Genomic DNA, 55,963 nt, shown 5'->3' with positions numbered 1-55,963 from the left:
ATCAGTAAGGCGTTGTGGAGTGCATACGTCCATTCAATCGAACTCACAATATAAACCTTGATCATGCTTTCGATTGTAATCCGAATTGACGAAACAAGCAGAGCGATAACCTAATGGTGTCATTTCAATTACAATAAAACGAATTTTGTATAAAAAACCAGCATGAATCACATTGCCTTGATCATCGTTTCGGGACAAAATGAAAACGCAATTGACCAAACTTGCCTTTCAACATCGAATAGAATTCAGGCCTCTGTGGATAACATGTGTAATGGTGATGATCATGCTTTCAGAAGTTCGTTGATCATGCGTACGAAGTTTATATGATCATGCTTCTTGCTAAGTTTGATCATGCTTTCTGCTCTACGTTGATCATCGTTTCAATCACACTATGATCATGCTTCTGAACGTCATTTTTTTTTGTCCTTTTAAAACAGAACGTTACAAGCAAACTTTCGCTCGGATCAATAGATCATATAATCAATTAAGATCAGAATAATCAAATAGATCAGTTATTTAAAAGCAGCAATTTTTTCTTTATTTATGATCTTTTTTTCTTTATTCTCTTGGAACTATAGCGATATTACGGCTAGTGTGACACGGATCTAATAATGAGCTCAGAAGAAAAACTACTGATCAAAGCCCCAAGAAGCCACAAAGACGGACATTTATTCGAAGTATCTGAAACGGCCGTAGACTGGATTGAGCAATACCAACATTTTAAAGGCGTCACGAAGAGTATCGTGGAATTGCTGAATCTTATTTCATTGCAAGGCTTTCGCAGTAAGGACGGCTATGTCTCGACCACAGAGCTTATTGATGCAACAGATGGTCAATTGACCCGTGCGGCTATCCAACAACGCCTAAGAGCGGCAGTAAATATTGGTTTGTTTAAGCAAGTCCCTGTTCGATTTGAAGAAGGGCTAGCGGGAAAAACCATGCTACATCGCTTTATCAATCCGAATCAGTTGATCTCCGTTCTTGGCTCCACCAGCTTAGTGACCGAATCAGTTAAACAAAATGAGAAGCAAAAACGCTCCAAAGCGCTGGCGCAGACTCAGGTCAATAAACGCTTACTGAATGAACACGGGCTTAATACGCCACCAGCGATGAAAGATGAAGCGGATCAATTTGTCGTTTCGCCAACTAACTGGGCAGGGATCATTGATCAAGCTCTCGCTCCACCAAGAACACGTAAGAACTACCAAAAGTCCATGGTGTCGATCTCTGGAACTCGAGCTGTAATCGAAACTCGATCTTCAAAAAACATCATGACGGTCGACGATCTTATGACGTTGTTCGCGTTGTTCACGCTGACAGTACAATACCATGATCATCATCGTGAAGATTATCACTTAGAAGCAACTCAAGCGCCTAACAAGACACCGCTCTACATCACCGATATTTTGTCTCTACGTGGCAAAAAGGACAGTGGTCCGGCGCGTGATTCGATTCGCGACAGTATTGATCGAATCGAGTTTACTGATTTCCAGCTGCACGAACTGACCGGCCGATGGCTTAGTGAGAACATGCCAGAAGGCTTTAAGAGCGATCGTTTCCGATTTTTGGCTCGTACCATCACTGCATCAGAAGAAGCGCCTACAGAGGGCGCTGACGGCGAAATTCGCATTAAGCCAAACTTGTATATCCTTGTGTGGGAACCTTCGTTCTACGAAGAGCTGATGACGCGAGATTATTTCTTCTTGTTCCCGCCGGAGATCCTAAGGCAGCATACGCTGGTCTTCCAACTGTATTCTTATTTCCGTAGCCGCATGTCGCGTCGTCATACTGACGTGATGCTCCTGACTGAGCTCAACCAAAAACTGGCGAGAAACATCGAGTGGCGCCGTTTTTCGATGGATCTTATTCGTGAGTTGAAGAAACTATCGGAAGGTAAGGGGACCGATGATCTGTTTGTGGTGAACTTGTGGGGTTACCACTTGACCCTGACCGCAATGAGCGAAAAAGGTAAGATCACGGATTACCAGGTGGACATCAAGTGTGATGCGGAAGAAGTACTGCGTTATTCTCGCGCTCGCACCACCAATGCGGGTAAACGCAATATGGCGCCAACTTTGCCAAACCCACTGCGTAACGAAATGGTGTCTAAGCAGAAGCTGGATGAGCTGTCTGAGATCATTGATGGGGAATTCGAGCCGATCCAGCGTAAAGCGCCGTCGCCACGCGGTAAACTGGGCCGCCGAGTGAAGCTCAGAAAGCACTTAGTTGAGATCAATGCTGATGAGATCACCATTACCTTGTCTAAATATACCTCTCCAGAGGCCCTAGAACGCAGTATAACGGCGTTAGCTGCAATGACAGGACATTCACACTCCTCAATCAAAGATGAGTGCTCAGAGCTCATAGACAAGCTCGATTGGCTGAGAGTAGGGCAAGAGCCTCTACCATATGAAACTCTGAGTAAGTTAGTTGAGCTGTATAACCAACAGAGCGAAAACAAGCACTTGTCTATCGAAAGGCTGATCTCGGGCTTGGCGGTACGCAGAAAAGTGTGCAAACAAGTATTCGAAGGCCACCTTGATGAAACCGTATTTAGGGCGTTAGATGAAGTTGCAGTGTAAAGCTGCAACTAAGTTTCGGTGAGTGCTGGTAGCACTTTGTTACGTTTGCTAAGCCACTGATACAGATATTCGCAATTGTTTATAAATTAAACGAATCTACGACATTACCCTGACAATGAGCTGACATTAGGAGCGCGTCGGTTGTTAATATTTATCCCGAATAGACAACCTTTTGTCCTTTCTGATGAATTAATAGATTGGCTCATATTGTTACATTCATTCTGAATTGTTTGCGAGTTCTGTAAAGAACTCGCTTTTTTTCGTTGGTACTTTTTACCGCCGCTACCAACGAAAGCATGATCAAGTGACTCCCCTTGATCATTGTTCCGTGATTACGCTTCTTCCGTTTGTATCTCGGACTGTTCAGATGATGTTTAAGCTTGCAGAGAATCAGTTACAGAGACAAATCCCAATCGTGATATCGAATCGGAATGTAGTGAATTGATGATGAAGAAACACTCTTTTGCTGCTCTAGTGGCTTTGTTTACGTCATCCGGTGTATATGCTCAATCGCATACGGCCTTTAACAGTGAAACTATGTGCAAGCGGCAGTACGCAGATGCGGTTTTCTTGCTCCAAGTAGAATACAGCAATCATGAAAACAGCGACCAAGTACGTAGAACGGCGGAACGTACCATTGATCGCTCGCGTGATATTTATGCCAGCTCAGACAGTTTTTGTTCTGCGCTGAACTATCTTGTGAACGATGCGCCTGAGACGCTCGTCGAAGACTTTGAACGTCCAAGACGAGGCGAAGCTCAGCTTTAGTCGGGCATAAGGCCAGCAGGCTCTCATATAAAAAGAAATCCGCCGCTAATGGTTACCTTAGCGGCGGATTTTTATTTGCGCTCCAGCCCTCAATTCTAACTCACAACAAATAGGCCCAAGAGCCGCTGTTATTCCAGTGAACGGTTAATGCAGTGAAGGCGTATTTACTGTTTTGCCTTGATCATCGTTCCAGTGCTGTGAAGCCATAAAGCTTACGTGTGCTTCCACCAGCGCTTGGGATTGCTTGTGCCAAGAATGAGGCTGCTGTTGATTGCAGAACTCAAGTGATAGCACCGTTAGGTGCTGCATCCGCTTCATACACCAGTCTTTTAGTTCTAGCTCCGACAATGGCTGACAAACACAGTGTTGGAGTTTGTTGTAGGCTAACTGGAGATATTGAAACGCCTTATCTGGCTGAGTGTGTCTATGGTGATGAAAGATACGTAGGCAGCCATCTAACCAACAGGCGATCGCTTTGCTTTGCAGATCGGTAATGCTTGGCCCCCAAACTGGATCAGGTGCGGATAGGATCAATGATTCAAGATCGGACACTTGATCATGCTTCCGCTGTTGATACCAGTCACTGATGTGACTTACCCAAGTATCTAGTTGCATCATGCGACATTTTTTCCTTTGCTCTCAAAATGATGTTTAACAAAGTGGCTCGGTCCGACTTGATCAAACTCAGTTTCAAATTGTGAGCTTTTACTGCGGATCTGGTCGGCCTCTATCGAATAGTTTGGTTCACTCTCAACCAAATTACCAAATGGTAAGTCGGGATCTGGCACTGCTGAAATCAACAGCTTAGTGTATGGGTGCTGTGGGTTGGTCAGTATCGATTGAGTGTCGCCCCATTCTACGATCTGGCCTTTATACATTACGGCCGTCTCCTCGGCGATGTAATGAGCGGTGGCTAAATCATGGGTGATATACAAAAAGCCAATTCCTAGCTCTTTTTTCATTCGCTGCATCAGATTGAGCACGCCCAAACGAATCGACACATCCAGCATTGATGTCGGCTCATCAGCCAGAATGACTTCTGCACCAACCGCGAGGGCGCGTGCTAGGTTGACCCTTTGCCTTTGGCCGCCGCTGAGCTGATGAGGAAATTTTTCCAAGGTATCGGGAGCAAGTTCCACCATCTCAAGAAGCTCATTGAGTTTGGCTGGGATTTCTTTGTTTGACGCTACCTGCTTGTGAATCTTCAACGGACGAGTCAGGTGATGGGCGATCGTGTGGGTTGGGTTTAGGGAGCCAAACGGGTCTTGGAAGACCATTTGAACCTTGCTTCGGTAATTCAACAGCTCTTTTCGGCTGGTGATGTCATTGATGTTTTTGCCATTGAATAGGATTTCACCTTCCGTAGCGGGGTAGACTTTCGTCATCAACCGAGCACAGGTACTCTTGCCACAGCCAGACTCGCCAACCAGCGCCAGCGTTTTACCAGCATGAAGGTTGAAGCTGATGCCCTGCAGCGCTTTGAAACGTTCTTGCTTGGCAAACCCACCACCAATAGTGAACTCTTTGACTACATTTTTGACTTCGATGATTGGTTTGCTCATGCCGGTTCTCCTTGCGCATGTTTCGCTTCATGAATGTTTGGAAAAGAGGCCCACAGCTTTTGGGTATAGGCATGTTGAGGTTGGTTGCGGATCTTCTTCGACGCGTTAACTTCCACGATCTCGCCATTTCGCATGATCGCTATGCGATCGCAAAGTTGACTCATAAGGGCAAGATCGTGAGTGATGAACAGTACCGAGAAACCAAACTCGTCACGCAGTTGATAAATTTGCTGCAAGATCTCGCGCTGTACCACGACATCCAACGCGGTGGTGGGTTCATCCATGACGATCAGTTTTGGGTTGAGTGAAAGCGCAATGGCAATCACCAAACGCTGGCGCATACCGCCGCTAAACTGGTGAGGATATTCAGATAGACGTTCCCGAGGTATATTGACCAAGTCCAGCAGCTTTTCTGCTCTGTCTTTGGCTTGCTGGTCGGTCATGCCTTTATGATGCCTGAGTACGTCGGCAAATTGTTCTTGAATAGTCAGAACGGGATTGAGGGAGTTCATGGCGCTTTGGAAGACCATTGCGATTTCACTCCAACGCAGGGTGTTAATCGCTTTGTCTGACAGTTTCAGCAAGTCTTGACCATTAAAATGAATCTGGCCACCTGAGATGAATGCTGGCGGCTTATGTAAGCGATTAATCGCAAATGCGATGGTGCTCTTTCCGCAACCGGACTCACCCGCTAGGCCAAAGATTTCTCCTTTGCCAATATCAAAGCTGACGGAATTGACGGCATTAAAATCTCCGTTGTCCGTGATGTAGTCGACACACAGCTCTCTCACTTGGAGGACAGGGTCGGGGTGGAAGGCTTGCTCAAGCTCTGGTTTACTCATAACGACTCTCATTAAATACAAAAGATAATGATTATCATTAACTGTTATTTTGTTTCGTAAAACAGCCACGCTCTTGAAAGGTGAAGTCACTCGAAAAAACGGCTGGAACAAAGGTGAAACGGTGAGGGAAGAACCACTGAAACTCAGCCTGAAAATGAGACCCAGATCAGCTTACTTTTTACAGGGGTAATCCCTTAAATGTACGTCTACAATTTAAGGGGTGCAAAGGTTTAATGAGCGAAATATTAATTGGCTTTCTGAACCTATACTTTCATCACATTCTAAACCAAATTTTCTTAACAAGAATTTGGGGCTTTGCTACAGATTACCTGTCCCTTACATGGTTCGTTCGGAGGTAACAATGTCCATTAATTCTATAGACCATGACGAAATGACTAATATTGCAAATAAGTGGGACTTCACGGAAGAAGTAGAAACTCAAAAACCTGTGAAACAGGTTAAGTCAGCCGAAGCTCGTCGTCGCATTGAAGCATTAAGAGAGATTCGTGAAAGTGGCTTATCCATCGAAGAAGCGCGGGAGTTGGGTTTGCTCCACTAGAAGTGATTGCAACTAACAATAGTAAGGGTGACAGCTGATGTCACCCTTCTTATTTTCAGCGTTTATTGATCTAAAATCCCTTATTTTTCCCTTTCACTATGCTATATTTCGTGCCCACGTATTTATTGAATTGTATGCACCATGTCGATCAATCTTTCACTATTACCTGCTGACGAAAAGAACAAAGTAGAGCTAGATAAGCAAGCCTCGTTCTTGGTTTGGAAGCTCAGAGAAGCGAAAGCTGGCCCTGAAGAAATCATCGAGCAGCGCGACAAGATTGTTGATGAGCAAGAAAAAGCATGGTTCGATCAATCCATTGAAAAGTACAAACGAGTGATGGGCGTCGCTTAGCGCAGAATGCTCATGTCTCAGCAGGGTAGGAAATTGAAAAGGTCCTACATTTTGCTAAAATCCTTCGCATTAAATTGAATTAGAGAGAAGATCCCGATGGGAAGAAGTTTTGAAGTGCGCAAAGCCTCAATGGCGAAAACTGCAGGCGCAAAAATTAAAGTTTATTCCAAATACGGTAAAGAAATTTACATGTGCGCGAAAAACGGTGGCGCAGATCCAGACATGAACTTGTCTCTGAAGCACCTGATCGCTAAAGCTAAAAAAGACCAAGTACCAGCGCACGTTATCGACAAGGCGCTTGATAAAGCAACAGGTGGCGGCGGTGAAGACTATGTACCAGCACGCTACGAAGGTTTTGGTCCTGGCGGCACAAGTGTGATTGTTGACTGTCTGACTGACAACGGTAACCGTACTTTCCAAGATGTACGCCAGTGCTTTGTGAAAACAGGCGCGAAAATCGGTGTTGAAGGTTCTGTTTCTCACATGTTCGATCACCAAGCGGTATTCCAGTTCAAAGGCGACGATGATGAGATCATCTTAGAAACGCTAATGATGGACGACGTAGACGTAACAGACGTAGAGCTAGAAGAGGGGGTAATTACTGTATTTGCTCCTCACACTGAGTTCTTCAAAACCAAGACTGCGCTAAACGGTGCATTCCCAGATCTGACTATCGACGTTGAAGAAATCACATTTGTTCCTCAAACGCACACTCCTGTATCGGGTGAAGATGCTGAGAAGTTCCAGAAGTTCCTAGACATGCTGGATGACTGTGATGATGTGCAGCAGGTTTACCACAACGCTGAACTGTAATCAGCGAATGTGAACAAACGAAAAAGCCGGGCAATATGCCCGGCTTTTGTGTTTTTAGCCAACACCATCGGTTGGCCTATATTTTTCCTAATGATTAATGGACGCGGCACATTAACGAACCTGCTGTTCCACTCGTAGTTGTGTCCCTTGCAGCTGAGCTATCTCTAGCGAGTCTGGTAAGCTTTTGTCTTGTTTTCTTGGCTTTGTTGCCCATTCTGAAAACTTCCTAATGAGAGGCAAAACAGTAAGCCCTAACATCAACGCGATTGGCCAAGATAACGTAAAGCTTTGTAGCCAAATCGGCGGCCACTCAGGGCTGAACTCCATACGCATTCCTGAAATGATTCCAGACATGATGGCTGCCATTACCAAGGAAGACAAAACCGTGTTTAACCACATCTGTTTTTTATTCATAGTCATTTACCCTTGAGTTGTGGTTGGTTGAACTTTGATGTAGAAAGGTTATAACTATCCATTAATGAAAAAAATAGGAAGATCTAGAACTATGAATTCCATATTTGGAAACATTGATGATCTGTTCTTGTTTTGTGCTGTCGTTGAAGAGGGCTCATTGCTGTCAGCTTCCAAAAAGCTTCAGCTGCCGGTATCGACGATGTCACGCCGTTTAACTGCACTGGAAGCCCGACTTAATGTTCGTTTATTGGAGAAGCAGGGTAGGGAACTGGTACCGACTTTGGCGGGTGAGGAAGCCTTTCAGGCGCTCAGTAGCGGTATGGAATCGGTTCAAGCTGCATTTACTGAGATTCTAACCGATAGAGAGGCCATTCAAGGGCGGATCAAACTGGCGATTCCGCATAACTTTTACGATGGCTTTGTGGGGAAAATCATAGAGAGCTTTCTGGCACAGTATCCTAAAGTGCAACTCGATCTGGTGCTCAGCCAAGAGCAGGCGGTACCGCAAACTGATCGCGATCTACTGATGACTTTTGACATCAGCAATTTAGAAGGGATGATCGCTCGTCCTCTATTCAAAGCTCAACATGGCTTTTTTGCCAGCCCTGAGTATTTGCGGTCTCATCCCGAGATCACGCAGCCTGATGATCTCGAAAAACATGAGTGGATCTGTGTCGACCACCTACTGCAAATACCTGTCTACAAAGAGGAAGATCTGATCCAAATGGTGTCCATTCGCCCCAAGTTAACTGTGAATGATATCCATGCTGTAGTACAGGCCACAGAGAAAGGAATTGGAATCGCTTCCTTACCCTATAGGCATGTATCATCTCAGATGAATCTAGTGCAAATATTGCCGCAATATCACCGCAGCGACAGGCAGGCATATTTAGTTTACAAAGAAAGAAAATATCAACCCAAGGCACTGACATTACTCATCGATGCTTTGATTGAAGGGGTTCAACTGGCGCAGAAATCGCAACCCGTCAAATAATGGAGAACAATATGAAAGTAAGTTTTATTGGTTTAGGTGTGATGGGCTTTCCAATGGCTGGGCATCTAACGAAAGCTGGGTTTGACGTCACGGTATTCAATCGTACTCATCAGAAAGCGCTGGATTGGGCTGAGCAATACCAAGGCCATGCGGCGAGCACTGTAGCCGAATGTGTTAAAGAGGCCGATGTGGTATTGGTTTGCGTGGGTAATGATGACGATGTGCGTAGCATGACAACCAGTGAAACTGGCGCCATTGCAGCGATGAAAGCTGGAGCCATTCTTGTTGACCACACCACAACGTCGGCATTATTAGCGGAAGAACTGGAACAGGCGACTCTTGCCGCTGGTGTGCGCTTCATGGACGCACCAGTATCTGGCGGTCAAGCGGGCGCTGAGAATGGCGTATTAACTATCATGTGCGGCGGTGAACAAAGCGTGTTTGATGAGCTGCAACCTGTGTTTGATGCTTACGGTAAGTCATCGGTATTGATGGGGCGTGTAGGTCAAGGGCAGCGCGCGAAAATGGTCAATCAGATCTGTGTCACGGGTGTATTAGCTGGGTTAGCGGAAGGGCTTATTTTAGCCGAGAAATCTGGCTTAGAGATCCCTGCTCTTATTGATTGCCTGAAAAATGGTGCAGCGGGTTCATGGCAAATGGAAAACCGAGCCAATACGATGGCACAAGATAAGTTTGATTTTGGCTTTGCTATCGATTGGATGATCAAAGATTTGGGCTTCTGTTTAGACGAAGCTGAGCGCCAAAACATCACTTTGCCATTAACCCAAAAATCGGTTGAGCAATACAAGCAATTAAGTGCCGCAGGTGATGGCCGCATGGATACATCGGTGCTGATGCGCGCTATTAAAGCTGAGGCGCAAGCTAAGTAAAACACGTAAGTTAGATTTACAGTGTAAACAACGCTCTATCGACTTCTGAGGCGATAGAGTGCTGTGATTGAATGAGGCAGTGAGATGGCGAAAGTGATATTTATCTGTGGCTTTATCGGCAGCGGTAAAACCACCTATGCAAAACAATTGGCGGACACTGAGCCTGCTTTTCGTTTTTCGATTGATGAATGGATGATCCCGCTATACGGCGAACACATGGAGCGAGAAGTGTTTGACGCTCGTCTTGCCACTCTTACTGAGCTTTTTCAGCGCTCCGCGTTGGAGATGATAGACCTGAATGTTTCAGTGATTTTTGATTATGGCTTGTGGCGCCGTAGCGATCGTGTGGCCATGCTGGCGTGGGCAAATCAGCATAACCTTGAAGCGGAACTGCATTATCTAGATGTGGACTTCGAAACCTGCCAACAACGAGCCTTATCACGTAATAGCCAGCGAGAAAACAAGGCCTACGAAATGACACCAGAGATGCTAGATATGTTTTGGACGTGGTTTGAAACGCCTGATTCCAATGAACACGTTATCTCTATTAAAAGCGGGGCAATAGATGGATAAGCAGGAACTTAGTGGCGGCCGAAAAGGCGCAATTTTTAAGCACGGAGAGACGGTGATTCGTCCACTCACACAATGGTCTAAAAGTGTTCACTGCTTTTTGGATTATCTTGCCAGAAATGGCTTTGATGCCGGCCCGAAGGTTATCGAGACAACGGATTCCTGTGAAACACTCAGCTATGTGGCGGGTGATGTTTACAACTACCCGCTTGCAGGGGCTATCGCTAGCAATCAAGCACTAACCTCAGCAGCTCAGCTGTTACGCCGTTTTCATGATGTGAGCGCTTTATTTGTTTCAGAAAATCGTGCCCAGAATCTAGAGTGGATGTTGCCAAGCCGAACACCCGAAGAGGTGATAGTTCACGGAGACTTTTCGCCTTACAACGTGGCATTGAAAGAAAACCAAGTCACCGGTGTGTTTGATTTTGATACAGCACATCCCGCTCCGAGATTATGGGATCTCGCCTACGCCGTTTATTGCTGGGCTCCATTCAAAACGGGCTCTAATGACTCTTTGGGAAACATTGATAGCCAATCACACAGAGCCAAGCTGTTTTGCGATGCCTATGGCGCAACGCCACAGCAGTGCGAGGGGCTGGTTGAAGCTATGAAGGAGAGGCTAGATGCGCTGGTGGGGTACATGCATAGCCAAGCAGAGCAGGGTAATACCGCGTTCATAGATAACCTCGCAGATGGCCATCACTTGAGTTACCTTCGTGATATTGAGTACTTGAGCACCCATGCTGAGTACATTACATCTGTGTTGGTTTCTCCAAGCCGTTCTTAATGCGGATCTGGTTGGGCGTTTGACCAAAACGTTTCATTAGCAGCTTAGAAAGGTAACTGGCGTCACTGACATTTATTTCATCGGCTATCGTAGAGAGCGTTAGCGTCGAGTTTACTAATCGCCATTTCGCGTAATCTAGCCTCATATTGAGCCAGTAGTGGTGAGCGGTTTGTTGGGTGAAAGCGTGGAATTTACGATCCAGCTGTCGGCGGCTTATTCCTATTCGTTGTGCAATGTCTTCGAGGCTAGTAGCGTCTGCTAGATGGAGCCGCATAAGTCGGATGGCGGAATTGAGAATGGAGTCCTGCTGATATTCGTCTTTAGTTGAACGCAGAATATGGACCGGTTCACGAGTCTCATCGACTAGCATATCAGCCAAGCCTTTAAGCGCTCGTGGTTGGTCAAAGTGCTTGGCTAAGATTTCCGCCGCGAGATCGATACTGGCGCTTCCACCCGCGCAGGTGATGCGCTTACCGTCGAATTGGTACAGTTTGTCGCTGGTGACGCGCAGCTTGGGGAACATAGAGCGAAATTCCTGTTCGTGACGCCAATGGATTGCAACTTCGTGGTTGGACAAAAGCCCTAACTTCGCTAATAAAAAGCTGCCATTGTCTAAGGTGACCAAAGGTGTTCCGTTAGCCGCTGCTCGTTTAATCCAATCGCCATATTGGTTGGATTGTTCGATGGCTTGTTTAGCGGTGCGGCTGCCAAAGATCACAAGGTAATCGATTTTGGTCAATTCAATGTCGTCAACGTGCTGATCAATATTCAACAACACTCCAGAGCTGGATCGTACTTGCTGTTGGTGTCCTACCACTTTCCAACTGCATAGCCTTTGCTGACTACTGTCTGCTTCATCTGCGGTAAATCTTAGCTTATCGATGAAACCACCAAATGGCAGCATGGCGAAATCTTCTAGAGGTAAAAGGGCAAAGCGTAGTGTAGGGGAGTGTGGGGAAAGTTGTGTCGCAACCATGATCAAAAGCCAATATCAATTTGGATGTCTAAATTTTACCCATATATGTCCATTTTATACCAAGAGGAAACTCGATTTGTTCGTAGACTTGTGACTTACCCCAATAGTTATTGAGAATAGAGATGCAGTTCGAAGTTTGGTTGATTTATTTGGTTGCCGTTGTTGGCGTGAGTTTAGTTCCCGGGCCGAATGGCTTATTGGCGCTGACTCATGGGCTAACGTATGGCCGGCAACAAGCAAAATATACTGTATTGGGCGGTGTGGTGGGTTTTAGCTTGTTGATCACTCTAGCGTTGAGTGGAATAGGCGTGCTTTTAAGCCTTTCTGAATCGATCTTAATCGTGATGAAAGTGCTCGGTGGCGGTTACTTGATTTGGCTCGGCTACAAGTTATTGAAACAAAGAGCAGAGGGAATAGACATCGGAACAAAGACGAGCGCAACCAGCCGTTATACTCTGTTTAAAACTGGTTTCATTACCGCGATCGCCAACCCCAAAGTACTGCTGTTTTTTGCTTCATTTCTACCCCAGTTCCTCAACCCAAATATTGGTTTTATTCAGCAGTGGTTAGTCCTGGCGGTAACGTTTGTGGCGGTGGAGTTTTGCGTCGAATATCTATTAGTTGTCAGTGCCCACACCATGCGTGGACACCTACAAAACAAAGCTGCCTTGTTGAATAAAATCAGCGGAGGTCTGTTTATTGGTTTTGGAGTGTTACTTCCCGTTGTGTAATTAATGCTTGGATGGTCTGGTAGCGTTTCGCCAGATCGCGGTTTTTCTTGTGTACCAAGTAGAGTGTTTCATTCACTGCTGATACAGGCTGGTGGACGACCAACTGATGTTTGTCTGGGAACGCATCGATGGCACTCTGCGGAAGTACCGTGAAACCAATGCCTTGTGAAACAGGCAATAGAATTTGGCTGAGCTGGTTGATGTAACTACTTACTTTTATACCTTCAACCTCCAAGCCTTGCAGCTCTGGTGAGTGACACCGCTCGTTGTACATCGCAAGGTAATGTTTGGCATCAGGATGAGCGATCATACCCAGTTCTTTCAGTAGTTCGGTAGTGACAGGTTTGCTCTTATGCTGCTTGCCAATCACTAAGCATAGTGGTTCTTCCCCAACGGCTTGGTAGCTAAAAAGGTGGCTGTGAGCGGTGTCGGTGACGATACCTAAGTCGGTGAAACCATTTTGAATGTTGTCCAAAATTCGCTGGTTTGGTGCGACTTCCAGTTGGAAGGAAAGATCGCAATGCTGGTGTTGTAGAGTGAGTAGTTGTGGATACAGCCATAGAGCAAAAGAGCCTGAGCACGAAATAGTACATTGCCCAGCGTAGGGAGAGTCTTCACTCAGGCTATGCAAAAGCTGCTGTTCTCGCTCGGCTGACTGAAGTGCGTAGTGGTAAACTTGCTTACCTTGCTCAGTCAGTTCAAAGCTCTTGTTTATCCGTTTGATCAGGGCATGGCCGCATGCTTGTTCAAGCTTTTTGATATGTTGGCTTACACCGGGTTGAGTCATAAATAACGTGTCAGCCGTTTGAGTAAAATGGCCAACTTCAACCAGAGTTTTAAAAGTCTTTAACCAAATTGGGTTGAGCATATCGGGGTGCCTTTGCCGGTAATAGGAACGCTTTCTTTTTACGTTATTTGAATATAACAATATATTATTATATGGCTTGTTAATGATAATATCTAATTTGGTCAATGCACTTAGCGTTTGGCTAATATCGAGAGGCTACCTCACCCTCTATTCGGAATGTGCAGTAGCGATATCTTGTGGGCAAAACGGATTATTGTGTATTGGCTTTATGCTAATTCAGAGTACACTTCCGCAGTTTTTAATCTTGTAGGTGAATCGTAAATGGGTGTGGAAAGCATTCTAGCGTTTGTTGTCATCGTATTCTTTATTGCTGTCATTCCCGGTCCTAACGCTTTGCTAGTGTTAAGCACTGCGTTAACCCAACGCAAGCTGTTCGCGATGGTGAACATATTGGGGGTGTCGCTTGGCTTTTTGTTCCATGCATTTATTTCCGCCAATGGGATGAGTCTGGTGTTGTCCCAGACACCATGGGCATTCCAAGGCCTAAAGTGGATTGGTGTCGGTTACTTAATCTGGCTTGGCTACAACCATTTTAAAGTGGCGCTGAAAGCGGAAGATGGCACGTTAGTGATCCCACAAGCCGCGAAACGGAAAATGAAACAGCACTTTGTTAAAGGTCTGCTCACCAATTTACTCAATCCAAAAATAGTGTTGTTTTATTTGTCGATCTTCCCTCAATTTGTCGACAAACAAACCGTAATGCGAGATAGCTTGATGCTTGGTGCGTTGCAAGCCGCTGTCGTGGCGAGCTGGTTTATGGTGGTCATTTTGATGGCTGGCACATTGAAGCAATGGCTGACACAAAAGCGCACAGCGAAATGGATGAACTTTACCTGCGGTATCATCTTTGTTGGCTTTAGCTTACAACTTGCTTTGTTCCAGCTTTAAACCGAATTTTTGTTAATTTTTGAGCTCAACCACTCTGCTGTCTTGATCTGACTCAATCAAAGCTTGGATTACTCTTTTGGGGTAGTAGATCTGTTGCGTTATTCGCATACATTGCCGGTGATCCTCCTACAATTATTAGAGCAATGACAACTAGCATGCCGATGACTTGCACTGAGTCTATTGGGTGTGTGAGGGATAGTGTGATGAGCAATCCTCGAGCGAAAACTTCAGAAAGCCGTCGCCGTTTTTTACGCGATGCAGCGCGTACAGCGGCGGGTGTTGGTGCGGTAGCGACTGTATTTGGCTTGCAATCGGTGCAGAGCCAAGCAAGAGATGGCAGCGGTGTGCCGGTCCGTCCGCCGGGAGCGCTAGAGAAAGGCGACTTTGAAAAAGCGTGCACCCGTTGTGGGTTGTGTGTTCAAGCCTGCCCTTACGACACGCTTAAACTTGCGACATTGCTTTCTTCAGTCGAATCGGGCACGCCTTATTTTAATGCTCGTGAAATCCCCTGCGAAATGTGTGAAGACATACCGTGTGTCGTGGCATGCCCAAGTGGCGCACTTGATCACTCACTGACGAACATAGATGACGCTCGCATGGGAACTGCGGTATTGATTGACCATGAGTCGTGTCTTAACTGGCAGGGGTTAAGGTGCGATGTGTGTTATCGTGTGTGTCCATTGGTCGATGAAGCTATCACGCTTGAGCACATTCGCAATGAGCGTACTGGCTATCATGCCAAGTTAATCCCAACCGTACATTCCGATAAATGCACTGGCTGTGGTAAATGCGAGCAGGCGTGTGTCACCGAAGTGGCTGCAATCAAAATCATTCCAACTGAGTTAGCCAAAGGGAAAATGGGCGCGCATTACCAATTGGGTTGGGAGGAGATTAATAAGCCCTTAGGCAACAGTCGCCCAGACAGTAGTGCCATTCCTTCCGGTGCGCTTGAAACACTCGGAGGAAACAAATAATGGCGAAAAATCTTGCGAAAGATGCGGGTAAAGAAGCGAGGCAAAAACTTGGCTGGTGGCACGCTCACCGGTTTCTTATTTTGCGCCGAGTCTGCCAATTCACGGTAATGGGGCTGTTTCTTCTGGGGCCAACAGTTGGAATTCTCAAAGGCAATCTGTCATCCAGCTTATTGCTAGACACAGTACCGATGACCGACCCACTGATGTTTTTGCAGGTGGTGGCGAGTGGCCATGTCCCAGAGCTTAATGCAATATTGGGATTTTCACTGGTGGTCGTTTTTTACGCCCTTTTGAGTCCAAGAGCGTTCTGTGGCTGGGTGTGTCCAATGAATGTTGTTACGGACATAGCGGCGTGGTTGAAGAGAAAGTTGGAAATCAAAGCAAGCTTTCGCTGGAATGCGCAATTGCGCTACTGGTTATTGTTTGCAGTGCTTATTGGCAGCGCCGTATCTGGCACTATGATATGGAGCTGGCTCGATCCGGTTGCTGCATTGCATCGTGGGATATTGTTTGGCATGGGAGCTGGGTGGGTTCTTATCCTTCTGGTGTTTATCGTCGACTTTCTATTGGTTGATCATGGCTGGTGTGGGCATTTATGTCCCCTAGGTGCGACCTACGGTGTGATAGGTCGTAAGAGCATGCTACGCATTACCGCAACCAACCGAGAGGCGTGTACTAAGTGTATGGACTGTTACAACGTGTGCCCTGAGCCAGATGTTCTACGTCAACCATTAAAAGAGGGTGACCGACGTGTGATGGATCAAAACTGTATGAGCTGTGGCCGCTGCATCGACGTATGCCCTGAAAATGTACTCGAGTACAAAACGATTTTCCGCACTAAACCGCACGACTAGCCTTACATAGTGCCGACGTTTCCCTAGCGTCGGCACTTTCTTCATCGTATCACTGCTGTGCCCTGCCTATTTGCCCTTTCACATTACTTCCACATGCTTCCCCTTAAGATATCGCACAGTATGTTATTAGATGAGGCTGTGAACGATGAAAAAGGCGATGGGTAGAATCACGATGGTGTTGGCGTTGGTAATGTCCGGTCAGGTGTTAAGCGCCGACCTTGCTAACGGAGAACAGCAGTTTACTTCGTTATGCGTGTCTTGCCATGGTGAAAAAGGGCATGGTGATGGTGTGGCAGGTAAAGCGTTAAGTGAAGCACCATCAAACATCTATGACGGCCTGACTTCGTTTTGGGAGTCGGAGGCAGAGCTGATGGATACAGTACTCAACGGCAATGAAGGGATGCCCGCTTGGAAAAGTGTGCTGAGCGAAAACGATGTAAAAGATATTTTTGCCTATATACGTCAAATCAACCAGTGATGGCTGGTTAACCCATGGCCAAAATGAAAAGTGGACTGTGAAGCTCTGTACTGAATAAAACTTTTTTCATCTCTGTGGCGGCTCTAGAAAACAAAACAGGGCCATCTCCGAGCTTGTTTAGTGCCTTAAAATCGCGATTTCGCATGGTTTTAAATGACTGTTTTTACAGGTTTTATTTTTGATGATTCGAATAAGTTGAGGTGATAGCCTTACCGACATCAGATACAGGAGCACGTCATGAACAAAGTGGATCACGTTTATCAGCAGCACGATTTTTCGAAGCAGGATTTGAGTTATGCGACCTTCAAGCGCTGCAAGTTCTATCAGTGTGACTTTAGCCGAGCGGACTTGCGTGAAGCGCAATTTGAAGATTGTAGCTTTATCGAGCCGGGTATGATTGAAGGCTGCCAGTTCACTTACGCTAACCTCAAAGAAGCGAGCTTCAAAGATTGCCAATTATCTATGGCGAATTTTTCTGGGGCAGATTGTTTTGCCATTGAGTTGAGAGATTGCGATCTTAAAGGTGCCAATTTTTCTAAGGCTTTGTTTTCCAATCAAATTAGTCATCAGGTTTACTTCTGTAGTGCATATATCACCGGTTGCAATTTGTCCTACGCAAACTTGGAGCGATTGTGCCTAGAGAAAGTAGAACTGTTTGAAAATCGTTGGACGGAAGCTAACTTGTTAGGAGCCTCCTTCAAAGGATCTGACTTGAGCCGTGGGACTTTTTCACCTGAAAGTTGGGGGCAGTTTAATATGCAGGGTTGCGATTTAACTCACGCCGACCTAGAGGGACTCGATGTGAGGCGCGTTGATCTGACAGGGGTGAAAATTTGTGAATGGCAGCAGCAAAAGTTGCTTGAGCCGCTGGGCTTAGTTGTTATGCCGGGATAAATAAAGGGTGCCTTATGGCACCCTTTTTATTGCTTAGCGCTTAATGGGTTATTCACCCATAGATGTGGAAGCGCGGCGGCGATCGGTTGCGCCGTAAATCTTGCCGTCTTTCAGTTCAATCGCATTTAGCCCACTGACTACAGGAATGACATGTACTGGGTAACCAAGCTCTTGGAAGTCTGGTACAAACATCTCTGCAAAGGTTCGTTTTTCAACCAGTAGCCCAGTTGGGTTGTATGGCTTGGTACGATCTATTTTGATGCCGTACTGAATGTTTGGTAAATCAATCGCGTCCTGAGCAGACAGATCCCAATCTAAAACACCAACCAGTGTTTTCAGTACATAGCCAGGGATTTGCGCACTGCCCGGAGAGCCTACAACCAGTCTGAGATTGTCGTCTTTATCTGTCACCATGGTTGGCGTAATCGCAGAGCGAGGTCGTTTACCAGGTTCAATGGCATTTTGTGCTGGTTTGCCATTAAACTCTGGTGCGCTGGAGAAGTTGGCCATTTGGGCGTTGAGGATCACACCGTCAACCATCACCCCTGAACCCATCCCCGTGCCAACGGTACTGGTCATTGCGATCGCATTGCCTTCGCTATCAACAATTGAGATATGGCCAGTATCGTTACTTTCATAGCCTTGATGTTGAGCGGGCTTCTCACCAGAGAGTTTCACGTCACCTGCTGGAGGGTTTTTCTCCATCGCACCGTTTTCTGGGACCAACTCACCTCGGTCATCAAGATACTCCTCACCGAGCAACGCTTGTGTTGGGGTTTCCACGTAATCTGGATCGCCGGCATAGCTTACGCGGTCGGCTTTGGTCACGCGCATGGCTTCTACCATTAGTCGCCACGGTTCCGCATCGGTAATCGACATGCTGCCCATGTCGTAATCTTCCAGAATCTCTAAAGTTTGGCTTACCATCAAACCGCCCGAAGCAGGGTAACCGAAGGAGTAGATGTGGTTACCACGATAGTCGCTTTGTACCACTTCACGCTGCTTAATCTGGTAATTCTTGAAATCTTCTAAAGATAGTTTAGCGTCGTTTTCACCGAGGCGACTGTTCACTTCTTTAACAATGTGCTGGCCAAACTCACCGCCGTACAGGTAGCTGTCACCATACTTAGCAATATTGGTGAGGGTGGCGGCGATTTTCGGGTTTTTCATTAACGTACCCGTTGGCTTGATGGTGTCGCCTTGCCAATACATCGCTTTGATCTCTGGGTCTTTGATCATTCGGTCTTGTTCACGCACCACAATGTCGTAGCTGTAGCTATTCATCGCGTAGCCTTTGGTCGCAAGAACAATGGCTGGAGCAAGTAGCTCTTGCCACGGCAACTTACCGTATTGCTGGTGGGTTTGGTACATCAAACGCAAGGTACCAGGTACGGCTACAGAGCGTGGGCCGAGGATTTCATTACGCTCGATAGGTGCGCCATTTTCCATAAACATATCTGGACTGGCGCTGGATGGCGCTTCTTCGCGGCCATCAAAAGCGTGGAACTTATCTTGTTTGGCATCGTAATACAGTGCGAAAGTACCGCCACCAATACCGGTCATATCGTGCTCGACTACCGACATCACCATTTGCATGGCGACCATGGCGTCTATTGCGTTACCGCCGCGCTTTAGAATCTGGTAACCCGTACTGGTCACATATGGGTTGGTTGCGCTGACCATAAAGTTGTCACCGACATCGTTCGGCTGAGTTGGGAAAGGCTCAGGTTTTGCCGCTGCTACGCTCGTACTAAGGATTGTTAAAGAAAGTGCCAAATAGCGCATTTCTATCTCCGCTTTATTATTGGATATGTCACGAGTGAGGCGTGTGTGCTCACCCGTTATGGATAAAATTGAAAATTTATAGACTAACGTACGTATAAATAATTCCGTCGATTAACCTTATCTTTACAAAAGTGTTGGCTTTTAACCGAGTCTTTACATAAGAGTTATAAATATAGGCAAGGTTGATACAAGCGTGAATGTTAATTGATCCCTCTTTTACACTGTAAACCTCGTGGAAACCCATGTTGGCTTAGCATTCCTTTGCGTCATTGTTAGATATAAGTGTGGATGGGATCCGTCATAAGGTATTAACCGAGTTTTAAAAGGCTGCATACACTACTCATCAAACCAAGAGTACGAGTGAACAAGGGGCGTTTACTCAACCTAGATGAAACTGAAGTCTCATAGCTTTGAGATTCAGTAATAGTAAATGGCACCTTCGATGATTAAGTTTTTGCAAAGCAGTAAGACAGTCGCCTCATTTGTACCACTATCCCTATTACTTACGTTCTCAAGCGGCTTAATGGCTGACGCCATTGATGGGGCGGCGGAATTAGAGCTAAAAGGTAAGCAAATTTTCACCCACTATGGGTTGGATGAAAACGTACCCAAGTTAGCGATGAGTTCTCTGCTTCAGGGAGAGCACTTAGTGGAGTATGCCACCCGTAAGCTTCACATTGGCGACGAGGTGCGTCAGTCGAGTGTTTACTTAGTGAAAGACACAGATACCAAGGGAAACATTGATCTTCGAATCAAATACAACCCAGAAGAATTGGACGATCACGAGAACATTATTGATGAGATTGAAACTTTTACTCGTACTGAATATCGTCTGCGCAATTATGCTCAAAGCTATGATCCATCCTCTGTTGTGGCAGAAGAAATGCCCGATGGGAGTGTACTGATCAAGTTTGATTATTCTAAATATGGTTTGCCACAGGACATTGCATACTTTCGTTACTTAAGTGTCGAAATTAATCTGGTGGATGGTGAGCCAGAAAGCATGACTATCTCGAACAAGGACGCGTTTAACTACGACAAGTATCGTATTGAGACTTATGAACAAGTGATTGATTTTCAGCGTCTAGAGAGTGGCAAGTTGGTGATTGCCCGCAAGCGTACAGAGATCAACGGAACTCAGAAAAAGGAACCGATAAAAATGGTAACGACGGTAGAACCTGTTGCCATCTATGAAGACGATTCTGGGGTAAACATCCTTGATCACCAACGTTTAGAGCAGGTTTCCGATCCGAGAATGCGCGAAGAAAGCGTCAAACTAGATCGAGTATTTCCTTTGATGGGTGACATCGTTCGCCGACAAGGTATCGATTTGCCACTGCCCTTTGGTATTTCGGCGACATACCGAAGCCAAAATATGAATATTCCGTTTACTGACTTTGTCATTGAAGGTGTCGGGTTGAACGAACTGTTCGATCCTCTTGGAAGCATCGGTGTAGTGAACGCAGAAAGTTTCACTCTACGCGGTGACGTGAACATTTTGCCTTTCTGGAATGTGTTTGGTTTGGTTGGAAAAATTAATGTCGATGCCAAAGTGGATGCCGAATACACAGGTAATGCAGGGGAGCTTTTGCGTGACAAGCTTAATAACAAACTCCCTCACCTTGGCGACGCTTTTTGCAATGAATTAGCCGCTCTATGTAACAAAGGCAGACTTAATGTGCCACTGCACCTTGAGTATGACGTCGTGGGTATGGGAACCACTTTATCTGTTGGTTACAAAGAATTTTTTGCTTCAGTGACAGGGAGTTATACCAAAACTCGTTTAAAAGGCACCGATAACTGGGGAGACGGCATTTTAACGGTACAGCCAATGTTGGGTTATCAGTTAGTTGATTATCGCGCACAGCTTTTTGTTGGAGCAGAGTATCAGGGCCTAGATACTCGAATGGATGGGCATGTCGTCGCAGGCGATATTGAGTTTGACTATGACATTGGTGTGAATCTCGATAACTGGGCTTACTTGGTTGGATTCAACAAACAGCTGGGTAAGCACTACAACTTAACCGCACTGTATAACAAAGGTGAAACGCGTGACTCGATTACCCTGAACTTTGGATATCGCTTCTAACTTTCCAACATTGTGTAACCAGACGTCACGGTGACTGATGAAGGAGCTCATCCTGCAAACACGAGTTAGTGAATGAGGGGTTCGCTCTTACTATCACCACATCAATTTTAGCCGCGAGGTAGCGGTTGGGGTAAAGGGGGAATGGACAACCTTGTCAGCATTAATGGTCAAAAGATGAAACTAGGCTTCAGCAAATCAATCATTAGCTTTGTCACACTGATATTTATGACGGCATGTTCGTCGCCACATAGCTTTGATAAACGGGTAGATGAACAAAACTATAGACAAGTTAACGTTGCATTAGGTGTCAATCAGTCATTGTCTGAACCGATTCGAATTCTGAAACATGACCAAGAGTCGCTTTTTTACTCTAATGAGAGCCAGAAAACTCCATTGCATAGCGATGATGACCAAATGCATATATTGGTGCTTTCGGGAGGAGGTGCGAATGGTGCATTTGGTGCAGGCATTCTCAATGGCCTGTACGAGATAGAGCAAGTCCCTACTTATACGGTAGTGACGGGTATTAGCGCCGGAGCAATGATAGCGCCCTTTGCATTCGTTGGAGGAGACAAAATCCCGGAAATGAAAGAGGTCATGTTAGGTATTCGAGACAGCGAAATCGTCGGGAAAAAGAACCTACTTAGTACGCTATTCAAAGACGCTTTTACCAAAGGGGACAAATTGGTTGAGTTTATTGAGAAGGTCTACACGCCTGAATTTATTAACGATATTGCTAAAGGACATGAAGCTGGAAGGCGCTTATTGATAGGTACCACACAATTTGATTCTGAAGAGTTGGTGGTATGGAATGTTGGTCTGATTGCATCAAGCAATATGCCAAACAAAATCGAGTTGATTCACAAAATTTTGGCTGCTAGCGCCTCGATTCCAGGAGTATTTCCTCCTCAGTTTATTGACGTCGATGGCCAAGGTGAGTTGTTAGAAGAGCTGCATGTGGACGGTGGGTTATCCGCTCAGATGTTTCTGCTAGCCGACCACATCGATTACGACAAGATCAATCGAGCCATGGGATTAGATTTAGCGCCGACAGTGCATGTGATACGAAATGGCCGGTTAGCTTTGCCTTACAAGCAAGTCGCAGACAAAGGGATCGATTTACTGACACGTTCTGTAAAAAGTATGACGGTAAACCAAAGTGTTGGTGATTTGTACCGGATGGCTTACTTCAGCCAGCTTCAGGGTTTGAACCTCGAATACAGCTATATAGAGCGGCATTTCGATGCCGAGCGCAGTACCAAAGATATGTTCGATAGCCAATACATGCTTGCGCTATACCAATACGGCTATCTAAAAGCCAAACAAGGCCAGGCTTGGTCTCAATTGAAACACTAATTGGATTGTTTACCCATCTATGGATCAGTGGCTGACCGAGTGTAGGTGGGTAAGGAGAAAATAATGACAACGACTGATTTTATAATTGATGCGATTACGGTGTTAGGTACCGCAGCATTTGCGTTAGCTGCGGTATTGGCCGCATCCGACAAAAAAGTGGACCTGTTTTCTGTCACTGTACTTGGAGTAATCACTGCAGTGGGAGGCGGTACTATACGAGATTGTATTTTGGACGTCCCAGTATTTTGGTCACAGGATATTTCCTATATCACTATAGCCTGTATCGCGAGCTTATTTGGCTTCTTCTGTTTTCCGCTTATCCAGCTTAAAAAAATCAATACCGTGTATTTGTATATTGATGCGCTCGCTATTGCGATGTTTGCGATTCAAGGTACGGACAAAGCATGGGCATTAGGTTTTGGGCTACCTGTTGCTCCCGTTATTCTTGGCATTATTACTGCCGTTGGGGGCGGGGTGGTAAGGGATACATTGCTGCAAAGACCATCACTACTGCTGAATAAGGAGCTGTATGCGATTCCAGTTGCACTCGGGTGTTTGCTGTACTGCGGTTTTCTCGTTTTCTTCAACGATTTTTCCCAATTTGGCGCTCTAATATCTGTTGGGTTGATTGTTTACCTTCGGCATTTATCTATCCAGAAACATGTATGTGTTCCTGATTGGGCAATCATCAATCGCAGTCAATAACCAGTGCGTGCTGACACAAACTAAATCAACGATATCTATCTTCTTGCCTAAGTGTTAGGCAAGGCCACCTGTGCATGGAAGCTTGACTCGCTAGATACGAATCTGGCCGTTATTAAGGCAATACAATGCAACTTTCTAAACTTTTCTCAACGTTGGCACTAGGTTGTGCGGTGTTGTCAGTTCCATCTTATGGCTCGTTCTTCGATGAAGTAGACGGTCAGTTCGATATGGGACACCACATCGCAGAGAATGCTGTGGGCTTTTTACCTGTTCCGATCATCATCACCGAACCAGCAGTTGGTTATGGTGGTGGGCTGGTGGGTATTTTTATGCATGAAACAGAGCATGAGAAACAGCGACGTAAGCAAGCCGCACTCACATCTTTAGATGGTGGTGCTCAGCTCATGCCTGCTTCTATTACCGCAGTAGGGGCGGCTGGAACCAAAAACGGCTCTTGGTTTGCGTTTGCCGGTCATCGGCACTCTTGGTTAGATGATTCGATTCGATACATTGGCGGAGCTGGTGTAGGTAAAATCAACTTGGACATCTATCAGGATGTTTCCTTCCCAGGAGGTTTGATCCCTGGAGTTGGGGGGAAGTTACCTTCATTTAATACTACTTTTGGCTTTAACACCCAAACCACGGGGGCCGCGATGCTTCAGAGTGTGCAGTTTCGTGTCGCTAAAACGCCTTTAATGCTAGGCGTTAAGCAACTAGCGTCGTACACCTCTGTGGAATCCAGTAATGGTGTTATCAACCAAATACTGGAATGGACATTGGGCAAAGAAAGTGTGATTTCAGGTTTAGGGGTAACGGCAGAGTATGACACTCGCAATAACCTTTTTTATCCAACATCAGGCTTTAAAGTCGCCGCTGATTATATGGTATATGACGAAAAGATCGGCAGTGCTTCTAACTATCAGAAATTCAGCCTCGAAGGTCAAGGCTATATTCCCATTGCTAAAAAATGGACGATGGCCTTCGCTGGAGATTATGAAAACTTCTCTACTGAAGAGTTATTTATTGCTCCAACGGCCCAGCCATACATTAAATTAAGAGGCGTGCAGTCTTACCGCTACCAAGGTGATGAGATCGCCACCCTACAAAGCCAAGTAACTTATGATATTGACCATCGTTGGAAGGTGTCGGCCTTTTATGGGGTTGGCGAAGCTAAGCAAGATAATAGCTTAAGTGACAACACAGTAGTTGATGCTTATGGCGCTGGATTCCGTTATCAACTTGCTCGTCGTTATGGGCTTTATATGGGGGTGGATGTCGCTAGAAGCGAGGGAGAAAACGCGTTTTACATTAACTTAGGAAGTGGCTTTTAAGCCCTAAAAGAGGGTGGGATGTTTATGACGGATTCAGTCCTCCAAATGCGATTAACCGCGTTGGTGTGACATCCCTATAATTCTTTCCAAGCCAGCACAAACGAATCAACAGGACGGTAATAAGCGCATGGACACGCTTGTTTGAGCAAATTTTTATAGCCATCAAACAATAGTGGACAACAATATGACAACCCAACGCACACTCATTGCCATCAGCATTTCTCTACTTTTAGCAGCGTGTGGCAGTGATAGCTCAGACAATCAGCCTGGACCGACTAAGCCTGAACCGTTAAAACCAGAACCAACCCAGTACGTCAATGTCGACGTGGGATACGCTAATGTCACTGCTTTACGTGAATCAGTCGTGATTAATAGAGTAAACGGGGACCAAGTACTGGAAAATGTCGAAGTGTTTAAAGGGCTACGTTTTGCCAGTGCATCTCGATTTAATCACAGTGAATTAGTTCCCCTCGACGGCGATGTTGATGCGACCAAATTTGGCTTTGTATGTCCTCAGCTTAAAACAACCATCCAGACTCAATCGGAAGATTGTCTGAACTTAAATCTATGGCGACCGAATAATACTCAGGCCGGTGACGACCTACCTGTGTATGTGTTCTTACATGGTGGGGATTTTGAATATGGTTCGGGCTCCGATCCGCTAGTTCATGGAGATACTGTCGTTGCACAAGGTGTAGACGATGACAATCCGTTCATCATGGTCACGCTAAACTACCGTTTAGGCATCTTAGGAAGCCATTGGGTTAAGAGTGATACGACCGATGGAAACTACGGTATCGGCGACCAAAAACGCGCATTAGAGTGGGTGCAGCAGTACATCAGTGATTTTGGCGGGAATGCGTCAAACATTACTCTCATGGGGCAAGGTGCCGGAGCGATGTCGATAGGTTTGCTGCAGCAACAGATGTTGGACGGGAAACTCTCGGCAGACTCTTTTCAGCGTGCCATTATGCAGAGCAATCCATATGGCTTTGAGTACCGCAGTTATAAAAGTGCTAAAAACCAAGTTGAAGATCTTGAGCTTGAAAACGCGTCTAGTGAAGAAGTACTGAGCGTGCAATCTGATATTTTGAGCCTTCCTAACCGGATTGTTGGTTGGGTCTTGAAAAGTGTCAATCCATTGAGCTCTGAGGCCACTCCAATGGGTGAACTGATGCCATTTTCGCCTTATATGGCCTGTGAAAAGGTTGGGCTTACTGGTTGTTCTAAAAATGCTGAGCAACCTTATCGCAGCGACTTTGCTGTTCCAACCGTGGTTGGGTCAAACTCTGATGATTCAAACACGATGAGTATGTTGCCTCGTTTGACGTTCTTGATTCCAAAAATTTTAGAGTCGTTGCAAGCATCTCAACAAGACTCTCTGGATTCATTGTCTTTGTCACAAGTCGAGCAGAGTGTAAAAGAATGGGTAAGTGATGAAGCTAATGTCGAAATGATTGATAGCCTGATGTCAGGTGACGACGCTTTAGTAGACATCGAACTTCCTTCATTACCAAGTACGGCTTATGAAGCCGTTAGCCAGCTATTTTTTGGCTTAAGCAGTAGCGATATCACATCCCAACTGCTGGGTTTTAATGATTTCGCCCCGCATAGCGAAAGCGATCTACGCCTTGCGATGAAAAATATGTCACAGTTCAAAATGATGATGAACGATATGTTGTTCTCAGGTCCAAACAGAATGAAAGCAATGGCTTCCCTGCAGCCTGTGACGTTTTATCACTTTGGGTACAAACCCAGCTTTAACGTCTGGACGTACAATACTAACGGCGAGAATGGTGATTTAGATGTTGAAGATGCTTTGAAAACGGTGAGCTGCATTAGCGGAGCATGTAATGGTTCTGAGCTGCCATTTGTGTTCAATAAAGCTCTTAAACTAGATGGAAGCAGTGTGTCACCGTCCAAGAAAGATAAAGCATTGATGGCGACCCTCTCGAGGCTGTGGTTCAACGATGAACTATTTAGTCGCTATCAGTACGATTTGGGCTCTGACAGTGTGTTGGTCGTTGATGTCAACGGCGATATTGGACTAGAGCTTGACTGGGACCGATATTCACACGCAGGTGACGATCCAGCATTGAGCCATGGGCGTCTGACTGGTTTAGAAGAGTCAGGGATATTGAATCACTATTTACTGAGTAACTAAGATTATTAAAAGCGGCCAATCATAGATTGGCCGTTATTTTTTCTGTTGCTCATCGTTTGGCAGAAAAGGGTATTCGATGGGTGGCGTCCTACATCTGCGAGTTAGAGTTTCTTTCGGTTACCTCTACAGTAGGCACTGTCGAGAGGCGAGCTACTCACGTGTATTAAATACGGCTTTATCCTCTCGCTAAGCGGGATATGAAAGGTGCACTTTCATTGATTGATATCGAAATCCGAGGGGTACAAATGCCACACGAATTTACATTGGGAGAAGTGTATTTTCCTCCCTTACTGGTGGTTGCGTTCGTCGCATATTTAGCCACTAACCTAATCTCTGCTGTTGCTGCGAAAATCGGGGTTTACCACTCTATTTCAGCGCCTGCTTTATTTGAACTAAGCGTCTTTGTGCTGGTTAGCGCATTACTTGGCCTAATTCTTCCATTCGTCTAAAAGTGAATAAAATGAAACGTTATCTAGTGACTTTATTGTTTGTCGGAGCCGCCGTTATTGTTGGCTCATTATATTACTCTCAATACCAACAAAACCCTTGGACTCGAGATGGTCAGGTGCGAGCTCATGTGGTTCAAGTTACCCCTCGTGTAACGGGGGCAATTGTTCAACTTAATGTTCAAGACAACAGTCGTGTGAAGCAAGGCGACACACTATTCGTTGTCGACCCAATGCCGTTTAAAGTTCGCTTGCTAAAAGCGCTCGCGGCGCAAGAGCAAGCCGAAGCCTTACTCGCTAAAGCGGAAAACGAGTGGTTACGAGCGACTGGCTTAGAAAAACGTTCACCTGGGGCCGTACCGACGTTGTCACTTAATAACTACCAGACTGCAGTAGACACAGCGAAAGCGAATTTATCGGCCACTCAAGCCGCGGTTGAAGAAGCTCGCTTGGATTTGAGTTATACCGAGGTTAAAGCGCCTGCAAATGGGTTTGTAACCAATCTACGTCATCATGTTGGGGCTCAAGTGATGGCGAATAATCCGGTCGTTGCGCTGATTGATGAAGACAGTTTTTGGATTGAAGGCTTCTTTAAAGAAACGGATATTTCCGATGTTGATGTTGATAAAACTGCTCGCGTAACTTTGTTGTCTGAGCAATCAATCGTGCTTGAAGGTCACGTAGAAAGTGTGGGATATGGCATATCGAAAGTAGATGGTAGCACTGGGTACTCTCTGTTGCCCACAGTAAATCCAAATTTTCAATGGATTCGCCTTGCTCAACGTATTCCTGTCAAAGTAAAGCTTAACCATGTCCCTGATGAGGTTCAGCTTCGTGTTGGTATGACCGCTTCTGTGCAAGTCCACAAATAATTTTAGTTATTTTCCTTTGGCAGGGGAGGGGAAATTATGCTGTCTCACAGCAGTAAAGAAGCGATCAAAACGGGGGTCGCATTATCTTTAACGTTAATGGCAGTTCATTGGTTGGGCTGGCAAAAAACCTCGTGGGCGATGCTGACGGTGTTTGTTTTGTCATTAACGGATGTTTATGGGTATTCTGCGCTTAAGTCACAAAATCGAGCGTTGGGTACATTACTGGGCTCGCTCACCGCGTTTGTTATTCTAAGCTTGTTTTCGCAGGATCGAGTTGGATTCTTTGTTTCTGTCCTAGGGTTCTTGAGCTTTTGCGTGTACATGAGTTTCGATGCTCGACGAGGGTACCTTTATAACATTGCAATTACGGTTTGCTTGGTGATTACGAGTGCGGGCATCGATAGTGGTACCACTGGATTTGCGACGGCTATCTTAAGGCTGCAAGAAACGCTGCTAGGTGTGGTTATTTTTTCTTTGGTTTACCGGATGCTATGGCCCGTTACGACAGAGAGTGAGTTTGAGCGCGTAGCGTCGTTAACATTGGATAATCTGCACCAAAGGCTATTGGGAGATCAAGCTGAGTTAGAGCCGGAGCAGGTTGCCAAAAATATTCAATTATTGAATGATCTTCTTTCACTGCCATCTAATGCTAAGTCAGGTTTAGCAGCACGCAAAGAGGATCTGACAATAGCGCTTAATGCCCTTAATTACCTTCATGCTCAAACTGAGATTAGAGCAGGGAACACTCGTAAAGTTAACGACGAAAAATTGTTAGATCTCGTCAGTGATGTGCGTGCAATATTGGCCAATGAAGGGGATGAGCCATTGATGCGGTTGAGGGCGTTGCCGTTAGTTCCAATCACTAGCAATAAGGGTGATGATCTGCCTAATCGAATTCGCTGTATTGCGCTGGTATTGAGCATGGCTATTACCATGGTTTTTATGTGGATATGGATGCCTGTACCTGGCGGGGCTTTATTTCCAGTATTGGGACTGATCATTGCGCTAAATTTGGCGAAAGCTCCTGCAAAGTTCATTACCCCTGTCATGCTGCTGTATTTCTTATTTGCATTTGTGGTGCTAGCGCAATATGTACTTGTGTTCCCAATGTTCACTGAGTCATGGCAAATAGCATTAGTTTTTTCGTGAACGTAGTGGTTTGGTACCGTATCTTCGAGCGTTACCACTTATCGACCATGAAAATTTTGTTGGGCAATGCCTTGGTGAACATGGTGGGAAGTGCCACAGAACTTACCCCTAGCTATGATATTGCTTCTCCGTTGATGATGTTGGTGTATATGTTCGTAGCGATGGCCGTGGTTCGCTTTTACGTATCACTGTTTGACCATCTTCCCCGCTTTAGTAAAGAGCCAAGCACTATCTAATGAAGCTAGTGTTAAGTGAAAAAGAATCGGTACCAAAGCCAGCAACATGCAGTTGCTGGCTTTTTTGTATTGATTGACGATGGCTCTTATCGGAGAGAGTTAGGGCGCAAACAAGCCGTAAACTCTTTTTATCTATAAGGGTTTGATTTTGCTTTCTTTTAACTGGATTTAGCCCTGGCGGTTAATGTTTGTTATGACGGGTTTAGTCCGTCATATTGCATTGTTTGAATATTAAAATCATCCATACAATAACCTCAACTTAAACAAACACACACTTAAATACAGAGGTTAATATGAGTACTTCAACACTGAATCAAGCAGCGCAATTTGAGAACGGCATTATGTTCGAAACAGGCGAAGAGATGCTTTATGTGCTGCAACTCAATGGTAGCTGGTACGAAATGGGGAAACAGTACGGTGCGCTTTCTGCAAAACACATGCAAGCGATGTACGATGCGATTGTTCAGCCGGAGTTTGATAAAGGTTTGATCAGCCAATCTGAGGCATTTGAGCTGTTTGGTTCGCGAGTCTTTGCCTCACTTTCGCTACGCCGTAAGCAGTACTTTCAAGGGGTGGCTGACAGCCTGAATTGGCCTGTTGAGAAAGTCGTCGTTCTAGATCAAAGCGGGCCGATGGCTATCTATCTAGGTAAGTTACATTCGTTCTCTGGCTGTTCTTCTTTAGCTACTTGGGGCGAAAGTACAACAAACCAAAATATGCTTGTTGGTCGTAACATGGACTGGAGCGAAATATTCTTAGATTTCCCTATTTACGCGACGATCTACAACCCTACTGATGGTTCAAATAGTGTAGCGAATGTGAGCTGGCCTGGTTGGACGTGGATGGTAACGGGTTTTAATGACAAAGGCGTTTACACGGATTTGCACGACGGTACTTCTATGGGCGGCAATATTGTCTCAATTGAAAAACCTTCGTTCCTAAACTCAGTCTTTGATTACATGACAGAGTCCGATTCAGCAAAGGCGTTAAGCGCACGTTTCCAAGCGGCTCGTACAGACATTGCAAGTATCTGGATGGTAGCGGACAAAAATGGCGAGACTTGTGCGTACGAAAACACGATTCAGGAAAACCGTAAACGAGTATCAGACAAAGAAGCAACTTCTTTCGTTACAGTGAACACCTTTTTGAACCCTGATTGGGGCTTAGGTATGCGTGAGACCCAAAGCTTCTCACTTAAACGCTTGGAAAACCTGAATGCTCGTCATGATGACCACATGGGTAACATTGATGCTCAGATCATGCGCGATATCTTCGATTTACCTTTGTACGATGAGGACGGCAATTTTAAAGAAAATGGTGGTGTGACTAAGCCGACTAACCAAGATGTCGATTTAACTAACTACCAAGTGGTTTCTGACTTAAATGAGCTTCAAATGTGGATAAAACTGCCTGCTCTGGGAAGCGAAAGTGGTTGGGCTCATATTGATGTGAAGTCTCTATTCAATTAATGGTGTTGGGTATCCCTCAATGTCAGTGAGTCAGCCGGCAAGGATGCTCGCTTACTGGCTTTCTCCAATGCTAATTGGAGAGAAAGAGGTCACCCGACATTATTCTGTGCATGGAGATAATTGTTATTTTTGTGCTTGCTGTTATTCCCTTTCAATTAGAGATTACAAATGATTCTACAGCCAGTAAGAGTTTACTTTCTTATGGTGTTTGTTTCGTTGGCGATGGGATGTGCCGCTTCATTTCCTGAAGTTGAAAATGATTTTGAACAAAACTGGCAACCAACTGAATTTAAAGCCAGTGCGTATGTGATACCTACTGCTCCAGAAGCTTTAGCAAGGCGAATCGCACTCGTTCGTCAAGCTCGCTCTAACATAGATATGACCTACTTTTCTTGGGATAAAGACTTAGTAGGGCTACTATTATTGCAAGAAATTAAGCTCGCTGCAGATCGTGGTGTCAAAGTCCGTCTTACCTTGGATGATTTACTCGTGTTTGATGAGAAATGGTTAGCGGATCTAGATCACCACTCAAATATTGAGATCCGGTTATTCAATCCATTTAGTTCAAGAAAAACGGGCTGGTTGGGACGAGTTGTTGATTTTGCAGGTAACAGAAGCGCTCTTGATCATAGGTTGCATGAGAAATACTTCAATGTCGACCAAACTTGGATGATCTTAGGTGGACGCAATATCGGTAATGCGTATTTTGGGTACAGCACCGAAGCTAATTTCTTCGATATGGATGTTCTATTCGAAGGAGACATCCTCAATGCGTTTGCACAGAATTATCAAATGTTGTGGGACAGCGAACTATTGAGCCCAATCTCTGCTGTTGTAGCAACGAAGCAAAAGCGCAGATATGCTCACTTTAGTAAAGCGCTTAATAGGGCGTTAATGGGTGGTGATGAAGTACTAAAGGCAATAGACCTATCGGTTCAACAGCTGCAAGAGGTAACTTATACCGCTATCACCGCTGTACCTGTGTTTGACTCAGTTGAGAAGTTGGATGATAGCCAGCCATACTTTCGGTCCCGACTTGAACACCTACTTTCTGAGCCACTAGACACCGCAGAGCAAGTCACAATCTCTACTCCTTATGTCATTCCAACTCGGGGGGAATTTAAGGTGATAGACGCTTTGACAAAGCGCTCGGTCGAAGTGGAGCTACTGACCAATTCTTCGAGTTCCAATGACTCGGCTTTTGTACCTGCTACGTATGAGCAAAGCAGAGAAGCATTATTGGATAAAGGTGTACACATACTGGAGTATAAAGACAGAGCCTTAAACGATGATCACTACTTTCATGCAGATACGTACTATCACAACAAGACTGTGATTTTAGATAACAAGTTAACCTATATTGGCTCATCCAATTTTGACCCCAGATCAGACTTTCTCAACATCGAGTTCGGGGTTGTGATTGATAGTGCCTCATTTGCCCGAGATGTTGAGCACTATTTGAAGCGGCAACAAGATCAAGTGTTTTGGAAAGTATCACGCAATGACGATGGAAATACGCAATGGGTATCTGGAGATCAAGTAGAGTTGAAATCTCCTAATTATGGCGTAATTCATACTCTGCCAGATTGGGTGTTCCGTAAGTTGAGTATTGAATTGGAGTTATAAAAAAGGGGGCTGATGCCCCTTTTTGTTTATGTTAGTTTTGTAAAGCGTGGAAGTGCTTTACATAGGCATTTACCGACTTCAGAATCGATTTTTTGACTTCTAAAATTGGCTTCGAATGTGTGTTCCACAAAGCGAATGAGAATTTTAAACCATTTTTCAGCTCGTCAAACTTCACTGGCTCTAGGTGTGAGGTAACGTATTCTGACTCGGATAGAACTTTTGGCAGCCATGCCCAACCGAGATCATCTTGTATCATTTTGATCACCAGAGCGAGCTGATCCACTTCTTCATTATTGGCTGAAAGGACAATTTTATCTTTGAACCCTTCTTGGACAAATGCGCGTAGTACAAACTGCCTAGTTGTTCTTAGTGCATTGAGTGCTTGATCTTCCGGTAGTTGAGAAAGCTCACTTCCTTTTTTCACGAAGGGTAGGAATTCAACATGACCGATGAAGGTAGAATCTTTACCGTAGATCCCTTTTGCTTTATCCACATTAACTAAGCCAAAGTGTATGTCTCCACTTTGAATGCCCTCGTCAATTTCTGCTTTGGTCTTCACCAAAAAGTTAACGCGCATATTGGGGAAGTCTTCTCCCAGCTGCTGCCTAATGGAAGACAATAACCCATGGGGAATCACACTGGAATGAGCAAAATTCAGTTGCTCAAGGCCTCCAAAAGAAAGGCTCAGCGCAATTTTATCAAAGATTTTAGATTGCTCGATGGTTGATTTGGCATAGTGATAGAGAAGATCCCCTTCTTCAGTAGGTTCAACCTTACGTCCAATTCGCTCGAACAAATCAACGGCAAGGATATCTTCTAGGTTTGCGATAACCTGCCCCGTCGTCGTTCGATGTTTATTAAGCTTTGCGGCCGCTTTACTGAATGAGCGTTCATCATAAACTGTGACAAAGGCTAGTAGTTGCTCAATGCTAAAATTCATTAATCGGTATTTCCCTATGAAAGAAGTGATCGTATCTTTTTCTAAGACTAACAAAGTTTAGTTGCAGATTAGAACTGCGTTAACCTGTTGCTATCACATTGTGCCGACATTTTCTGCTCAGCTCCTGTTGCTTAAGGTGTGCTGGTTAAAATCCTAGAGGTTGAGAAAATACGTATTGCTAATGAGGATGGGAGTAATATCGATATTTGTAGGACTCAATCCGTCAATAGGGAGTTAGTTGAAGAGAAGAAATAAACAAGAATACCTGCAGTACGGAAACAGGGTAATGCACTCGCCTTACCCACAGGAGGGAATAATTTTTTGTATTGCATAGGTTCTAATCATGAAAAAACTAACCACACTTACTATCGCTTTAGCATCGCTTGGTTTTGCGTCTGCAGTTCTAGCACAAGATGCTCAACCTAACCCATCCGATCTAACGGAAACGAGCACATCGGCCTATTTTGGCTTAAACAATCAAGGTGATTTAAAAGGGTCGATCTCTGGAGACTTTCACTTTGATAGCGGTCAAACAGGCATGTTGACTGTAGAAGGAACGATGGACAAAGAAGGTAAATACTCTGACAGTCGTATGCAGTACTTTCATGTCTTTAGCACAAATAACACCACAGTACCTCGAGCTGCCGTGTCGATAGACTTAATTGACAACGCCATGTTTACATCTGCCTCTGTTGGTGGTGTTGCCGCCATAAATGCAGGGGTTAAAGGACTGCAGCTATTCCCACGCTTGGGGGCTTTAGTGGGTGAATACTCTGATGAATCGGTCGCTATGTTTAAAGTAGACGAGAGTGCGGCTGCTGGTGTGTCTGCAGCGTTTTATGCCATGTATACGCTTGGAGAGGACGGGACGTATATTGGCGCATGGCCGGAGTACAATTATCTAAACGGCGATATAGAAACGTCCTTGCTGAAATCAACGATAATGATCGCTACCCCTTTTTCTTCAGACAAAACCCGCTGGGGCCAACTCAGAGTCGACAATACTTCTGGAAAGATGCAGTCCGAAACACACTCTATTGATATCGATGACACCGTTGTCTGGGCAAACTATAAGTTCTATTTCTAATATAGGTAATGAGTTGAAAAGCGGCGTGTGAGCGCTGCTTTTTTTGTTTTAGGGGTACACGTGATTAACAGAGGGGACTGGTCTCACGAGTGAACAAAGAAGTCTAGTTGCTTTTTAAGATCACGATTTCGATGTGTTTCATCCGTCATATGAGAGTTAGAAGAATGAGAAAAGTCTTCAATAATAGTAATCAAAGAGGCAAACGCTCTTCCTAAGCGACTCACTAATCGAACCGACTGGAGTACCAACATGACTAACACAATGAACGTAAAACAACTGAAAAAAACGGCACTGGCAATGATGGTGGCGTTATCACCTAGCGCATTTGCTTATGACCTAGTGATCATGAATGGTCGCGTAATGGATCCTGAAACAGGCATGGATAAGGTGACCAATGTCGCTGTAGATAATGGACAGATTGTTGAGATTACCGATCTCACTCTAGAAGGCGATAAAGTCATTGATGCTGAAGGTTTAGTTGTTGCTCCTGGGTTTATCGACACTCATTCACACGTGGTAGCTATACCTGTCATGCAGAAACTCGCGCTGCGCAATGGCGTCACAACGCCACTAGCGTTAGAAGTGGGCGCTTACCCAATCACAAACTGGTATGCACGTTTAGAAGGTCGCTCTCAAACTAACTTTGGTGCGAGTGTGTCTGCAGCTGGCATCCGCACTAAGGTGCTGAACGATAAATATCAAACTCGTACCGGTACTATGATCAACGACATCTTTGATGCAAAAGAGACCAAGGCATCGGGTGTGAGTGGTGTGGCACTCACAGACATTGCGACCAGCGAACAGATTAAAAAAATCACAGAAATGGTGGATAAAGAATTAAAAGATGGTGGATTGGGTATTGGTGTACCTGTCGGCTATATGTCGAAAGCAACCACTATGACAGAAACAAAAGAATGGCAACGTTTGGCAGGTGAATACGGTGTACCTACGTACTTACATGGTCGCTTCTCAAGTGAGCTTCCGCCAACGTCTGGTTTGCTAAGCATTCAAGAAATGCTGTCGAGCGTAGGTGTATACGGTGGTGGCTTACTTGTTCAACACATGCATCAGCAAACCCTTAATGAAACACCAGAAGCGCTAAAAATGCTCGATGATGCTCGTGGCAAGGGCTACAAGGTTATGGCGGAAATCTATCCTTACAACTACGGCGCGACCATCGCCGCCGCGGATTATTTAGAGCCATCAAACTACCAGCGCAATATGGGGCGTGACTACTCAGATATCATTGAAACTGAAACGATGAAGCCACTAACCAAAGAGCGCTATGAGCAACTGTTGAAAGAGAACCCAGGTGCAAGCGTGATGTTTTACGGCGCAACGAATGATGACCTAAAAAATGCACTAGCACATGAGTCTTCTATTATCGGTAGTGATGCTTTCCCATTGATGAAATCGAATGGCATGATGGCATACAGCTGGAACACACCATATGAGGGACTGCAGGGGCACCCTAGAGCAGCGGGTACTCAAGCTCGTGTACTGAAAATGGTTCGCGAAGACGACTTGATGCCACTTATGCTAGCGGTTTCTAAAATGTCGTATATGCCTGCACGATTTTTAGAAGAAAATGGTATTGAGCAAATGAGTAAGAAAGGCCGTATTCAAGTAGGAGCCGATGCTGATATCACGCTATTTGACCCACAGACAGTCGCAGACAACTCATCTTTAAAAGAGCCAGGATTACCTTCAACAGGTATCCCTTATGTGGTGGTTAATGGCACTGTTGTTGTGGAAGATTCTAAAGTACTTGAAGGTGTTTTCCCTGGCCAAGCGATTCGTAACAGCCTAACAAAATAGTTAAACCGATTTCTTGCACTTATCAGCCCCGCCTTATGGTGGGGCTTTTGGTTGTTAATAAAACGGACTTGGTAGGATTACATCCATCATTCGGGATTAACGACTTTTACCGCGAATATTTAAAGTGGCGCCATGAATTGTAGCGAGGCTGATTTGATGGTGTTTCATTGTCGTTGGTTGTTTTTCCTGTTGCTTGTTTCTAGTCAGGCCTTGTCGTTTGACTATGAGGTTAGCGGTGTGTCTGGTGAGTTGAGAAAAAACATTGCTTACCATTTACAGCCCCTCCAACATAAATCCATCAACACTCGGGCGGTGAAAAAGGCGGTTGATTCCGCGCTTCATCCTTATGGCTTCTATCATTCGACGTTTGAACTTAGTCAACCATCTCCTAATAAAGTGCGGGTAAATGTTCAAGCCGGAGAACCTATTCTGATAGCGCAGGCCGATATCGTGATAAGCGGATCTGCAAGTGTAGATGATGATTTCCATCGCTTGCTGGATGAAGCACCGATAGTTGGAGACGTGCTCAACCATAAAAAATACGATACGTTGAAAAGTAACATTCAATCCCTCGCTTTGAAGAAGGGTTACTTCGATGGCGCTTTTTCATCTGCTCAGATGGAAGTTTCACCGAGTCAGAATACGGCAAGACTTACGTTACATTTTGAGAGCGGGGAGCGCTATAAATTTGGTGCAATCACCCTTCTAGATAGCCAGATTGAAGAAGAAAGAGTACTCGGAATGAAGACTTTCTCGCAGGGGGACTCATTCGACTCGCATTTATTGAGTGAGTATCAAGCTCGCCTTGCAGAATCAGGCTGGTATCAAAACATCCAATTGAGTGCTAAGTATGAGGAAGTTAATGATGCCTTTGAAATACCCATCGATGTGCGAGTGACTCCTCGGGCAAAAAATCGGGTTCAATTAGGGGCGGGTTATGCCAGTAGCACAGGAGTAAGAGGCTCAATGCGCTGGGAGCAACCTTGGTACAACGATAAAGGGCACAGTTTTGAAAGCCAAGTGCAGCTTTCTGTACCTGAGCAATCATTAACGTTGGGTTATAAAGTCCCAACGGCTGAGGTGATGGACAATTATTATGGCGTGAAATTTCGAGTTAAGCACCTCGACTATCTAGATACTTTGAGTCTTACTAGTGATCTTACGTTTGAGAAGTTTTGGCGAATTGATCAGGACTGGAAAAGTACTGTCTACTTAACCTACTTATATGAAAACTACCAGCAAGCCTCTCAAACTGATCAAACCCAGCTCACCCTGCCTGGTATTCGATTTCAGTATGAGCCTGAAAAGCCGTTGATCGGAAATCTAAGCCACCGTCATGACTACTCTGTGGAGTTTTCTGAGCCTCATCTGTTGTCTGATTCGCGAGTTCTACGCGTGATTGGGAGCAGTAATTTATCTTGGTTAATTTCGCCGAGAAACCGGCTGAGCGTCAGAGCTTCGATGGGAGCCAATATTACCGATGATATCAGTGAGCTACCTTCCTCATTACGTTTCTTCGCCGGTGGGGAGGGCAGTATTCGTGGTTATAAATACGACTCTATATCCCCGACAGATGAAAGTGGTGAGTTGACTGGGGGGCGTTATATGGCCGCATTGGGAATGGATATTCAAACCAAGCTCTATAAGTCGATTTGGGGAGGTGCGTTTTTTGACATTGGTGATGCGTATGACTCTAAAGTGGATTGGAAACGAGGTGTAGGGGTTAGCTTAGGCTGGGAATCGAAGTTTTTACCCATTCAGTTAGCCCTAGGGAAAGGGCTCGACTCTACATCGGATCGTTTCCGAGTTCACCTTACGTTGGGCGCTCAATTTTGAGCGCCCTTTTTACTGGATTCCAGATAGCGAAAGAGAGGGTTTCGTCCGTCATATTGCAGTTATTGAAACGAAAGTTGCTGGTTATTATTTGCCTCATCACGGTGCTCTAGCAAGACAACAACTTCGCTAAACAGCACCGATAAACAATGAGTTTTTAAATTAAGAGAAGGTAAATATCATGGCTATCAACTACACCAAACTGGATCGTGAAGTAACTGAACTGTCTGATGTCATCTGGGACATGGCGTCAAATGTTTGGGAGTTTGCAGAGCTGAGCTACGAGGAGTTTCAAAGTTCGGCGCTTGAAAGCGCTGTGCTTGAACAGTACGGCTTTGAGATCGAGAAAAGAAATATAGCGGACCTAGCGACGTCTTGGGTTGCAAGCTGGGGGACAGGTTCTCCCGTTATCGGATACTTGGTTGAGTTCGATGCTTTGCCGGATTTAGGTAATGATACAGTACCGTACAAATCACCTGCTAAATCAGGTAATACCAACGGTCATGGCTGTGGACATAATTTGATTGGCTCTTCGTCGATTGGCGCAGCAATCGCATTGAAAAAGCACATGGAGAAAGAAGGAATAGCAGGGACGATTAAAGTCTACGGCTGCCCAGCTGAAGAGTCGCTGAATGGCAAAAACTATATGGCTGCTACCGGGCTTTTTGACGAATTAGATGTGTGTTTACATAACCACCCAGCAATGGTGAATGCTGCGATTAACTTCCACTCGGCCGCTTCTATTGATTTAATTTTTGAGTGGCACGGTGTGACAGCACATGCTGGTGCAGCACCTTGGGAAGGACGCAGTGCTCTGCACGCTGCGGAAGTATTCATTGTTGCTGCAAACATGATGCGTGAACAGTTAGAGCCGACAAGTCGGCTGCACTATCAGATCTTAAACGGTGGTTCGGCGGTCAATGTTGTGCCTGATTACGCAAAAGTGTTGGTCAGATACCGAGGTAAGAGTGCAGACAATGTTCGTAAGCACAAAGAATGGCTAGAGGATATTGCAAAAGGTGCTGCGCTAGCGACTCAGACTCGTTCGGAAATGACCAATCTAGGTGGGATCTACGATTGTTTGGCAAATGATGTGCTTGCAAACTCGGTGACCGAGCATATGAGACGTTACTTCCCAATTGATTGGACAGAAGAAGAACAGAACTTTGCTAAATCTATCCAGCGGGAGATGGGAAAACCAGAAGATGGTTTAGCGGTAGATGTAATGGACGTTCCTCAGGGAGTTGAAGTCGGTGGTTCTTCGGATGTTGGTGATATTAGCTGGAATGTACCTACCATGGGGATCATGTATGCGTCATGGCCAAAATACATCCCACCTCATCAGTGGGGTTGCACGGCCTGTAATGGAATGAGTATTGGTCAAAAAGCGGTGATCAATGCGGCGCATGCAATGGCAGCGCAAGGTTTAGAATTGATGACCTCTCCTAGCCTTGTTGAAGCAGCACAAGCTGAATTTGTACGTAAAAAAGCGGGACGCGAATATGTTTCTCTCAATGACACTGTGAACAACCCTCGCGGCATTTTAGATGACGAGCAAATTTCACATTATGATTGCTGTCTACATACTGCAATGGAGCAGTTTGGCGGTTGCGATCATCATCATGGCTAAGCCAGTATGTCTATACTATTTACAATATTGATAGGCTAAACAAAAAGAGCGCCCTAAAGGCGCTCTTTTTACACTGTAAACTCGGTGGTTTAGACGGTGAAACGGTCTACTAAGTGGTACAGCTCCTTGGCTCGGTCGTTGAGCTCTTGGCTGCCTGCTCGGTTTTGATTGGCAAGCTCAGCTGATTGGCTACTTTGATCTGAAATTACCACGATACGCTGTGAAATCTCTTGCCCCACAATACTTTGCTCTTCAGTTGCAGTCGCAATCAAGGAGTTCATATCCATGATGGTGCCAATTGAATTCTGGATTTTCACCAACGCTTCCGCAGCCGCGTTGGCTTCATGGACAGTGCTATCGCCTCTTGCTCGACTCGCATCCATTGCTTTTACTGCATCATCGGACGCAGATTTGAGCTTTTCAATCATCTCATGAATTTCGCCTGTGCTATCTTGAGTGCGGCTAGCTAATTGGCGAACTTCGTCTGCAACCACTGCGAAACCGCGGCCTTGTTCACCTGCACGCGCAGCCTCGATAGCCGCATTTAGTGCCAGTAAGTTGGTTTGTTCTGCAATACCTTGAATCACTTCTAGTGAAGATGAAATGTTTTGAACGTCGCCTTCTAGTCGAGAAATAACGTCACTTGCTTTGGACACTTCTCCTGCTAAGTCTTGCACAGAATTCGCAGCCGAGTTAACGATATCTTGTGCTTCCTTAGCATTGTCGTCCGCTTGTTTTGCTGATTCCGCTGCTTGGCTAGCATTGTTGGAAATCTCAGTAGCCGTGGTTGTCATTTCTGTCATGGCCGTTGCGACTTGTTCGGTTTCTTCGCGTTGACCAGATGCAAGCTCATCGACTTGCGCCGCTCGACTCGACATGTTGCCTGTTTCTTCCAGTACTTGCTGGCCGACATTGCCAACGTTACTAATGATAGATTGAAGGCTTTCCACAAACTGATTGAAGTTGCCGCTTAGGCTAGCGAATTCTGGAATCTTCGATGGCTGCATGCGTGCGGTCAGATCGGCATCACCACTTGCAAAGGATTGAATCGATTGATCAAACTGCTCGATTGGCTGCATGATGCTGCGGTTAATGATGACAGCAAATGCACCAACTGCTGCCGCGATAACAAGGCAGAATAGGGCAATAGCGCTGAGAGTTTGCTCTAGCTCCGCGTTAGCGGCCTGCTCCATGGACTCTATGATGGCATCAATATCGTCGGTGTAGAAACCAGTACCTATCATCACATCCCATTGCGGGATGAACATTGAATAGCTCAGCTTAGGTAGCGCTTCAGTTTGACCCAGCTTAGGGAAATAGTACGTAGTGAAGTCACCGGTTTTGGCATTTTTAAGCAAATCTTGGATTAAGTAATTGCCTTGTTTATCTTGCAGGTTAAAGAAATTGTCGCCAATGCCTTTGTCACTTTGTCCAACAGAGACGCGCACACCTTGAGCGTCGTACACAAAAATATAGCCAGATTCCCCGTATTCCAGTTCACGCAACACTGGTAACGCTTCTTCGATAGTGGCTCCGCGTTGCAGCAGAGGTTCAATCGCAGAACGCGCCATCTGCATGTAGTTTTTGAGTTCCTCTTTCTTCATGTTCATCATGTTAGAGCGGGTAAGCTCAACCTGACTTTCATTAAAGCTGGTGGTTTTCATATAAGTAAACCACATCATCCCGGATGTAATCACGAGTAGAGGGATCAGCGACAGCACATAAAGTCTTTTTCTAATAGATAGGCCCATAGTTACTTCCTGTTTTAATTAGCCATGGTTTGTAAGATGTTATTGTTTTTATAAACTTTAAGACTAACGAATTTCGTATTACAGGAATGTGAATGTTGATAGTTTTAGTGATAAATAGACTAAGGTCTAAGTGATGCAACTCACTAAACTAATATCCCTCTTTTCAACGTATTAGCTAAGCATATTGTTCTTGAATATCTCCATCTGAATCATTCTTCTACCAAACTATTCTTATACCTTTTAGCTCAGATCTTCCCTTGTGCATTTCTACAGATCGGCCAGAGGGCCTTATCGGCTCAAACGTGAGCCTATCCGTTGTTAACAATGCGACTGATGTTTTTTTATTCTATGTGCAAAGAGAAAGAGGGAAAGCGAGACGAAGCTAACTTTTGAGCTCACCGCAATTCACCTCACTGAGTGAACTGCGGATATACGGTTCACCGCTAGTAGCCTTTACCAACTTAAACACAAGTCGACTGCCATGGAGGGAAGTTACGTACGAAGTTACCCTAATTGAGAGGAAACACTATGAAAAAATTGACGATTGCAACGGCTATTTTGACCACTCTATGTATTGGTTCAGCAACGGCAGCTGAAGGAACCCGTGAGAACTTTGTTCAAATGGAAACGTCAAAATATTTCTCCGTCACGATTGCTAAATCGGAACTCGGAAAACAGAACTCATGGCGTCACTTCCGTACGACTCCCAAAACAGAAGAACAGCCAATAGTAAGAATGAACCGTGACACGATTTATTCAACTGCAGTCATCGATACAGAAGGTGGTGCAAGCATTACTCTTCCTGATATGGGTGGGCGCTTTGCGATGGTTCAGTTCACTGATGAGAATCACCAAACTTTCGACTTAGTTTACACCGATGGTGATGAAACCATAAAGGTGCCAGATTCAACCAAATACATGTTTGTAGTGGTTCGCATCTACTTGCCTGACCTTAACGATCAAGCTGAAATTTCCCGTTTGAATAAGCTGCAAGATCAGCTGGTGATCAATGCTTCTTCTGACGATAAATATGTAAGTTTTGACAACATGACTTTGCCTGAGCTGGCAGCTCAAACTGAAGGCGTGAAAAGAGAATTACTGCTAGAGATTGCTGATATTGGTATTGAAGACTCTGAAGGCATGTTTGGTATGGACAGCTATACGAGCGAAGAGAGTAAACTGCAAGGTACCGCTTACGGTTGGGGTGGTGCAACTTACAAAGACAACATTTATCAGTACTCGCCAGAGTTTTCTAGCACAGAGTGTCACCAAACAACGTTCAAAGATCCGAAGAACAAAGGTTTCTGGTCATTCACTGTCTACAACACAGATGGCTTTATGTTTAACGACAAAGCGTCGATAAACTCAGGTATTGCTAAGCCAAATGCCGATGGGACTTACACCGTGAGCTTTGGTTGTGGCGAGAACGCTATCAACAATATTCCACTAGACGGATTAAAGCCAACCGACACCTGGAACGTACTGGTTCGCCAGTATGCACCGTCTGAAGCGGCAAAATCGATTGACCCAAGTAAGACTATCCGACGTGTAAACTAATACAAAACATGGCCAAGGAAGGCCATGGTTAGTGCCTCAGCATTTCTGCAAATTCTCTAATTTGCCTCGCGCTCGGTTTTTAAGTACACACTCCAGTTCTGATCGAGTGATTGATAATGATACTCACAAAAACCTTTCCGCTCGGTTAAATAATCTTTTTCGATTTCATCTAACAGTTTTGGATGCGCTTCTGGGTCGTAACCGTAGACAAGGCATAATGTCGAAAAGTAGCGTTGTAGATCGAAACTGTGCTCGTCAATGTACTCATCAAACTCGTAGTATTCCGGTTTGTCTTCCGATTCGAAGGCAAACATATCGGCGGCATTAATCGCGATGCTATCCCCACCCTCAACGTAATTGAGCAGTAGCAAAGTGGCAAAGTTGTCTACGGCGTCTTCTTCTTTACCCAAGATAGGAATATTCTGGTCGGCGATGTAAGCATGGCCGGCTTCATGCAGTAAGGTGTGCAGTAACGTTGCATTCGCTCCTTCTTGTGCCGATTCCGCAGAACTTTGCGTCAGGTTTTTGTCGAAGTACTGCTCAGACTGTAGGTAGAACTCATAAGGAATATGGACTTGATGTGATTCAGGATCGTAGAGTGGGCCATCATCGCTGCCGTATTTTATCGTAAGTGGGTTATTGAATGGAAAGTAGAGATCGGCGAGCGACATCAGGGTTTCGTCTACGCCGCTGTCTTTAATGGCTTTGAGGATTTGCTGCTCTTGGTCATTGACTGGAGAAAGATATTGAACCGCGACGCTCGACTCTTTGGCCAGCAATGGCGAGGTGAGTGCTAACATCGAAATAGACGCAAGTGCGCATATTGCTCTCTTCATAGCGAATTTCCACTTATAGTTAATCTAAATGAGTTTACGTCATACTGACACACAAGTTGATTGTTTGCGTTACTGTCTGACCGTTTTCAGGAGTCCTATCATGCAAGTTAATCCGCTGCTAAAGCAGCCTCGCATCCAGTAAGCGTAGCTTAGTTGAACGTATAAGTTACGCCGCGAAAATCGTTCCGTGGCAACTCAATTCAATTGAAGGAATTTGTCATGACACAGAAACACTGGTCTCAATTTCAGTTACTGCATCAAGTGGTGCAGAACAAAAATATCCATATTAAAGGCACACACAGTTATTACAGCGATTGCTGGGATAACGGCTTTGAACATTCTGTGGTGCGCTATTTATTGGGTGATTCACACACGCAACATCATCAGCCCAAGTGGCCCGTCGATAAACTTCATATTGGCGACTACGTCTGTATCGCTGCTGAAGTGGTGATCCTTATGGGCGGGAATCATAATCACCGAACCGATTGGTTTTGCCTGTATCCGTTTTTAGATGATGTCGAGCGCTCATACCAAGGTAAGGGAGATACCGTGATTGGCGATGGGGTTTGGATCGGCATGCGCGCTATGATCATGCCGGGTGTGAGAATAGGTGAAGGGGCAGTGATTGCTGCCAATAGCGTGGTCACCAAAGACGTCGAGCCGTACGCGGTGGTGGCGGGATCTCCGGCCAAGAAAGCTAAGTATCGATTCTCTTCCGCTGTGATAGAAAAGCTACTGTCGTTCAAGATATACGATTGGCCGGCGGAAAAATTTGAGGCGTTGAGGCCGCATCTTTGTAGCCAAGATATGGCGGCGCTGGAGCGTGCCATAGAGGACTATCAATCGTAAGCTAACCAAACTAGGGCGTGGAGAAAGTCTATGATATACTCCGCGCCCACTTAATATCAGAGAGCTGAATTACCATGAGCGCAAAAAAAGAAATCCAGCAGCTAAATAATCGCTTGGACACTTGTCGTCATAAGCTGAACGCCGCGAAGTCTCGTGGTGATCAATCAATGATTACGCATTTTACTGATGAAATTGAAAAGCTGACTAAGAAAGTGAGCCAGCTTAAGCACAAGCAAAGCTACGATCTTAATAAAGAACGTAAAGCTCTACTTGATATGCCGTTCTCTCGTGAAATCACAAAAGCAGAGCAAGCTGACATGGGTAAGCTGAAGAAGTCGGTAAAAGGCTTGGTTGTGGTGCACCCAATGACCAAAATTGGTAAAGAGCTACGTTTGAAAGTGATGACAGGTTACGCACCGAAGAAGTTCTAATTCGAGTAGATAATGATATTCAAACGCCCAGCACTGTGTGCTGGGCGTTTTTTATTGCCAGCGGCTGGCGGCCGAGAACTACTACAGAGATGTAATAACAAAAAATTATCATATTTATAATTATCAATAATTTCACGTAATTCTTAATTCTACCTATACTCTCCTCATCGAAACAAGACACACAAACAACAATGTTGAAGTCGCACTGACTTCGAATAATTAAAGAATTTGGAGAAAGTTATGAAAATGAATCACGTAGGTATCATGGTTGGCGACATGGACAAAGCGGTTGAGTTCTACACTAAAGCGCTTGGTCTACGTATTGTCATGAACAACACTAAGGTTATCGAAGAGCGTGAAAGTGCAATCGGCCGTATGTGTATTGCAGTATTCGGTGAAGGCTTTAAAGGCTTCAACATCGCTCACCTAGTGACATCAGATGGTATCGGTGTTGAGCTGTTTGAAATGAAAGAGCGCCAAGAGCGTCACGAAGTTGATTTTTCTCGCCTAGGCATCTTCCATTTCTGTCTTCAGCTGCCAAAAGAGCAATTTGATACTGCTATTAAGCGTGTTGAAGAATTTGGCGGTAAAGTGCGCATGGATATCCACCGTTACCACCCAGAAGATGAGCTAAAGCAGGCACAAATGGTTTACCTAGAAGACCCGTTTGGTAACCTATTCGAGTTCTACTCGCACAGCTACGAAGATACATACGCTTCAGACTACGAGTAAGCTGATATCGCATAAACAAAAAAGGCTGACATTGTGTCAGCCTTTTTTATCAAAATGTATAACGCTTGCTTAAGCGCCCTTTAGACAACAATAACATTCACGCCTTTACTTCGTAATGTATCTAGAATGCCTTCATCGGCTCCACTGTCGGTGATTAAGGTATCCAATTGCTCCGCAGTCGCGAGCAACTTGCCTCCATGCTTGCCTACTTTACTACTATCGATCAGCGCAACAATACGGTCGCCGTATTCCAACAGCTTTTTCTCCGCCATGTACACCAGAAGATCAGATGTGTGTACTCCAGCAGCAGTGACACCTGTTCCGGTAAAGAACACAAAGCGGCTCTTATGATCATCGGCTGCTTCTGCATCAGGTGAAATAGTAATTTGACGCTCAGGTAGGTACTGACCACCCAGAATGATAATGCTTTGATGATCTTGGCCGATCAGCTGATAGGCGAGTGGCATGAAGTTGGTGACGACCTGGACATCCCGATTGGCTAAGTGCTCACCCATTAAAAAAGTCGTGTTACTGCCACTTATGATAATGCTGTCGTGTTCATCACACAGCTCTGCTGCAGCTTGGGCGATGCGCTTTTTAGCTTCGTATGATTCGATATCTGACGGCGTAGGTATAAAGCTGTTTGGTGCATGAGAAGTTGCTGAACTTGTTTCTTCTCCAATGACCTCTGCACCATTCCGAATTTTCTTAAGTCTTCCTTCTTCTGCCAGCTTAGTAATGTCACGACGGGCAGTAGAAAGAGAAATATCCAACATCTTTACGTAGTCATTAGTAGTGATAAATGTATGACTACTAAGGTATTCCAGTAACCTTCTGTGACGCTGAGCTTCATTCATAATTGTTGTTCCTGATTTTTATTTTGAACTATTTTGACCGAATTTGAACTTTTGGGCAATTATTTTTTATATTTGGTCATTTGTGACCTGTTTTGAATCTTTATTTGTGATCTTGACCAATAAAATGTTCATAAAAAATCAAAAATGACTTTACGTGACCTAATTTGGTCTTTTATAGTCATTTTGCGTCACAAAGAGTCACTGGAGGCCAAAATGAAGTATCAAGCAGTCATAATTGATTTAGACGGTACCCTTTTAAACGATGATGAGCAGATCAGCGCGACAAACCGTGAAGCGATCCATTATGCGCTTGAGCACGGGTATAAGGTGACGCTCGCAAGTGGTCGTCCTCATGAACTGATGATGCCTTATGTCGAGCAGTTAAACCTAACTCTGCCGATCATCTGTTGTAACGGTGCGTATATCTACAATCCTATGACTAATGAAGCAATGCATCGACAACTGATGACACCTCAATTGGTCAGTGAGCTTCTAAGAATGCTCAACGATGGACAGTTTGACTTTACCTTGTATGCCAGCAATGGCGTGTTTGTTCAACAACCTTCAGCGCACTCAAAAGGACTTGTTCGTAAAGCCCAGCAGATAGATACCGCTCTTGATATTCATGTCGAAGCAGACCTGGCCAAGCTCGCTCAGCAATTGGGCGAGGTATACAAAGTGTTGGTGTCTAGCGAAGACAAGCAAGCGCTTTGCGATCTCCGAGACGCTATTCAACCGCATTGCCAAGCCGATTTATCGGCGCCAACTAAGCTCGATATTACAGCCCTTTCGGCGACCAAAGGCAGTGCACTTACTCAATGGCTTACTAGCCAACAAATTTCACCTAATCACACCATTGCATTCGGGGATGGGGATAACGACGCCTCTATGTTCCGCATTGTCGGAGAACCCGTTGCGATGGATAGCGCCAGCCCTTCGTTGAAAGGAATGGCAAACCTCATTGTTACAGATAACAACGGTTGCGGCATTGGACAGTACCTTCGCTTGGTTGTCCGTGAAGGTCTTCATACATGCCAACACTCATTTAGCTACTAAGGAAATACCATGAAAAAAGTAAAAATTGCTGCAGGTCTCGCCCACGTTGATTACGGCCACATGGCAGACATCGTAAAAGAAGTTTCTGACGCGGGTGCGGATTACATTCACTGTGATGCAGCAGACATGCATGACCTAAAAAACATGCAGCTAATGGGCGGACATCAAATCGTTGAAGGGATTCGTCAATACACAGACAAACCAATCGAAGTACACGCTTACTTCAAAGATTGTGACCGTCTGTTTGTAGAAAAAATCGCAGCTGCAGGTGCAGACATGTTGATTCTACCAGCCGAGAACTTCTTGGGTGCGCCGCTCGCTTACATGATGAAGTACTGCCGCGATTACAACATGAAGTTTGGCCTAACCGTGGGTTGTTTCACTCCGGTTTCATTCGTTAAAGAAGCGATCTACTACCTAGACCGTCTGCACATCGTTATCCACGGTGTGAACAATGATGAGTGGTTATGGCGTGAATCTGCAATCGAGATGATCCGTGAGGCTCGTCAGCTGATTAACGAGCGTAACCCTAACTGTGAGCTGTGTGTCGATGGCGGTATCCGTAACCACAACCTAGAAGCGCTATTGAAAGAAGATATCGACGTGATGGTGGCTTCAACCAACATCTTCGGTCACAAAGATGGCATTACAGCGGGCGTGAAAGACTTCCGTGCAGCACTGAGCCAAGCCGAGGAAAACGTTGCAGCAGAAGCTGAAACCGCTTAATCGAGCCAAGCCCATTGAAACGTAAAACGGTGCCGAGCCAGTCCCCCTATTTATGCTCCGGCTTGGCACCAAAACCAAGGATAAAACCATGACACAATTTCAATATTATCAACCGACTAAACTCACTTTTGGTGCGGGAGAAATTCAAAAAATTGGTCAGCTTGTGGCAGGTTACGGCAAGCGCTGCTTAGTGGTATCTGAGCCGATTTTCGATGCAGTAAAGCCTGCGTATCAACGTATTTTCGCTTTGCTCGAAGAACAAGGTATTGAAGTGACTCACTTCGACGGTGTGGTACCGAATCCACCAACAACGGTTGTGGAGTTGGGTCGCCAAGTTGCGATGGCTGCCCAATGCGATGTGGTTCTGGCAATCGGTGGAGGTTCTTCTATCGATACCGCAAAAATCATCGCGGCGACTATCAAGGCTGATTCATTGGATTGGTCTCACTGGTTTGCCACCTATGACTCACCGTTTGGTGACGTCGCGCCACTACCGGCTGAGGTTGTACCGTTAATTGCCGTACCAACAACCTCTGGCACGGGTTCACAAGTCACGCAAGCTGCGGTGATTACTGATGTTGAACAGCATGCCAAGTTAACGCTGTTCCACCCTGAGTTTTTCCCGCTAGAAGCGGTAATCGATCCTGAGTTGATGCTGACGTTACCACCTCGAATGACAGCGATGACAGGTTTTGACGCATTTTCACATGCGTTTGAGTCCTTCACTGGGACGCGACCTTCACCGTTTGTCGACACCTTGGCGTTAGAGGCCATGAAGCTTGTGGTCGACCATTTGCCGAATGTGGTTGATGACGGCTCCGATCTTCAAGGTCGCTGCCAACTGGCGAAAGCGGACACTTTAGGCGGTATCTCATTGGCTAATGGCGGAGCGGGTGCACCGCATCCTCTTGGCGAAATCCTTGGTAGCAGCAAAACCAACTTACCTCATGGTCTGACACTGGCGGTGGTATACCCAGCGTATGTTCAGCTTCAGTGGCGTAAGCAGCCAGAGCGTTATGCGCAAGTAGCGGAATTATTTGGTGCCGTGGGAAGCATCGAAGAAAAAGCTCAGTCGCTGGCGGCGCATTTGGTTAAGTTTTTGGCACGCATTGGGCTTGAGTCGAACTTGACTCAGGTGGGGGTGAGCAAGCAAGACGTTGAAGCGTTAGAGCCTGCATTTTGCTTCGATTTACCACTGACCAGTGGCGAAGAAATGAAGCAAGTTTTGCATGCCAGCTTAGCTTAGTACCGAGAGAAAAATAACGGAGAAAAAGCCATGAAAAACACGATTAGTTCTTCAACTATCACGGCAAAGAAATGGGAAAGAGAGGACTTCTTCGCCAGTGACGTGAAAGCGCTAATATTTGATTTTGATGGCCTTCTTGTGGATACCGAAACCTGTATGTTCAAAGCCTGGGAAGCTTTGATGCAGCCATACGGCGTGAAAGTGTCGCAACTCCAGGTTGCTGGTCTAGTGGGGAGCTCAGTACCAGCAACCGCCCTTTATCAACAGTTTCGCTGTGCTTCTGGTTTGAACATGAGCGATGGTGATATTGGCCAACAAGTGTTAGCAAAAGCATACCAACTGATCGAACACATTTCAGAGCGAGAAGGGGTGAGAGAATACCTTCACTTTGCTCGATCTCAAGGTTGGAAAATAGCACTTGCAACCAGCTCTGAACATGAACACTACATGCCGATACTACAACGGCTAAAACTGACTCACTTCTTTGATTGTTTTGTCGGCGCGGAAGAAATCGTAGCCGAAAAACGCAAACCTCAACCAGACGTGTACTTGCAAGCTTTAGCGCGCTTGGGTGTTTCTGCCCATCAAGCCATCGCATTTGAAGATTCTCCACCGGGGATCAAGGCGGCTCGATCGGCAGGAATACCGACAGTTGCGGTGACCAATTTGCTCACTCGTCACCTCGACGTCTCGCTAGCCGACGTGGTGCTTTCTTCGATGAGTGACCAAACCCTACCTCAACTGATTAATCAACTTACCGAGAAGTAACGATGAACAAATTAGAACAACTTAAAAAATACACAACGGTGGTTGCCGATACTGGCGACATCGATGCAATTGCTGCTTTCCAACCAGAAGACGCAACAACGAACCCTTCATTGGTGCTAAAAGCGGCGGAAATGCCGCAATACGATTACTTAATTGAAGATGCTATCAAGTGGGCGAAAGCGCAAAGTAGTGATAAAGCGCAACAGTTGGTTGATGCTGGCGACAAACTGGCGGTCAACATCGGCCTTGAGATCCTTAAAACGGTACCGGGGCGTATTTCAACTGAAGTTGATGCTCGTATGTCGTTTGATAAACAAGCAAGTCTGGCTAAAGCACGTAAGCTGATTGCGATGTATAACGACGCAGGGATCAGTAATGACCGTATTCTGATTAAACTTGCTTCGACTTGGGAAGGCATTCGCGCCGCTCAAGAGCTAGAGCAAGAAGGTATCAACTGTAACCTGACTTTGTTGTTCAATTTTGCTCAGGCTAAAGCGTGTGCAGAGGCTGGTGTATATCTGATTTCTCCATTCGTGGGACGAATTCTTGATTGGTATAAAACCAACACCGACAAAAAAGATTATCTGCCGCATGAAGATCCTGGTGTGGTATCTGTTTCGGATATCTACAACTACTACAAAGACCATGGCTATAACACCGTCGTGATGGGCGCGAGCTTCCGTAACGCTGAGGAAGTACTGGCTCTTGCTGGCTGTGATCGTTTGACGATTGGCCCAGCGATTCTTGACCAGCTCGCTGCTCAGGAAGGTGAGGTGTCTTGTCAGCTATTCGCGGCGCGCGATTCTGTAAAGGCCACACCAGCTGCTATGACTGAAGCACAGTTCCGCTGGGAAATGAATCAAGACCCGATGGCGACTGAAAAGCTGTCTGAAGGTATCCGCAACTTTGCCGTAGACCAAGGCAAACTTGAAGCCATGATCGAAGCGCGTCTGTAGGAGGAATGAGCATGATTTCACGTTCAAAACTGGCTGATGCTATCCGAGTACTAAGTATGGATGCGGTGCAAAAGGCTGGCTCTGGTCACCCCGGTGCACCGATGGGGATGGCCGATATCGCAGAAGTCCTATGGCGCGATTTTCTAAAGCATAACCCAAACAATCCAAACTGGGCCGACAGAGATCGATTCATTCTTTCTAATGGTCATGGCTCCATGCTGATATACAGCCTGTTGCACTTATCGGGCTACGACCTATCGATGGATGACATCAAATCCTTCCGTCAACTGCACAGCAAAACGGCGGGCCACCCTGAATATGGTTATGCACCGGGTATTGAGACTACCACTGGTCCACTAGGGCAGGGCATCACCAATGGTGTGGGCATGGCATTGGCTGAGAAAGTGCTAGCAGAGCAATTTAACCGTGAAGGCCACGATATCGTTGACCACCACACCTATGTGTTTATGGGGGATGGTTGCATGATGGAAGGGATTTCTCATGAAGCTTGTTCATTAGCAGGCACTTTAGGGTTAGGCAAACTGGTGGCGTTTTGGGATGACAACGGCATCTCTATCGACGGTGAAGTCGATGGCTGGTTCTCTGATGACACGCCGAAGCGTTTTGAAGCCTACGGCTGGCACGTAATTTCAGAAGTGGATGGCCACAATGCCGATGCTATTCATGCTGCGATTACTCAAGCTAAAGCTGTTACTGATAAGCCGACTCTGATTTGTTGTAAAACCGTCATTGGCTTCGGTTCGCCAAACAAATCGGCGAGCCATGATTGTCACGGTGCGCCTCTGGGTGAAGACGAAGTGGCATTGGTACGTTTGAACCTAGGCTGGGATCACCCAGAGTTTGAGATTCCAGCAGATATCTATCAAGCATGGGATGGCAAAGACAAGGGTCAAAGTGTTGAGTCTGACTGGGAAACTCGATTCTCTGCTTACCAAGCGGCTTACCCGGAGCTTGCGGCGGAGTTCCAACGCCGTAGCAGTAGCCAACTCCCTGAAAACTGGGAAGCGTACACCCAAGACATCATCAAAACCCTCCAAGCCAACCCGCAAACTATTGCGACACGTAAAGCGTCCCAGAATGCGATTGAAGCGTTTGGTCCGCTGTTGCCTGAGTTCTTGGGCGGCTCGGCCGATCTCACACCGTCTAACTTGACCAATTGGTCGGGGTCGAAGTCGATTACCGCTCAAGACGCATCGGGCAACTACGTTAGCTATGGTGTGCGCGAGTTTGCGATGTCGGCAATGATGAATGGTATTGCGTTGCACGGCGGCTTCATTCCTTATGGCGGCACTTTCCTGATGTTTATGGAATATGCACGTAATGCCCTGCGTATGGCCGCGTTGATGAAGCAGCGCAGTATCTTTGTTTATACCCATGACTCGATTGGCTTGGGCGAAGACGGGCCAACTCATCAGCCTGTTGAACAGATTGCCTCGCTGCGCTTGACACCAAACATGAGCACATGGCGCCCGTGTGACCAAGTGGAAACAGCCGTTGCTTGGAAGTCTGCCGTAGAGCGATTTGACGGCCCAACCTCACTGATTTTCTCACGCCAAAACCTAGTGCAATTTGAACGCGATGAAGCAACGTTAGCCAACGTGGTGAAAGGTGGCTATGTGCTATCCGATTGCGACGGCGAACCAGAGCTTATCTTGATTGCGACTGGTTCAGAAGTGGCATTGGCGATGGAAGCGAAAGCCAAGCTTGGTGACGTGAAATGTCGCGTTGTGTCTATGCCTGCTACCGATGTGTTCGATGCTCAGTCAGCAGAGTATCAGCAGTCTGTTCTACCAAACACAGTGACTAAGCGTCTCGCCATTGAAGCGGGAATCAAAGACTACTGGTTTAAGTATACCGGCCTACAGGGTGACATCATCGGCATGACCAGATTTGGTGAATCAGCACCAGCAGACCAACTCTTTGAAATGTATGGCTTTACGGTGGACAACGTTATCGCTAAAGCAACGGCGTTATTGGAGAAATAGCATGAGCATGGCATCGCATTTTATTCAACAACAGAGTAGCGACTGCCTGCGTACTAAGGCTGCGAAAGCAGCCTTAGACCATGTGATCGACAAGTTGACACCAAGCAGTGTGATTGGCATTGGCACTGGCGCAACGGTTGAGGTGTTTATTAAGCTGCTTAAAAGCAGCGGCGCAGAATTTTCCTACTGTGTTTCGAGCTCAGAACGTTCTAGCAAGGCACTACGAGAGGCGGGGCTACCTGAAATTGCCATCGCAGATTGTGAGCGTGTCGATTTCTACATCGACGGAATAGACGAAGGGTTAAGTAATGGCATCACGGTAAAAGGTGGTGGCGCAGCACTGGCGAGAGAAAAGGTGTTAGCGACTTTAGCGCTTACCTTTATCACTATCGCCGACAGTGGCCGTATGGTCAGCGAGCTGGGTAAATTCCCACTCCCAATTGAAGTGTTGCCAGCGGCACAAAAAGCCGTGTCGAATGCACTGCAAAGCTTAGGAGGAACCCCAGCATTGAGACAAGGGTGTACCACGGACAACGGCAATATCATTTTGGATGTTGCAGGGCTGAACTTATCTCAGCCGAGCCAAATAGAACAGCAACTGAATGCGATTCCGGGCGTTGTAGAAAACGGTATTTTTTCTCACCGAAAAGCCGATTTTATGGCGTTCTCTAGCGACGAAGGAGTGCATTGGCTAGCGCGTTAACCTCTGTGTTTAGCGAGATAATGAGACCTTGCTAACAACTTTATTTATAAGTTTCTCAATAGTGAAAAATTAGGAAGTAAACATGACGGAAAGCAATTTTTCTACCCAAACTTCAGGCTATCTTGAGCGCAATGTTGATAAATTGCTCAGTGATCTGTCGGGGTTGATTGCTATTCCGTCTGTGCGCGATGAAAGCACTAAGTCGGATAACGCGCCTTTTGGTCAGCCGATAAGAAAAGCCTTCGACTACTTAATCGCATTTGCCCAAAGAGAGGACTTAGAGGTGAGAGATCACCAAGGTTATGCGCTTGATATTAGCTACGGCGAAGGTGAGCAAGAAATCGCGCTGTTGCACCACGTCGATGTCGTCGCCGCAGGAAACTTAGCTAAGTGGCTGACACCGGCGTTCGAAATGCACCAGAAAGGAAACGTGCTATTTGGCCGAGGTGTCACAGACAACAAAGGGCCACTGATGGCCAGTCTATACATCCTCAAGATGTTTAAAGCGCTCAATGTACCACTCACTAAGAAAATTCGAGTGATTATTGGCGGAGCAGAAGAGACAACTTGGGAATGTGTAGAGCATTATTTTAGTCATAACCCTCAACCGGAATATGGCTTCTCTCCAGACGGCGACTTCCCAATCGTTAATGGAGAAAAAGGTATTCTTTATGCGTCATTACAACGAGCTTTCCCAACTCGTAATGCGCAAGGAGATTGCCAGATAGTCCGCATTGAAAGTGAGCGCGATAGAACATCGACGTGCCATCATCTGACAATGTGGTTAGCTGGCGAACAAGCGGCGAAAGTAGCGGAACAATGTGCTGCGATTGCTGAAGTAACTAGAGAAGGTGCAATGCATCAATCTAAGTTACACCGCGTTGAGTTTTCAACGCCGTGGGAGAAATCCCGCAACCCGCATCGGGTAAGCAACTGTATGGATCAGTTAGTAAGCCAAATGCGACATGTTGAAGGGCTAGATGCCAATTCTCAACATTTGATAGACCTGCTAGACGGATGGTTTGCAGAGTCGATTGATGGTGAGAAATTGGGGCTAGCACACCAAGATGATGAGATGGGCAGCACCACGTGTTGTGTATCTTCTATCAACCTTGATCAGCATGGCTACAACTTGGATTTTGATTTTCGGTTTCCTAA

General features: G+C 45.6%; 53 protein-coding genes (1 of these 53 only partly in view). 42 read left to right on the top strand and 11 right to left on the bottom strand.

The genetic code is table 11. From position 1 onward, the window contains the following. The first annotated feature begins 611 nt into the window (after positions 1-611). Both J4N42_RS22600 and J4N42_RS22595 read left to right on the top strand, forming a co-directional pair. The gene (locus J4N42_RS22600) at positions 612-2,582 is read left to right on the top strand and encodes a replication initiator protein RctB domain-containing protein (RefSeq protein ID WP_252032795.1); all 1,971 of its coding nucleotides are present in this window, start codon (positions 612-614) and stop codon (positions 2,580-2,582) included. Positions 2,583-3,026: 444 nt separating this feature from the next. Further along, complete coding sequence (locus J4N42_RS22595; RefSeq protein WP_252032792.1) at positions 3,027-3,350, top strand: hypothetical protein; 324 nt, start codon at positions 3,027-3,029, stop codon at positions 3,348-3,350. Positions 3,351-3,494: 144 nt separating this feature from the next. Here J4N42_RS22595 and J4N42_RS22590 read toward each other — a convergent pair whose 3' ends face one another. Genes J4N42_RS22590 through J4N42_RS22580 form a run of 3 tightly spaced genes read right to left on the bottom strand, consistent with a single transcriptional unit; the run spans position 3,495 to position 5,754 of the window. After that, a complete protein-coding gene (locus tag J4N42_RS22590) occupies positions 3,495-3,968 on the bottom strand; it encodes a transcriptional regulator (protein ID WP_252032789.1) in 474 nt (157 codons plus the stop codon). Then, positions 3,965-4,912 (bottom strand): ABC transporter ATP-binding protein, encoded by a 948-nt coding sequence (locus tag J4N42_RS22585; RefSeq protein ID WP_252032786.1) that lies wholly within the window; start codon positions 4,910-4,912, stop codon positions 3,965-3,967. The genes J4N42_RS22590 and J4N42_RS22585 overlap by 4 nt, the downstream gene beginning before the upstream one ends. Then, positions 4,909-5,754 carry an ABC transporter ATP-binding protein gene (locus J4N42_RS22580; protein WP_252032783.1) on the bottom strand — a complete coding sequence of 282 codons (846 nt, stop codon included), beginning with the start codon at positions 5,752-5,754 and terminating at the stop codon, positions 4,909-4,911. The genes J4N42_RS22585 and J4N42_RS22580 overlap by 4 nt, the downstream gene beginning before the upstream one ends. Positions 5,755-6,115: 361 nt before the next feature. On the opposite strand from J4N42_RS22580, the gene J4N42_RS22575 reads away from it, so the two are divergent. The 3 genes from J4N42_RS22575 (at position 6,116) to J4N42_RS22565 (ending at position 7,477) form a co-directional block, all read left to right on the top strand. Continuing rightward, positions 6,116-6,313, top strand: coding sequence for a PA3496 family putative envelope integrity protein (locus tag J4N42_RS22575; protein WP_252032781.1), 198 nt, complete (start codon positions 6,116-6,118; stop codon positions 6,311-6,313). A gap of 141 nt (positions 6,314-6,454) precedes the next feature. Next, entirely contained in the window at positions 6,455-6,664 is a 210-nt protein-coding gene (locus J4N42_RS22570; RefSeq protein ID WP_252032778.1) for a DUF3283 family protein, read from the top strand. 96 nt (positions 6,665-6,760) lie between these two features. Continuing rightward, positions 6,761-7,477 carry a YebC/PmpR family DNA-binding transcriptional regulator gene (locus tag J4N42_RS22565; RefSeq protein WP_252032775.1) on the top strand — a complete coding sequence of 239 codons (717 nt, stop codon included), beginning with the start codon at positions 6,761-6,763 and terminating at the stop codon, positions 7,475-7,477. Positions 7,478-7,588: 111 nt separating this feature from the next. On the opposite strand, the gene J4N42_RS22560 is transcribed toward J4N42_RS22565, so the two are convergent. Continuing rightward, a complete protein-coding gene (locus tag J4N42_RS22560) occupies positions 7,589-7,891 on the bottom strand; it encodes a DUF2798 domain-containing protein (protein ID WP_252032772.1) in 303 nt (100 codons plus the stop codon). Positions 7,892-7,982: 91 nt separating this feature from the next. Between J4N42_RS22560 and J4N42_RS22555 the strand changes: the two genes are divergently transcribed. From J4N42_RS22555 to J4N42_RS22540, 4 genes are all read left to right on the top strand, one after another. Next, positions 7,983-8,885, top strand: coding sequence for a LysR family transcriptional regulator (locus tag J4N42_RS22555; RefSeq protein ID WP_252032770.1), 903 nt, complete (start codon positions 7,983-7,985; stop codon positions 8,883-8,885). A gap of 11 nt (positions 8,886-8,896) precedes the next feature. After that, on the top strand, positions 8,897-9,775 hold the full coding sequence (locus J4N42_RS22550) for an NAD(P)-dependent oxidoreductase (RefSeq protein WP_252032767.1): 879 nt from the start codon (positions 8,897-8,899) through the stop codon (positions 9,773-9,775). Positions 9,776-9,859: 84 nt separating this feature from the next. Further along, entirely contained in the window at positions 9,860-10,348 is a 489-nt protein-coding gene (locus tag J4N42_RS22545; protein WP_252032764.1) for a P-loop nucleotide/nucleoside kinase family protein, read from the top strand. Then, positions 10,341-11,132 carry a phosphotransferase enzyme family protein gene (locus J4N42_RS22540; RefSeq protein WP_252032761.1) on the top strand — a complete coding sequence of 264 codons (792 nt, stop codon included), beginning with the start codon at positions 10,341-10,343 and terminating at the stop codon, positions 11,130-11,132. Before J4N42_RS22545 ends, J4N42_RS22540 begins: the two co-directional genes overlap by 8 nt. Here J4N42_RS22540 and J4N42_RS22535 read toward each other — a convergent pair. After that, positions 11,098-12,108 carry a GlxA family transcriptional regulator gene (locus J4N42_RS22535; protein WP_252032759.1) on the bottom strand — a complete coding sequence of 337 codons (1,011 nt, stop codon included), beginning with the start codon at positions 12,106-12,108 and terminating at the stop codon, positions 11,098-11,100. The two genes, J4N42_RS22540 and J4N42_RS22535, sit on opposite strands and share 35 nt — an antisense overlap. A gap of 122 nt (positions 12,109-12,230) precedes the next feature. Between J4N42_RS22535 and J4N42_RS22530 the strand changes: the two genes are divergently transcribed. Continuing rightward, the gene (locus J4N42_RS22530) at positions 12,231-12,839 is read left to right on the top strand and encodes a LysE family translocator (RefSeq protein WP_252032756.1); all 609 of its coding nucleotides are present in this window, start codon (positions 12,231-12,233) and stop codon (positions 12,837-12,839) included. On the opposite strand, the gene J4N42_RS22525 is transcribed toward J4N42_RS22530, so the two are convergent. Beyond that, positions 12,805-13,707, bottom strand: coding sequence for a LysR family transcriptional regulator (locus J4N42_RS22525; protein ID WP_252032754.1), 903 nt, complete (start codon positions 13,705-13,707; stop codon positions 12,805-12,807). The two genes, J4N42_RS22530 and J4N42_RS22525, sit on opposite strands and share 35 nt — an antisense overlap. Before the next feature lie 261 nt (positions 13,708-13,968). On the opposite strand from J4N42_RS22525, the gene J4N42_RS22520 reads away from it, so the two are divergent. The 5 genes from J4N42_RS22520 (at position 13,969) to J4N42_RS22500 (ending at position 17,795) form a co-directional block, all read left to right on the top strand. Continuing rightward, a complete protein-coding gene (locus tag J4N42_RS22520; RefSeq protein WP_252032752.1) occupies positions 13,969-14,595 on the top strand; it encodes a LysE family translocator in 627 nt (208 codons plus the stop codon). A gap of 203 nt (positions 14,596-14,798) precedes the next feature. Continuing rightward, complete coding sequence (gene napG / locus J4N42_RS22515; RefSeq protein ID WP_252032750.1) at positions 14,799-15,569, top strand: ferredoxin-type protein NapG; 771 nt, start codon at positions 14,799-14,801, stop codon at positions 15,567-15,569. Then, on the top strand, positions 15,569-16,423 hold the full coding sequence (gene napH / locus J4N42_RS22510; RefSeq protein ID WP_252032748.1) for a quinol dehydrogenase ferredoxin subunit NapH: 855 nt from the start codon (positions 15,569-15,571) through the stop codon (positions 16,421-16,423). The genes napG and napH overlap by 1 nt, the downstream gene beginning before the upstream one ends. A 145-nt stretch (positions 16,424-16,568) precedes the next feature. Further along, positions 16,569-16,901 carry a c-type cytochrome gene (locus J4N42_RS22505; protein ID WP_252032746.1) on the top strand — a complete coding sequence of 111 codons (333 nt, stop codon included), beginning with the start codon at positions 16,569-16,571 and terminating at the stop codon, positions 16,899-16,901. Positions 16,902-17,138: 237 nt separating this feature from the next. Next, a complete protein-coding gene (locus J4N42_RS22500) occupies positions 17,139-17,795 on the top strand; it encodes a Qnr family pentapeptide repeat protein (RefSeq protein ID WP_252032744.1) in 657 nt (218 codons plus the stop codon). Positions 17,796-17,843: 48 nt separating this feature from the next. On the opposite strand, the gene ggt is transcribed toward J4N42_RS22500, so the two are convergent. Continuing rightward, complete coding sequence (gene ggt, locus J4N42_RS22495; protein WP_252032742.1) at positions 17,844-19,580, bottom strand: gamma-glutamyltransferase; 1,737 nt, start codon at positions 19,578-19,580, stop codon at positions 17,844-17,846. Between the two features lie 442 nt (positions 19,581-20,022). Here ggt and J4N42_RS22490 point away from each other — a divergent pair, with 442 nt between their 5' ends. The 11 genes from J4N42_RS22490 (at position 20,023) to J4N42_RS22440 (ending at position 33,023) form a co-directional block, all read left to right on the top strand. After that, the gene (locus J4N42_RS22490) at positions 20,023-21,669 is read left to right on the top strand and encodes a hypothetical protein (protein ID WP_503035177.1); all 1,647 of its coding nucleotides are present in this window, start codon (positions 20,023-20,025) and stop codon (positions 21,667-21,669) included. 174 nt (positions 21,670-21,843) lie between these two features. Continuing rightward, positions 21,844-23,025 (top strand): patatin-like phospholipase family protein, encoded by a 1,182-nt coding sequence (locus tag J4N42_RS22485; protein ID WP_252034149.1) that lies wholly within the window; start codon positions 21,844-21,846, stop codon positions 23,023-23,025. 63 nt (positions 23,026-23,088) lie between these two features. Continuing rightward, positions 23,089-23,730 carry a trimeric intracellular cation channel family protein gene (locus tag J4N42_RS22480; protein WP_252032739.1) on the top strand — a complete coding sequence of 214 codons (642 nt, stop codon included), beginning with the start codon at positions 23,089-23,091 and terminating at the stop codon, positions 23,728-23,730. A gap of 125 nt (positions 23,731-23,855) precedes the next feature. Further along, entirely contained in the window at positions 23,856-25,061 is a 1,206-nt protein-coding gene (locus J4N42_RS22475) for a BamA/TamA family outer membrane protein (RefSeq protein ID WP_252032736.1), read from the top strand. Positions 25,062-25,245: 184 nt separating this feature from the next. Then, positions 25,246-27,225, top strand: a complete 1,980-nt coding sequence (locus tag J4N42_RS22470) for a carboxylesterase family protein (protein ID WP_252032733.1) — start codon at positions 25,246-25,248, stop codon at positions 27,223-27,225. Between the two features lie 197 nt (positions 27,226-27,422). Then, complete coding sequence (locus tag J4N42_RS22465) at positions 27,423-27,674, top strand: DUF1656 domain-containing protein (RefSeq protein ID WP_252032730.1); 252 nt, start codon at positions 27,423-27,425, stop codon at positions 27,672-27,674. 11 nt (positions 27,675-27,685) lie between these two features. Beyond that, positions 27,686-28,543 (top strand): HlyD family secretion protein, encoded by an 858-nt coding sequence (locus tag J4N42_RS22460; RefSeq protein ID WP_252032727.1) that lies wholly within the window; start codon positions 27,686-27,688, stop codon positions 28,541-28,543. Positions 28,544-28,579: 36 nt separating this feature from the next. Continuing rightward, positions 28,580-29,692: an FUSC family protein gene (locus tag J4N42_RS22455; RefSeq protein ID WP_252032724.1), complete on the top strand. Its 1,113-nt coding sequence runs from the start codon at positions 28,580-28,582 to the stop codon at positions 29,690-29,692. Beyond that, a complete protein-coding gene (locus J4N42_RS22450; RefSeq protein ID WP_252032721.1) occupies positions 29,665-29,928 on the top strand; it encodes a hypothetical protein in 264 nt (87 codons plus the stop codon). Before J4N42_RS22455 ends, J4N42_RS22450 begins: the two co-directional genes overlap by 28 nt. Positions 29,929-30,221: 293 nt before the next feature. Next, positions 30,222-31,397 carry a C45 family autoproteolytic acyltransferase/hydrolase gene (locus J4N42_RS22445; protein ID WP_252032718.1) on the top strand — a complete coding sequence of 392 codons (1,176 nt, stop codon included), beginning with the start codon at positions 30,222-30,224 and terminating at the stop codon, positions 31,395-31,397. A gap of 168 nt (positions 31,398-31,565) precedes the next feature. Continuing rightward, positions 31,566-33,023 carry a phospholipase D family protein gene (locus J4N42_RS22440; protein WP_503035169.1) on the top strand — a complete coding sequence of 486 codons (1,458 nt, stop codon included), beginning with the start codon at positions 31,566-31,568 and terminating at the stop codon, positions 33,021-33,023. A 31-nt stretch (positions 33,024-33,054) separates the two neighbouring features. Here J4N42_RS22440 and J4N42_RS22435 read toward each other — a convergent pair whose 3' ends face one another. Continuing rightward, entirely contained in the window at positions 33,055-33,963 is a 909-nt protein-coding gene (locus J4N42_RS22435; RefSeq protein WP_252032716.1) for a LysR family transcriptional regulator, read from the bottom strand. 343 nt (positions 33,964-34,306) lie between these two features. Between J4N42_RS22435 and J4N42_RS22430 the strand changes: the two genes are divergently transcribed. From J4N42_RS22430 to J4N42_RS22415, 4 genes are all read left to right on the top strand, one after another. After that, positions 34,307-35,050: a hypothetical protein gene (locus J4N42_RS22430; protein ID WP_252032714.1), complete on the top strand. Its 744-nt coding sequence runs from the start codon at positions 34,307-34,309 to the stop codon at positions 35,048-35,050. A 249-nt stretch (positions 35,051-35,299) separates the two neighbouring features. After that, a complete protein-coding gene (locus J4N42_RS22425) occupies positions 35,300-36,868 on the top strand; it encodes an amidohydrolase family protein (protein WP_252032711.1) in 1,569 nt (522 codons plus the stop codon). Between the two features lie 132 nt (positions 36,869-37,000). Beyond that, the gene (locus J4N42_RS22420; protein WP_252032708.1) at positions 37,001-38,704 is read left to right on the top strand and encodes an autotransporter assembly complex protein TamA; all 1,704 of its coding nucleotides are present in this window, start codon (positions 37,001-37,003) and stop codon (positions 38,702-38,704) included. Positions 38,705-38,882: 178 nt separating this feature from the next. Then, positions 38,883-40,331 (top strand): amidohydrolase, encoded by a 1,449-nt coding sequence (locus J4N42_RS22415; protein ID WP_252032706.1) that lies wholly within the window; start codon positions 38,883-38,885, stop codon positions 40,329-40,331. Positions 40,332-40,420: 89 nt separating this feature from the next. Here J4N42_RS22415 and J4N42_RS22410 read toward each other — a convergent pair whose 3' ends face one another. Beyond that, a complete protein-coding gene (locus J4N42_RS22410; protein WP_252032701.1) occupies positions 40,421-42,082 on the bottom strand; it encodes a methyl-accepting chemotaxis protein in 1,662 nt (553 codons plus the stop codon). 528 nt (positions 42,083-42,610) lie between these two features. Here J4N42_RS22410 and J4N42_RS22405 point away from each other — a divergent pair. Then, complete coding sequence (locus J4N42_RS22405) at positions 42,611-43,639, top strand: DUF1254 domain-containing protein (RefSeq protein ID WP_252032699.1); 1,029 nt, start codon at positions 42,611-42,613, stop codon at positions 43,637-43,639. Between the two features lie 56 nt (positions 43,640-43,695). Here the strand turns inward: J4N42_RS22405 and J4N42_RS22400 are convergent, their stop codons facing one another. Continuing rightward, a complete protein-coding gene (locus tag J4N42_RS22400; protein WP_252032696.1) occupies positions 43,696-44,475 on the bottom strand; it encodes a DUF4344 domain-containing metallopeptidase in 780 nt (259 codons plus the stop codon). A 219-nt stretch (positions 44,476-44,694) separates the two neighbouring features. Between J4N42_RS22400 and J4N42_RS22395 the strand changes: the two genes are divergently transcribed. From J4N42_RS22395 to J4N42_RS22385, 3 genes are all read left to right on the top strand, one after another. Next, the gene (locus tag J4N42_RS22395; protein ID WP_252032693.1) at positions 44,695-45,324 is read left to right on the top strand and encodes a CatB-related O-acetyltransferase; all 630 of its coding nucleotides are present in this window, start codon (positions 44,695-44,697) and stop codon (positions 45,322-45,324) included. A 74-nt stretch (positions 45,325-45,398) separates the two neighbouring features. Beyond that, positions 45,399-45,755: a YibL family ribosome-associated protein gene (locus tag J4N42_RS22390; RefSeq protein ID WP_252032690.1), complete on the top strand. Its 357-nt coding sequence runs from the start codon at positions 45,399-45,401 to the stop codon at positions 45,753-45,755. Positions 45,756-45,995: 240 nt separating this feature from the next. Further along, entirely contained in the window at positions 45,996-46,487 is a 492-nt protein-coding gene (locus J4N42_RS22385) for a VOC family protein (protein WP_252032687.1), read from the top strand. A gap of 80 nt (positions 46,488-46,567) precedes the next feature. Here the strand turns inward: J4N42_RS22385 and ulaR are convergent, their stop codons facing one another. Beyond that, on the bottom strand, positions 46,568-47,344 hold the full coding sequence (gene ulaR, locus J4N42_RS22380) for an HTH-type transcriptional regulator UlaR (RefSeq protein ID WP_252032684.1): 777 nt from the start codon (positions 47,342-47,344) through the stop codon (positions 46,568-46,570). A 213-nt stretch (positions 47,345-47,557) separates the two neighbouring features. On the opposite strand from ulaR, the gene J4N42_RS22375 reads away from it, so the two are divergent. The 8 genes from J4N42_RS22375 to J4N42_RS22340 all read left to right on the top strand — a co-directional run. After that, a complete protein-coding gene (locus J4N42_RS22375) occupies positions 47,558-48,400 on the top strand; it encodes an HAD family hydrolase (RefSeq protein WP_252032682.1) in 843 nt (280 codons plus the stop codon). Between the two features lie 9 nt (positions 48,401-48,409). Then, on the top strand, positions 48,410-49,126 hold the full coding sequence (locus J4N42_RS22370; protein WP_252032680.1) for a ribulose-phosphate 3-epimerase: 717 nt from the start codon (positions 48,410-48,412) through the stop codon (positions 49,124-49,126). Between the two features lie 88 nt (positions 49,127-49,214). Further along, positions 49,215-50,372: an iron-containing alcohol dehydrogenase gene (locus tag J4N42_RS22365; protein ID WP_252032678.1), complete on the top strand. Its 1,158-nt coding sequence runs from the start codon at positions 49,215-49,217 to the stop codon at positions 50,370-50,372. A gap of 30 nt (positions 50,373-50,402) precedes the next feature. Next, positions 50,403-51,140 (top strand): HAD family hydrolase, encoded by a 738-nt coding sequence (locus tag J4N42_RS22360; RefSeq protein WP_252032677.1) that lies wholly within the window; start codon positions 50,403-50,405, stop codon positions 51,138-51,140. Between the two features lie 2 nt (positions 51,141-51,142). Continuing rightward, positions 51,143-52,096 carry a transaldolase gene (gene tal / locus J4N42_RS22355; protein ID WP_252032675.1) on the top strand — a complete coding sequence of 318 codons (954 nt, stop codon included), beginning with the start codon at positions 51,143-51,145 and terminating at the stop codon, positions 52,094-52,096. Between the two features lie 11 nt (positions 52,097-52,107). Further along, a complete protein-coding gene (tkt, locus tag J4N42_RS22350; RefSeq protein ID WP_252032673.1) occupies positions 52,108-54,102 on the top strand; it encodes a transketolase in 1,995 nt (664 codons plus the stop codon). A gap of 1 nt (position 54,103) precedes the next feature. Further along, positions 54,104-54,805: a ribose-5-phosphate isomerase RpiA gene (rpiA, locus tag J4N42_RS22345; RefSeq protein ID WP_252032671.1), complete on the top strand. Its 702-nt coding sequence runs from the start codon at positions 54,104-54,106 to the stop codon at positions 54,803-54,805. An 82-nt stretch (positions 54,806-54,887) separates the two neighbouring features. Then, positions 54,888-55,963: the 5' portion of a Sapep family Mn(2+)-dependent dipeptidase gene (locus J4N42_RS22340; protein WP_252032669.1), read on the top strand. Its footprint extends 346 nt past the window's final position; the window shows 1,076 of its 1,422 coding nt (coding positions 1-1,076); it begins with the start codon at positions 54,888-54,890; its stop codon lies beyond the right edge, outside the window.

Origin of the sequence: Vibrio sp. SCSIO 43135, from assembly GCF_023716665.1 — a bacterium.
Classification (GTDB): Bacteria; Pseudomonadota; Gammaproteobacteria; order Enterobacterales; family Vibrionaceae; genus Vibrio; species Vibrio paucivorans.
Note: the sequence above shows the minus strand (reverse complement) of the source record. Positions and strands in the feature narration are given on the sequence as shown.

Coding starts and splice junctions, on each gene's coding strand:
- J4N42_RS22600 (WP_252032795.1), top strand. CDS start 612: ATGAGCTCAGAAGAAAAACTACTGATCAAAGCCCCAAGAAGCCACAAA.
- J4N42_RS22595 (WP_252032792.1), top strand. CDS start 3,027: ATGATGAAGAAACACTCTTTTGCTGCTCTAGTGGCTTTGTTTACGTCA.
- J4N42_RS22590 (WP_252032789.1), bottom strand. CDS start 3,968: ATGATGCAACTAGATACTTGGGTAAGTCACATCAGTGACTGGTATCAA.
- J4N42_RS22585 (WP_252032786.1), bottom strand. CDS start 4,912: ATGAGCAAACCAATCATCGAAGTCAAAAATGTAGTCAAAGAGTTCACT.
- J4N42_RS22580 (WP_252032783.1), bottom strand. CDS start 5,754: ATGAGTAAACCAGAGCTTGAGCAAGCCTTCCACCCCGACCCTGTCCTC.
- J4N42_RS22575 (WP_252032781.1), top strand. CDS start 6,116: ATGTCCATTAATTCTATAGACCATGACGAAATGACTAATATTGCAAAT.
- J4N42_RS22570 (WP_252032778.1), top strand. CDS start 6,455: ATGTCGATCAATCTTTCACTATTACCTGCTGACGAAAAGAACAAAGTA.
- J4N42_RS22565 (WP_252032775.1), top strand. CDS start 6,761: ATGGGAAGAAGTTTTGAAGTGCGCAAAGCCTCAATGGCGAAAACTGCA.
- J4N42_RS22560 (WP_252032772.1), bottom strand. CDS start 7,891: ATGAATAAAAAACAGATGTGGTTAAACACGGTTTTGTCTTCCTTGGTA.
- J4N42_RS22555 (WP_252032770.1), top strand. CDS start 7,983: ATGAATTCCATATTTGGAAACATTGATGATCTGTTCTTGTTTTGTGCT.
- J4N42_RS22550 (WP_252032767.1), top strand. CDS start 8,897: ATGAAAGTAAGTTTTATTGGTTTAGGTGTGATGGGCTTTCCAATGGCT.
- J4N42_RS22545 (WP_252032764.1), top strand. CDS start 9,860: ATGGCGAAAGTGATATTTATCTGTGGCTTTATCGGCAGCGGTAAAACC.
- J4N42_RS22540 (WP_252032761.1), top strand. CDS start 10,341: ATGGATAAGCAGGAACTTAGTGGCGGCCGAAAAGGCGCAATTTTTAAG.
- J4N42_RS22535 (WP_252032759.1), bottom strand. CDS start 12,108: ATGGTTGCGACACAACTTTCCCCACACTCCCCTACACTACGCTTTGCC.
- J4N42_RS22530 (WP_252032756.1), top strand. CDS start 12,231: ATGCAGTTCGAAGTTTGGTTGATTTATTTGGTTGCCGTTGTTGGCGTG.
- J4N42_RS22525 (WP_252032754.1), bottom strand. CDS start 13,707: ATGCTCAACCCAATTTGGTTAAAGACTTTTAAAACTCTGGTTGAAGTT.
- J4N42_RS22520 (WP_252032752.1), top strand. CDS start 13,969: ATGGGTGTGGAAAGCATTCTAGCGTTTGTTGTCATCGTATTCTTTATT.
- napG (WP_252032750.1), top strand. CDS start 14,799: ATGAGCAATCCTCGAGCGAAAACTTCAGAAAGCCGTCGCCGTTTTTTA.
- napH (WP_252032748.1), top strand. CDS start 15,569: ATGGCGAAAAATCTTGCGAAAGATGCGGGTAAAGAAGCGAGGCAAAAA.
- J4N42_RS22505 (WP_252032746.1), top strand. CDS start 16,569: ATGAAAAAGGCGATGGGTAGAATCACGATGGTGTTGGCGTTGGTAATG.
- J4N42_RS22500 (WP_252032744.1), top strand. CDS start 17,139: ATGAACAAAGTGGATCACGTTTATCAGCAGCACGATTTTTCGAAGCAG.
- ggt (WP_252032742.1), bottom strand. CDS start 19,580: ATGCGCTATTTGGCACTTTCTTTAACAATCCTTAGTACGAGCGTAGCA.
- J4N42_RS22490 (WP_503035177.1), top strand. CDS start 20,023: ATGATTAAGTTTTTGCAAAGCAGTAAGACAGTCGCCTCATTTGTACCA.
- J4N42_RS22485 (WP_252034149.1), top strand. CDS start 21,844: ATGAAACTAGGCTTCAGCAAATCAATCATTAGCTTTGTCACACTGATA.
- J4N42_RS22480 (WP_252032739.1), top strand. CDS start 23,089: ATGACAACGACTGATTTTATAATTGATGCGATTACGGTGTTAGGTACC.
- J4N42_RS22475 (WP_252032736.1), top strand. CDS start 23,856: ATGCAACTTTCTAAACTTTTCTCAACGTTGGCACTAGGTTGTGCGGTG.
- J4N42_RS22470 (WP_252032733.1), top strand. CDS start 25,246: ATGACAACCCAACGCACACTCATTGCCATCAGCATTTCTCTACTTTTA.
- J4N42_RS22465 (WP_252032730.1), top strand. CDS start 27,423: ATGAAAGGTGCACTTTCATTGATTGATATCGAAATCCGAGGGGTACAA.
- J4N42_RS22460 (WP_252032727.1), top strand. CDS start 27,686: ATGAAACGTTATCTAGTGACTTTATTGTTTGTCGGAGCCGCCGTTATT.
- J4N42_RS22455 (WP_252032724.1), top strand. CDS start 28,580: ATGCTGTCTCACAGCAGTAAAGAAGCGATCAAAACGGGGGTCGCATTA.
- J4N42_RS22450 (WP_252032721.1), top strand. CDS start 29,665: ATGGCAAATAGCATTAGTTTTTTCGTGAACGTAGTGGTTTGGTACCGT.
- J4N42_RS22445 (WP_252032718.1), top strand. CDS start 30,222: ATGAGTACTTCAACACTGAATCAAGCAGCGCAATTTGAGAACGGCATT.
- J4N42_RS22440 (WP_503035169.1), top strand. CDS start 31,566: ATGATTCTACAGCCAGTAAGAGTTTACTTTCTTATGGTGTTTGTTTCG.
- J4N42_RS22435 (WP_252032716.1), bottom strand. CDS start 33,963: ATGAATTTTAGCATTGAGCAACTACTAGCCTTTGTCACAGTTTATGAT.
- J4N42_RS22430 (WP_252032714.1), top strand. CDS start 34,307: ATGAAAAAACTAACCACACTTACTATCGCTTTAGCATCGCTTGGTTTT.
- J4N42_RS22425 (WP_252032711.1), top strand. CDS start 35,300: ATGACTAACACAATGAACGTAAAACAACTGAAAAAAACGGCACTGGCA.
- J4N42_RS22420 (WP_252032708.1), top strand. CDS start 37,001: ATGAATTGTAGCGAGGCTGATTTGATGGTGTTTCATTGTCGTTGGTTG.
- J4N42_RS22415 (WP_252032706.1), top strand. CDS start 38,883: ATGGCTATCAACTACACCAAACTGGATCGTGAAGTAACTGAACTGTCT.
- J4N42_RS22410 (WP_252032701.1), bottom strand. CDS start 42,082: ATGGGCCTATCTATTAGAAAAAGACTTTATGTGCTGTCGCTGATCCCT.
- J4N42_RS22405 (WP_252032699.1), top strand. CDS start 42,611: ATGAAAAAATTGACGATTGCAACGGCTATTTTGACCACTCTATGTATT.
- J4N42_RS22400 (WP_252032696.1), bottom strand. CDS start 44,475: ATGAAGAGAGCAATATGCGCACTTGCGTCTATTTCGATGTTAGCACTC.
- J4N42_RS22395 (WP_252032693.1), top strand. CDS start 44,695: ATGACACAGAAACACTGGTCTCAATTTCAGTTACTGCATCAAGTGGTG.
- J4N42_RS22390 (WP_252032690.1), top strand. CDS start 45,399: ATGAGCGCAAAAAAAGAAATCCAGCAGCTAAATAATCGCTTGGACACT.
- J4N42_RS22385 (WP_252032687.1), top strand. CDS start 45,996: ATGAAAATGAATCACGTAGGTATCATGGTTGGCGACATGGACAAAGCG.
- ulaR (WP_252032684.1), bottom strand. CDS start 47,344: ATGAATGAAGCTCAGCGTCACAGAAGGTTACTGGAATACCTTAGTAGT.
- J4N42_RS22375 (WP_252032682.1), top strand. CDS start 47,558: ATGAAGTATCAAGCAGTCATAATTGATTTAGACGGTACCCTTTTAAAC.
- J4N42_RS22370 (WP_252032680.1), top strand. CDS start 48,410: ATGAAAAAAGTAAAAATTGCTGCAGGTCTCGCCCACGTTGATTACGGC.
- J4N42_RS22365 (WP_252032678.1), top strand. CDS start 49,215: ATGACACAATTTCAATATTATCAACCGACTAAACTCACTTTTGGTGCG.
- J4N42_RS22360 (WP_252032677.1), top strand. CDS start 50,403: ATGAAAAACACGATTAGTTCTTCAACTATCACGGCAAAGAAATGGGAA.
- tal (WP_252032675.1), top strand. CDS start 51,143: ATGAACAAATTAGAACAACTTAAAAAATACACAACGGTGGTTGCCGAT.
- tkt (WP_252032673.1), top strand. CDS start 52,108: ATGATTTCACGTTCAAAACTGGCTGATGCTATCCGAGTACTAAGTATG.
- rpiA (WP_252032671.1), top strand. CDS start 54,104: ATGAGCATGGCATCGCATTTTATTCAACAACAGAGTAGCGACTGCCTG.